Source organism: Pseudoalteromonas sp. 3D05, from assembly GCF_002723455.1.
In the GTDB taxonomy this organism is placed as follows: Bacteria; Pseudomonadota; Gammaproteobacteria; order Enterobacterales; family Alteromonadaceae; genus Pseudoalteromonas.
Window position 1 is genome coordinate 6,991 of the sequence record NZ_PDUS01000001.1, and the last position, 57,671, is coordinate 64,661.

At 40.0% G+C, this 57,671-nt stretch carries 53 protein-coding genes and 1 pseudogene (1 of these 54 running past the window's edge); 16 read left to right on the plus strand and 38 right to left on the minus strand.

Features of this window, described 5'->3' with window-relative positions:
* Window positions 1-335 precede the first annotated feature (335 nt).
* Window positions 336-1,091 (plus strand): uridine phosphorylase, encoded by a 756-nt coding sequence (gene udp, locus CSC79_RS00040; protein ID WP_099292711.1) that lies wholly within the window; start codon window positions 336-338, stop codon window positions 1,089-1,091.
* Here udp and cdd read toward each other — a convergent pair whose 3' ends face one another.
* Complete coding sequence (gene cdd, locus CSC79_RS00045) at window positions 1,092-2,021, minus strand: cytidine deaminase (RefSeq protein WP_099292713.1); 930 nt, start codon at window positions 2,019-2,021, stop codon at window positions 1,092-1,094.
* 49 nt (window positions 2,022-2,070) lie between these two features.
* Complete coding sequence (locus CSC79_RS00050) at window positions 2,071-2,448, minus strand: hypothetical protein (RefSeq protein ID WP_099292715.1); 378 nt, start codon at window positions 2,446-2,448, stop codon at window positions 2,071-2,073.
* 252 nt (window positions 2,449-2,700) lie between these two features.
* On the opposite strand from CSC79_RS00050, the gene CSC79_RS00055 reads away from it, so the two are divergent.
* The gene (locus tag CSC79_RS00055; RefSeq protein WP_099292717.1) at window positions 2,701-4,752 is read left to right on the plus strand and encodes an ATP-binding protein; all 2,052 of its coding nucleotides are present in this window, start codon (window positions 2,701-2,703) and stop codon (window positions 4,750-4,752) included.
* On the opposite strand, the gene ppc is transcribed toward CSC79_RS00055, so the two are convergent.
* The gene (ppc, locus tag CSC79_RS00060; protein ID WP_099292719.1) at window positions 4,753-7,398 is read right to left on the minus strand and encodes a phosphoenolpyruvate carboxylase; all 2,646 of its coding nucleotides are present in this window, start codon (window positions 7,396-7,398) and stop codon (window positions 4,753-4,755) included.
* A gap of 218 nt (window positions 7,399-7,616) precedes the next feature.
* On the opposite strand from ppc, the gene CSC79_RS00065 reads away from it, so the two are divergent.
* The 3 genes from CSC79_RS00065 to CSC79_RS00075 are packed head-to-tail and all read left to right on the plus strand — an operon-like array spanning window position 7,617 to window position 9,343.
* Entirely contained in the window at window positions 7,617-7,982 is a 366-nt protein-coding gene (locus tag CSC79_RS00065) for a DUF393 domain-containing protein (RefSeq protein WP_099292721.1), read from the plus strand.
* A complete protein-coding gene (locus CSC79_RS00070; protein WP_099292723.1) occupies window positions 7,982-8,713 on the plus strand; it encodes an SDR family NAD(P)-dependent oxidoreductase in 732 nt (243 codons plus the stop codon). The genes CSC79_RS00065 and CSC79_RS00070 overlap by 1 nt, the downstream gene beginning before the upstream one ends.
* A gap of 9 nt (window positions 8,714-8,722) precedes the next feature.
* The gene (locus tag CSC79_RS00075; protein WP_099292725.1) at window positions 8,723-9,343 is read left to right on the plus strand and encodes a flavin reductase; all 621 of its coding nucleotides are present in this window, start codon (window positions 8,723-8,725) and stop codon (window positions 9,341-9,343) included.
* A 48-nt stretch (window positions 9,344-9,391) separates the two neighbouring features.
* Here the strand turns inward: CSC79_RS00075 and CSC79_RS00080 are convergent, their stop codons facing one another.
* The 7 genes from CSC79_RS00080 to CSC79_RS00110 all read right to left on the minus strand — a co-directional run bounded on the left by CSC79_RS00080 (window position 9,392) and on the right by CSC79_RS00110 (window position 17,707).
* Entirely contained in the window at window positions 9,392-9,706 is a 315-nt protein-coding gene (locus tag CSC79_RS00080; protein WP_237113925.1) for a hypothetical protein, read from the minus strand.
* Window positions 9,707-9,794: 88 nt separating this feature from the next.
* Window positions 9,795-10,739 (minus strand): ornithine cyclodeaminase family protein, encoded by a 945-nt coding sequence (locus CSC79_RS00085; RefSeq protein ID WP_099292729.1) that lies wholly within the window; start codon window positions 10,737-10,739, stop codon window positions 9,795-9,797.
* Window position 10,740: 1 nt separating this feature from the next.
* Window positions 10,741-11,826 carry a Xaa-Pro peptidase family protein gene (locus CSC79_RS00090; protein WP_099292731.1) on the minus strand — a complete coding sequence of 362 codons (1,086 nt, stop codon included), beginning with the start codon at window positions 11,824-11,826 and terminating at the stop codon, window positions 10,741-10,743.
* A complete protein-coding gene (locus CSC79_RS00095) occupies window positions 11,823-12,869 on the minus strand; it encodes a proline racemase family protein (RefSeq protein WP_099292733.1) in 1,047 nt (348 codons plus the stop codon). Before CSC79_RS00095 ends, CSC79_RS00090 begins: the two co-directional genes overlap by 4 nt.
* Before the next feature lie 216 nt (window positions 12,870-13,085).
* Window positions 13,086-16,079: a TonB-dependent receptor gene (locus tag CSC79_RS00100; RefSeq protein ID WP_099292735.1), complete on the minus strand. Its 2,994-nt coding sequence runs from the start codon at window positions 16,077-16,079 to the stop codon at window positions 13,086-13,088.
* Between the two features lie 391 nt (window positions 16,080-16,470).
* Window positions 16,471-16,830 (minus strand): hypothetical protein, encoded by a 360-nt coding sequence (locus tag CSC79_RS00105; RefSeq protein WP_099292737.1) that lies wholly within the window; start codon window positions 16,828-16,830, stop codon window positions 16,471-16,473.
* Between the two features lie 13 nt (window positions 16,831-16,843).
* Complete coding sequence (locus CSC79_RS00110) at window positions 16,844-17,707, minus strand: PhzF family phenazine biosynthesis protein (protein ID WP_099292739.1); 864 nt, start codon at window positions 17,705-17,707, stop codon at window positions 16,844-16,846.
* Between the two features lie 805 nt (window positions 17,708-18,512).
* On the opposite strand from CSC79_RS00110, the gene CSC79_RS00120 reads away from it, so the two are divergent.
* A complete protein-coding gene (locus tag CSC79_RS00120) occupies window positions 18,513-19,481 on the plus strand; it encodes a dihydrodipicolinate synthase family protein (protein WP_099292741.1) in 969 nt (322 codons plus the stop codon).
* A 485-nt stretch (window positions 19,482-19,966) separates the two neighbouring features.
* On the opposite strand, the gene CSC79_RS00125 is transcribed toward CSC79_RS00120, so the two are convergent.
* From CSC79_RS00125 to CSC79_RS00160, 8 genes are all read right to left on the minus strand, one after another.
* Window positions 19,967-20,263 (minus strand): hypothetical protein, encoded by a 297-nt coding sequence (locus CSC79_RS00125; protein WP_099292743.1) that lies wholly within the window; start codon window positions 20,261-20,263, stop codon window positions 19,967-19,969.
* Window positions 20,264-20,433: 170 nt separating this feature from the next.
* A complete protein-coding gene (locus CSC79_RS20015; RefSeq protein ID WP_180270361.1) occupies window positions 20,434-20,787 on the minus strand; it encodes a DUF6559 family protein in 354 nt (117 codons plus the stop codon).
* A gap of 148 nt (window positions 20,788-20,935) precedes the next feature.
* Complete coding sequence (locus CSC79_RS00135) at window positions 20,936-21,289, minus strand: hypothetical protein (RefSeq protein WP_099292745.1); 354 nt, start codon at window positions 21,287-21,289, stop codon at window positions 20,936-20,938.
* 155 nt (window positions 21,290-21,444) lie between these two features.
* Window positions 21,445-21,855: a hypothetical protein gene (locus tag CSC79_RS00140; RefSeq protein WP_143483803.1), complete on the minus strand. Its 411-nt coding sequence runs from the start codon at window positions 21,853-21,855 to the stop codon at window positions 21,445-21,447.
* Between the two features lie 428 nt (window positions 21,856-22,283).
* Window positions 22,284-23,726, minus strand: a complete 1,443-nt coding sequence (locus CSC79_RS00145; RefSeq protein WP_237113926.1) for an amidohydrolase family protein — start codon at window positions 23,724-23,726, stop codon at window positions 22,284-22,286.
* Between the two features lie 127 nt (window positions 23,727-23,853).
* The gene (locus CSC79_RS00150; protein WP_099292749.1) at window positions 23,854-24,219 is read right to left on the minus strand and encodes a hypothetical protein; all 366 of its coding nucleotides are present in this window, start codon (window positions 24,217-24,219) and stop codon (window positions 23,854-23,856) included.
* A gap of 116 nt (window positions 24,220-24,335) precedes the next feature.
* A complete protein-coding gene (locus CSC79_RS00155) occupies window positions 24,336-24,596 on the minus strand; it encodes a hypothetical protein (RefSeq protein ID WP_099292751.1) in 261 nt (86 codons plus the stop codon).
* Between the two features lie 617 nt (window positions 24,597-25,213).
* Window positions 25,214-25,759 carry a hypothetical protein gene (locus tag CSC79_RS00160; RefSeq protein WP_099292753.1) on the minus strand — a complete coding sequence of 182 codons (546 nt, stop codon included), beginning with the start codon at window positions 25,757-25,759 and terminating at the stop codon, window positions 25,214-25,216.
* A gap of 129 nt (window positions 25,760-25,888) precedes the next feature.
* Between CSC79_RS00160 and CSC79_RS00165 the strand changes: the two are divergent.
* A pseudogene (locus CSC79_RS00165) lies at window positions 25,889-27,109 on the plus strand (IS110 family transposase).
* A gap of 479 nt (window positions 27,110-27,588) precedes the next feature.
* Here the strand turns inward: CSC79_RS00165 and CSC79_RS00170 are convergent.
* The 10 genes from CSC79_RS00170 to CSC79_RS00220 form a co-directional block, all read right to left on the minus strand.
* Window positions 27,589-28,227 carry a LysE family translocator gene (locus tag CSC79_RS00170; RefSeq protein WP_099292755.1) on the minus strand — a complete coding sequence of 213 codons (639 nt, stop codon included), beginning with the start codon at window positions 28,225-28,227 and terminating at the stop codon, window positions 27,589-27,591.
* Between the two features lie 182 nt (window positions 28,228-28,409).
* On the minus strand, window positions 28,410-30,131 hold the full coding sequence (locus tag CSC79_RS00175) for a DUF2326 domain-containing protein (RefSeq protein WP_099292757.1): 1,722 nt from the start codon (window positions 30,129-30,131) through the stop codon (window positions 28,410-28,412).
* The gene (locus CSC79_RS00180) at window positions 30,122-30,355 is read right to left on the minus strand and encodes an ABC-three component system middle component 6 (RefSeq protein ID WP_055463017.1); all 234 of its coding nucleotides are present in this window, start codon (window positions 30,353-30,355) and stop codon (window positions 30,122-30,124) included. The genes CSC79_RS00175 and CSC79_RS00180 overlap by 10 nt, the downstream gene beginning before the upstream one ends.
* Window positions 30,348-31,340, minus strand: coding sequence for an ABC-three component system protein (locus CSC79_RS00185; RefSeq protein ID WP_099292759.1), 993 nt, complete (start codon window positions 31,338-31,340; stop codon window positions 30,348-30,350). The genes CSC79_RS00180 and CSC79_RS00185 overlap by 8 nt, the downstream gene beginning before the upstream one ends.
* A 238-nt stretch (window positions 31,341-31,578) precedes the next feature.
* The gene (locus CSC79_RS00190; RefSeq protein WP_099292761.1) at window positions 31,579-32,265 is read right to left on the minus strand and encodes a hypothetical protein; all 687 of its coding nucleotides are present in this window, start codon (window positions 32,263-32,265) and stop codon (window positions 31,579-31,581) included.
* A 117-nt stretch (window positions 32,266-32,382) separates the two neighbouring features.
* Entirely contained in the window at window positions 32,383-32,817 is a 435-nt protein-coding gene (locus CSC79_RS00195) for a hypothetical protein (protein ID WP_099292763.1), read from the minus strand.
* Window positions 32,818-32,953: 136 nt separating this feature from the next.
* Window positions 32,954-33,256: a hypothetical protein gene (locus CSC79_RS00205; protein ID WP_017188033.1), complete on the minus strand. Its 303-nt coding sequence runs from the start codon at window positions 33,254-33,256 to the stop codon at window positions 32,954-32,956.
* Between the two features lie 109 nt (window positions 33,257-33,365).
* Window positions 33,366-34,169 (minus strand): hypothetical protein, encoded by an 804-nt coding sequence (locus CSC79_RS00210; protein WP_099293543.1) that lies wholly within the window; start codon window positions 34,167-34,169, stop codon window positions 33,366-33,368.
* Between the two features lie 123 nt (window positions 34,170-34,292).
* Window positions 34,293-34,721 (minus strand): hypothetical protein, encoded by a 429-nt coding sequence (locus CSC79_RS00215; protein ID WP_099292767.1) that lies wholly within the window; start codon window positions 34,719-34,721, stop codon window positions 34,293-34,295.
* A gap of 87 nt (window positions 34,722-34,808) precedes the next feature.
* The gene (locus CSC79_RS00220) at window positions 34,809-35,423 is read right to left on the minus strand and encodes a hypothetical protein (protein WP_099292769.1); all 615 of its coding nucleotides are present in this window, start codon (window positions 35,421-35,423) and stop codon (window positions 34,809-34,811) included.
* Between the two features lie 231 nt (window positions 35,424-35,654).
* On the opposite strand from CSC79_RS00220, the gene CSC79_RS00225 reads away from it, so the two are divergent.
* Window positions 35,655-36,617, plus strand: a complete 963-nt coding sequence (locus tag CSC79_RS00225; RefSeq protein WP_099293544.1) for an integron integrase — start codon at window positions 35,655-35,657, stop codon at window positions 36,615-36,617.
* A 93-nt stretch (window positions 36,618-36,710) separates the two neighbouring features.
* On the opposite strand, the gene CSC79_RS00230 is transcribed toward CSC79_RS00225, so the two are convergent.
* The 4 genes from CSC79_RS00230 to CSC79_RS00245 all read right to left on the minus strand — a co-directional run bounded on the left by CSC79_RS00230 (window position 36,711) and on the right by CSC79_RS00245 (window position 40,251).
* Window positions 36,711-37,379, minus strand: a complete 669-nt coding sequence (locus tag CSC79_RS00230) for a GntR family transcriptional regulator (RefSeq protein ID WP_099292771.1) — start codon at window positions 37,377-37,379, stop codon at window positions 36,711-36,713.
* A 132-nt stretch (window positions 37,380-37,511) separates the two neighbouring features.
* Window positions 37,512-39,008 carry an aldehyde dehydrogenase (NADP(+)) gene (locus CSC79_RS00235; RefSeq protein WP_099292773.1) on the minus strand — a complete coding sequence of 499 codons (1,497 nt, stop codon included), beginning with the start codon at window positions 39,006-39,008 and terminating at the stop codon, window positions 37,512-37,514.
* 13 nt (window positions 39,009-39,021) lie between these two features.
* Window positions 39,022-40,023 (minus strand): 4-hydroxyproline epimerase, encoded by a 1,002-nt coding sequence (locus CSC79_RS00240; protein WP_099292775.1) that lies wholly within the window; start codon window positions 40,021-40,023, stop codon window positions 39,022-39,024.
* Between the two features lie 3 nt (window positions 40,024-40,026).
* Window positions 40,027-40,251: a hypothetical protein gene (locus CSC79_RS00245; protein ID WP_099292777.1), complete on the minus strand. Its 225-nt coding sequence runs from the start codon at window positions 40,249-40,251 to the stop codon at window positions 40,027-40,029.
* Window positions 40,252-40,520: 269 nt separating this feature from the next.
* Between CSC79_RS00245 and CSC79_RS00250 the strand changes: the two genes are divergently transcribed.
* Both CSC79_RS00250 and CSC79_RS00255 read left to right on the plus strand, forming a co-directional pair.
* Window positions 40,521-41,810 carry an FAD-dependent oxidoreductase gene (locus CSC79_RS00250; protein WP_099292779.1) on the plus strand — a complete coding sequence of 430 codons (1,290 nt, stop codon included), beginning with the start codon at window positions 40,521-40,523 and terminating at the stop codon, window positions 41,808-41,810.
* A gap of 22 nt (window positions 41,811-41,832) precedes the next feature.
* Window positions 41,833-43,050, plus strand: coding sequence for a Xaa-Pro peptidase family protein (locus tag CSC79_RS00255; RefSeq protein ID WP_099292781.1), 1,218 nt, complete (start codon window positions 41,833-41,835; stop codon window positions 43,048-43,050).
* 15 nt (window positions 43,051-43,065) lie between these two features.
* Here CSC79_RS00255 and CSC79_RS00260 read toward each other — a convergent pair whose 3' ends face one another.
* Window positions 43,066-43,527, minus strand: a complete 462-nt coding sequence (locus CSC79_RS00260; RefSeq protein WP_237113927.1) for a hypothetical protein — start codon at window positions 43,525-43,527, stop codon at window positions 43,066-43,068.
* Between the two features lie 206 nt (window positions 43,528-43,733).
* Here CSC79_RS00260 and CSC79_RS00265 point away from each other — a divergent pair, with 206 nt between their 5' ends.
* Together CSC79_RS00265 and CSC79_RS00270 are read left to right on the plus strand one after the other, a co-directional pair.
* Window positions 43,734-44,384 carry a DsbA family oxidoreductase gene (locus CSC79_RS00265; protein ID WP_099292785.1) on the plus strand — a complete coding sequence of 217 codons (651 nt, stop codon included), beginning with the start codon at window positions 43,734-43,736 and terminating at the stop codon, window positions 44,382-44,384.
* A 249-nt stretch (window positions 44,385-44,633) separates the two neighbouring features.
* Window positions 44,634-45,104 carry a DUF2846 domain-containing protein gene (locus CSC79_RS00270; RefSeq protein WP_099292787.1) on the plus strand — a complete coding sequence of 157 codons (471 nt, stop codon included), beginning with the start codon at window positions 44,634-44,636 and terminating at the stop codon, window positions 45,102-45,104.
* Window positions 45,105-45,173: 69 nt separating this feature from the next.
* On the opposite strand, the gene CSC79_RS00275 is transcribed toward CSC79_RS00270, so the two are convergent.
* A complete protein-coding gene (locus tag CSC79_RS00275; RefSeq protein WP_099292789.1) occupies window positions 45,174-46,508 on the minus strand; it encodes an AarF/ABC1/UbiB kinase family protein in 1,335 nt (444 codons plus the stop codon).
* Window positions 46,509-47,075: 567 nt separating this feature from the next.
* Between CSC79_RS00275 and CSC79_RS00280 the strand changes: the two genes are divergently transcribed.
* Window positions 47,076-48,488: a TIGR00366 family protein gene (locus CSC79_RS00280; RefSeq protein WP_099292791.1), complete on the plus strand. Its 1,413-nt coding sequence runs from the start codon at window positions 47,076-47,078 to the stop codon at window positions 48,486-48,488.
* 58 nt (window positions 48,489-48,546) lie between these two features.
* Here CSC79_RS00280 and ppiC read toward each other — a convergent pair whose 3' ends face one another.
* The 4 genes from ppiC to CSC79_RS00300 form a co-directional block, all read right to left on the minus strand.
* Window positions 48,547-48,825 carry a peptidylprolyl isomerase PpiC gene (ppiC, locus tag CSC79_RS00285; protein WP_058561577.1) on the minus strand — a complete coding sequence of 93 codons (279 nt, stop codon included), beginning with the start codon at window positions 48,823-48,825 and terminating at the stop codon, window positions 48,547-48,549.
* A 43-nt stretch (window positions 48,826-48,868) separates the two neighbouring features.
* A complete protein-coding gene (locus CSC79_RS00290) occupies window positions 48,869-49,285 on the minus strand; it encodes a DCC1-like thiol-disulfide oxidoreductase family protein (protein ID WP_099292793.1) in 417 nt (138 codons plus the stop codon).
* Window positions 49,286-49,360: 75 nt separating this feature from the next.
* The gene (gene ygjK, locus CSC79_RS00295) at window positions 49,361-51,715 is read right to left on the minus strand and encodes an alpha-glucosidase (protein ID WP_237113928.1); all 2,355 of its coding nucleotides are present in this window, start codon (window positions 51,713-51,715) and stop codon (window positions 49,361-49,363) included.
* Between the two features lie 19 nt (window positions 51,716-51,734).
* The gene (locus CSC79_RS00300; protein ID WP_099292795.1) at window positions 51,735-53,486 is read right to left on the minus strand and encodes an MFS transporter; all 1,752 of its coding nucleotides are present in this window, start codon (window positions 53,484-53,486) and stop codon (window positions 51,735-51,737) included.
* Between the two features lie 67 nt (window positions 53,487-53,553).
* Between CSC79_RS00300 and CSC79_RS00305 the strand changes: the two genes are divergently transcribed.
* From CSC79_RS00305 to CSC79_RS00315, 3 genes are all read left to right on the plus strand, one after another.
* The gene (locus tag CSC79_RS00305; RefSeq protein ID WP_099292797.1) at window positions 53,554-56,031 is read left to right on the plus strand and encodes a hypothetical protein; all 2,478 of its coding nucleotides are present in this window, start codon (window positions 53,554-53,556) and stop codon (window positions 56,029-56,031) included.
* 237 nt (window positions 56,032-56,268) lie between these two features.
* Window positions 56,269-57,081, plus strand: a complete 813-nt coding sequence (locus tag CSC79_RS00310) for a hypothetical protein (protein WP_099293546.1) — start codon at window positions 56,269-56,271, stop codon at window positions 57,079-57,081.
* On the plus strand, window positions 57,081-57,671 hold the 5' portion of the coding sequence (locus CSC79_RS00315) for an extracellular solute-binding protein (protein WP_099292799.1). The gene runs 450 nt beyond the window's last position; the window shows 591 of its 1,041 coding nt (coding positions 1-591); its start codon is at window positions 57,081-57,083; its stop codon lies off the right edge, out of view. The genes CSC79_RS00310 and CSC79_RS00315 overlap by 1 nt, the downstream gene beginning before the upstream one ends.

Here is a 57,671-nt window from a genome sequence, read left to right on the forward strand (position 1 = left end):
GCTTGCGCGTCCTGCTCACGCCCCTTACCATCACCCATGTAGGCAACAAAGAGTAAACCGCCCCTAGGCAGAACCCAAAGAGCAGCGCCTGTTTTGCATTGATGCTGTGTTAATGATTTTAACATTAGAATCATTATTGCTTGCAATCAATGCCTTGCTTAAACCGCTTTTAATGCTAACTGAAACTTAAACCTTGGCACTGTTTGAATATAAACGGACATCCGTCCTGTACTTCGCTACTCTTAATCGTAATGATGATAGATTGACAACAATTCCTTATAAACTTAGCGTTGTTAAGCGTTAATTATAAAAAGTAATGATAAGGCAGCACCACTATGGAAAAGGTATTTCACTTAGGACTCACTCGCGATGATTTGCAAGGCGCAACTTTAGCAATTGTACCAGGCGATCCCGATCGCTCTGCTCGTATCTCTGAACATTTAGAAAACCCTCGTTGCCTTGTTCGCACCCGAGAGTTCCATGCGTATTTAGGCACACTCAGTGGTCAATCAGTGGTTATTTGTTCAACAGGTATTGGTGGGCCATCTACCTCTATCGCTGTAGAAGAGCTTGCTCAACTTGGTATAACGACATTTTTAAGAATTGGTACTACAGGTGCAATTCAGCCTCATATTAATGAAGGCGATATTTTAATAAGCCAAGCATCCGTTCGTCTAGATGGCGCTAGCCAGCACTTTGCTCCACTTAACTACCCTGCTGTATCTGATTTTTTTGCTACGCAAGCAATGGTAACGGCATGTAATAATTTGGGCATTGATTTTCACATTGGTATCACCGCATCAAGCGATACGTTCTACCCAGGTCAAGAGCGTTACGACACCTATTCAGGCTACGTACCAAAAGCATTCCAAGGCAGTTGTGAAGAATGGCAGAAGCTCGGCGTAATGAATTACGAGATGGAATCTGCCACATTATTTACAATGTGTGCAGCATTAGGGCTTAAAGCGGCGTGCGTTGCGGGTGTGTTAGTAAACCGTACTCGTCAAGAAATACCAAATGTAGACCACGGCGAGATTGAGAGAAAATCGGTTGCCGTGGTACTTGAAGCTGCGAAAGTACTACTAAATTAATTAGTCGACTAACTCAATACTATACGCATTCATTGCTGGTAAGTTAGCATAGCTTGCCAGCACAGCCTCACTGACTTGCTGCTGATTTTCAACACCTTTGGTCTGTAATAACTCTATCTTTTGTATTGTTTGGGCATCCATGTGTAAACCAGCTAAATACAACTGACTAATTGCGCTTTGCAGTGGCGCAAGGCTTGGACTATAAGCGGCATTTTCAGCGTAACGACCATAAAAACTGCCCTGCTCAAACGTGGTAATTTTTACTGCGCTGAAATTTTTTGTATAAGGCACATACGCATTTAATGCGGCATCGATTAAGCTGCCACATACCCCATCTTGACCGACTACACTTTGTGTAATTGGAGCGGGGTTAAATAAGCTGTACTCATTACCCAGATCAGTGGGCCCAAACGCAGCTGGTAATAACTCATTGAGTTTATAATCTTGGTTTGGTAGCAAAATATCAAAGGTACTGGCATCTGCAAGTTCATTCATAAACTGACGACAATAACCGCACGGCGCATCACTGATTGCTATTTTAACAATCGATTTAGCCCCATTAAGCCATGCATTATTAATCGCTGATTGCTCAGCATGCACCACTAAACTCAATGGTTGATTTGTAAACTCTACATTGGCGCCAAAATAAAAGTTTACCTGCTTATTCTCATCAAGGCCAAGTACAACTGCCCCGACAAAAAAGTGTGACACAGGTGCTACTGCAAACAAAGATGCTATTGGCAAACACGCTTTTAGCAACTGCTCTTGGGTAAGTGAATACTCACTACATAGATTATTTATATCATCGGTAGTCAGCCTACCTCTTTGTAATTTTACTTGATTGAACAACGCATCGCGCTTTGGTTCATCAAATAGATGCGTTTGCCCTGTTATTGAATTTATAGGCGAAGAAGATGTTGATGGAATCATAAACACATTTTACTTATCTAATGGCTTCACAGTGTAAAATGTCCAGTCGCTAATTACCAGATTGATTTTCAAGCCATGTCTTCGCACTTCTAAAACATTCAAAGTTTTCAGCAGTGATTTCAAACCGTTTCGCTTTTTGTAAAAACAAATCGTGCATAAATCCATCAAAGCTAACAACTCTTGCCACAGTGCAATGTTTTAACCAATTGGAAATAACAGGCATAATATTTAATAAATCGCTCGCAGGAAAATTATGCGTTACCTCAGATACATCAACAAGTAACTTGTTGCTCCCGTACATAGCAACATGTTGTTGCGCTATTTGATAAAAATTAATCACATCCTGTGCTGACGCAGTCCCTCGCAATGTCATCATAATTAATGATGTTGATGCATCAAATGTGATGCATGTTGAGATATTTGACATTTACGGCTCGGTCGAATTAAAACAGGTTAAGCTAAATAAGAAAAACTCTTATTCAACAAAAGGCGTGGTATTGTAGTTTTTTATTAGTTTTAGTCAAGAGATATCATACCAACAGGTCAGACCAGGGCTTTAAAACATAAAAAAGTACTAATTTTCTTAAGCGAAATTGAGAATATTCTGAGGTTTACCACGTCCTATACACTTTATAATGAATCCAACTTTATTAAGGATTGGTGTAAACGGTACTATTTTATGCGAAAAATTGTGTTTCTGTTTACCCTGTTGCTTTGCCTTTCCCCCGCAATTGCCACCCCATTAGATAATAACGAGTTTGAGAAATTACGTAATGAAATTCGTGACAACTATGCACAGAGCCCTCATACCGCACTGGCGAGCTTAAAAGATCAATTATCCAGTGACGATTTTACGCCTGATCAGCGGTTAGTTTTACTTAATTACAAAGCCTGGTTTCAACTCGAGGCCAAACAGTTCTCAAACGCCATGAAAACACTTGTTACCTACAAGCATTTGGCAGAGAAATCGACTAAACAAGGCTTGATGTATGGTTACTACAACATTTTAGCGGGCGTATATATTAAGCTTAACCTTCATGCACTTGCTCTTGAGCACCTTGCAGAAGCATTAAAATATTCCGCGCTTTTAAACGACGATATTAAAAATCAAACACTGAGTAACATTGGAGAAGTTTACTTTGCACTAAACATGCTAGATGAAGCCGAGCAAACTTTTAGACGCTATATTGATTATTTAGATAAAGCAAACAAGCCGCTGGACACGGTTATTGCAACTGTGAACTTAGCCAAAACCTTAATTGCTAAACAGCAATACAGTGAAGCAAATACATTGCTCACCGATATTGTTAAAGTGATAGAGCTGCATCAGTTTCATTATCTATTAGCTGAATATTACTTACTTATGGCTCAGATCCAACATGCTGAACAACACTATTCTCTTGCCTTAACTTTGATTAATCAATCCTTAGCAATTTTTACTGAGCAAAACTTGATTATTGATCAACATAAAGCACGCTTTGAATTAGCAAAAATTTATGCGGCTATGGGTGATAATGAACGCGCTTCACTCGCGCTGTCACAGATCACCAATGATGATACGCGTAACGATGACTTATTGTTTATTGCAAACGTTTACGAATTTGAATCGCAACTCTTTGAAGCATCAGGGCTGAATAAGCTTGCTATCGCGTCATTTAAAAAACATAGTGCCGCTGAAAAAGAACTAATCAAACGCCAAGCAGATGTAAATCTTGCTAAAGCACTCGCCGAAGCAGAAACAAATGAAAAAGAAATGCAAATAGCCGAACTCACGCGCGAAAAACAATTAAAAACCCAAAGAGCAACTGCCTTCAAAAATTTAGCTCTGAGTGTGGCAATATCACTAGTGATTATTTGTATTGGGTCTATTTTTGCGATCTCCAACATCCTCAAACGTAAACAGCACTTAAGCAATACCTTAATTAAATTAGAAAAAACGCAAACAAATTTAATTGAAGCACAAAAAATAGCTTCGCTAACGGTGCTTGTGTCAGGCATGGCGCATCAACTTAATACACCAATTGGTACAGCCACCACCGCAATTACCTACATTGCAGAAAATCTACAACAACTCGAGCATAAATTTAAAAGTAAAACTTTGAGCGCCACCGACTTTCATCAATTCATAGTAAATGCTGTTGAAGCCCAACAATTAGTCATCAACAATATTAGCCGGGTTGCAGATATGATTGAACAATTTAAAGCGCTTAATGTTGCTAATTCAACTGATAAACCAATGAAGTCATTTGAGCTCAAGCAGTTTATAAATAAGCGGCTTGAAACATTAAAAGACTACTTCATTATTGAAATTGGTTACCAAGTTACGGGAGACGAGGTAACAGTCACGTCATCGCCTTCAGTTATTGGTGATGTGCTTAAAACATTACTTATTAACGCATATGAACACGGTTTCAAAAACGTCGACAACGCACTTATTGCAGTACATATTAAGCAGGAGCGCTATAGCGTTATTATCACGTTTACAGACAATGGCAGTGGGATTGATAATTCAATAATACATGACATTTTCACGCCATTTTATTCCTCTAACTTAGGGGGAAACCACCTAGGTCTTGGCTTGAATGTCGTATTTAATGCAGTTAAATATCAATTATTTGGAAATATAAGCGCCGTCCCCTGTCAGTACGGCGCATGTTTTAGAATAGACCTACCTATTGATGCCCAATTGTCTGCAAAAGAGCACACAAAAGCTCATCAAAGTCTGTACTAATTAGCCAGTATTACGCATGCCTGCGGCAATGCCCGTCATGGTAATCATTAAAGCATTATCAATGTCTTTAGAGCCTCCTTCTTCGGCTTCACGAGAACGCTTTAAAAGTTCAACTTGCAGAACATTAAGTGGGTCCGTGTAAGGGTTACGAAGGCCAATTGATTCTTTAATCCAAGGCTGCCCTGCAAGCAGTGTGTGCTGCGGACTGAGCGATTGAACCAGCGCTATCGCCTCTTTAAGTTCGTTACGTAACTGCGTGCCTAACGGTTTATATTGAGCTTCAACAAGCGCATCGTCGTAATGAGCACTGAGCCAACTATCAGCTTTACTAAACACCATTTCGAGCATCTCTAAGCGTGCTCTAAAAAACGGCCACTGTTGACTCATTTCATTGAGTGTATCAACACCATACTTTTCAAGTGCCGCTTGTAAACCTGTTAATGCACCAAGCCATGCAGGCAACATTAAACGATTTTGGCTCCATGCAAAAATCCATGGAATGGCGCGTAAGCTTTCAACACCACCGTTTGGATTACGTTTAGCAGGGCGCGAGCCAAGAGGTAGCTTACCCAATTCTTGCTCTGGTGTTGCCATTCTAAAGTAAGGAACAAAGTTTTCATCAAAGCGCACCACATTACGATAATGCTCACATGATTTTTCACTGATCAGCGCCATCACATCACGCCATATATCTTTTGGCTCTGGAGGCGGTAATAAGTTACTTTCAAGCACAGCACCTGCATAAATATTGAGACTTTCAAGCGCAACATTAGGTAAACCAAATTTAAAGCGGATCATTTCTCCCTGTTCCGTAACCCGTAATCCCCCTTTCAACGACCCTGGTGGCTGTGAGCGCAGTGCTTGTGCAGCGGGTGCCCCACCACGACCCACAGTACCGCCGCGGCCATGAAATAAGACTAATTCTATGTCGCGCTCTTTAGCTAAGTGTACAAGCTTGTCCATTGCCTCATATTGCGCCCAACCGGCGGCCATCATTCCTGCATCTTTTGCAGAGTCTGAATAACCAATCATGACATTTTGTACACCGTCTGCTTGACCACGATACCAAGTATTATCAAGTAATTGGGTGATGACATTATGCCCTGCATTTAAATCATCAAGCGTTTCAAATAACGGTGCAACTGGGAGCTTAAAGCGACAACCGCTTTCTTTTAGTAACAACTGTACAGCCAGAACATCAGATGCTGTGCGTGCCATTGAAATAACGTACAAACCGAACGTTGACGCATCCTGTTTCGCGATCACATCAAATGTGTCGAGCACTTCCTGCACATCGGAGCTCGGCTGCCAATGCTTTGGTATAAGTGGACGGCGAGAGTTAAGCTCTGCAAGTAAAAACGCTTGCTTATCTTCTTCTTGCCATTGGTTGTAATCCCCTAGCCCTAGATAACGAGTCAACTCTGAAAACACATCAGCATGACGCGAAGAATCTTGACGAACATCAAGTTTAGCTAAACGAATACCAAAACTATTGATGCGATGAAGCACATCAAGCAAAAGGCCATCTGCTACAACACTCATATTTGTTTTTAATAATGAGCGATAGCAGACCTCAAGCGGCTGCTTGATTTGATTAATATGCGTGACAATGTCTTGTGCATCAGAGCGCTTATTCATTATTTTAGCGCCAAGGTGCGCGACAGTTTCGCTTACTTGTGCTTTTAGCGTTTTTAACACAGCGCGGTACGGTTCGAAGTCTTGCCCTGCTAGTTTGACTAGCTCATCACTGGCTTGTGACATCGAAAGTTCTGTACTGAGCGTATCAATATCTCGGCTGTACAAATCAAGCGCCATCCATCGACCATGATCAAGCACTTGTTGTGTCACTTGTGACGTTACAAACGGGTTTCCATCTCTGTCCCCGCCCATCCACGAAGTAAACTCAAGCGGGCTGTAATCATTTGGTAATTCTAAATCAAGGTGTTCTTTAACCTCTTTGCTAAAATCTCTTAAAAAACGCGGTACCGCATGCCATAGGCTATTTTCAATTACCGCGAAGCCCCATTTAGCTTCATCAATTGGTGTAGGCCTTGAGCGGCGAATATCATCGGTATGCCATGCTTGGCTTATCAACTGCGCAATGCGATTTAAAATGTTTTCGCGCTCGTAAGGCAGGTTATCGGTGCGTTCAAGTGAAGCAAGGCACTCGCTCAACTCAACATGTTTATTGATAATTGTCCGGCGGGTCACCTCAGTGGGGTGCGCCGTTAAAACTAAATTAATGTGCAGCTTAGATAAGCTTTCGGCAATTTCATTCGGGTTCAATTTACCTTGCACAGCCTGACTCGATAACGCTTTTAGGGTTTGCGTAAGGGGGCTAAGCTGGCAAAAACCAACATCATTAAAACGTGAAATAGTGTGAAATTGTTCCGCAACGTTAGCCAAATTTAAAAAGTGATTAAATGCACGTGCGACAGGTAAAAGTTCTTCATCTGTTAACGCATGCAATACATCAATTAAGGCTTGGCGATCTTGCTCGTTACCTGTGCGTGATGATTTAGCCAAAGCACGAATTTCTTCTACCTTGTCTAAAATCGCTTGTCCTTGGGTGTCTTTAATTGTTTGGCCCAGTAATTGACCTAGTAAGTTGACGTTCCCACGCAAGGCGGCATATTGTTCACTCATTCCAAATACTCCATTGTTGATGATTCGACCCTGAGGGTACTAATTATAAACTTAACCGGACTTTAAACCGTGGAGTGAGAGTAGAAACAAAAGTCGGTATAAGCTTATATTTTTATTCTGTGCCTCTATTAATATCATTCAAACGAGCAATTGAATAGATCCAAAGCATATTCTATTTCGTAACATAAAATAACGTACCGTCAATTTTTTTGTTGCTTATGATCATATTTTACGATGGCAATTGCCCTTTATGTGCCAAAGAGATGCAATCACTCAAACGCGCTGATAAAGAGAATAAAATTACGCTCGAAGATATTAATAAAGATGATTTTGAACAACGCTTTGAAAATATAAAACGCTCAGATGCAATGGGTTATCTTCATGGTCAACGTGAAAACGGTGAAATGATTTATGGTTTAGATGTGACGTTCGCAGCTTGGCAGGCTGTCGGAAAACATTCTTGGTTAAAAATATTACAGCTACCCGTTATTCGCTCTTTCGCTGATGCCGGTTACTGGGTATTTGCAAAGTACCGGGTACAAATATCGTCTTTAGTGTGTAGAACAAGTTGCAGGATAAAATAATGAACCCAGTGTATATATTATTTGGCTCAAGTAGTGGTATTGCTAAGGCGTACATCAGCGAAATTTATCGCAGCAATCCAGATGCAAAGATCATTTGCGTTAGCCGAAGCTCAATTAAAAGTGACGATAGCCAAAAGACAGAACATTTTATCACGGACTACTCAAAACAAAGCTTATCTGAATTAACAAATAGACTTAAAAGCAGAGAAATGGTGCCTCATCAAGTGGTTATTTTTAACGGCCAACTGCATTATGGCGATGTCATGCCTGAAAAAAAACTAGAGGAACTAGACGCGTCGTATTTCAATTCACTTATTGATTCCAACACATTAACACCCATACTTTGCCTGCAGGCCATTGCGCCCTTATTAACTCACAAAACGCCGTGTACGATTACCGCATTAAGCGCAAGAGTAGGCAGTATTTCTGACAACGGACTGGGTGGTTGGTACAGCTACCGAGCCTCTAAAGCGGCGTTAAATATGTTATTTAGCACTGCTGCTATAGAACTTAAACGTCGTGCAAAACAAACACGTTTAGTTTTGTTTCATCCTGGTACAACAGATACACATTTATCAAAACCATTTCAAAGAAACGTTCCTGAAGGAAAGCTATTTACAACAGAGTTTGTTGCTTCTCAACTCTTTATGCTACTACAGCACCCAGAAACACTCACCGAGATTGGCAAACCTGCTTACATTGACTGGCAAGGTCAACCTATTAACTGGTAAGGATCCACTATGCATATAACTAAAGCCGAAATTAATAACTTTGAAAAACATTACCGCACTCATTTGATTAATTCTTTATCGGGTTACAAAAGCGCTAACCTTATTGGTACACAAGATAGCAATGGCAACACTAATCTTGCTATTGTAAGTTCAGTGATCCACTTAGGTGCACACCCTCCACTGGTAGGTATGATCATGCGCCCGCACAGTGTTCCTCGCCATACGTTTGAAAATATACTTGAAACGGGTGTGTTTACTATCAATCAAGTAAACAGCAATATTGTAGAGCAAGCCCATCAAACATCAGCACGGTATGACAAAGATGAATCTGAGTTTACCGCGACTGGGCTTACTCCTCAGTACTTGGCTGATTTTAAGGCGCCATTTGTAGAGCAAAGTCGACTAAAATACGCAGTTAAATTTGTAGAAAACCATCACCTGAAAGTAAATGGTACCGAATTAGTGATCGGTGAAATTATGGATATACACGTTGACGACGTTGCTGTGATGGATGATGGTTTTCTAGACCTTGAAACCATCAATACAGTTGCAATAAGTGGACTAGATAGTTACCACAAAACCCGTCATTTAATGCGTTTGCCATACGCTAAAAAGCCAGAAAACGAGTAACTCAAGCTTCCCTAGCGGGGTGTCTGGAGATGTATTCCGGCCCCCCTTTTAGATTAAGTAACTAGCTAAAATTAACACACAACCCGCTAACAACCATGATAGAGCAAAACCATGCCACATATAGATATTGCTATACACATTGAGTGGGTTATTGGTATCGACTAATATGGTGCACGGTTTTTCTTGCTTAAATCGTAAGAAAAGCGATTCACTGTAATCCACCATCACGCTATAAATATGACCTTCAAACCAAAAACTCACCATCATGGTTTGTTGCTGCGCCAGCTCTAATGATGCAATGCGGTTATTAACCGCGACAGTGATATTATCAATCTCACATACTCGCCAATGATGCTTACTCACTTTGCTCTTGAACCAACGTAACAAGGGTAAAAGGCCGGCACACATAAAACATATACCTAAAATTAATAACACACTGCTCATTCTTTTTTTAACCTTGAAGAGATTGATATACATGGTTAGCGGCTATTAAATCACTCAACGCTGTGCCTACTGATTTAAATAACGTGATATCCATTTCGTTAACGCGTGCATAGTTGTTTTCTTGTGCTAACTGATCAAGCTCAGCACACACATCTTGTTCGCTAAACACCCCTTCTTTAATCGGAATTAAAAGCTCTCCGGCTTCAGCTAACACATTAGCGCGGCTGTCGACATACACTTGACTGCGACTTATCGTTACGCTGTCGCATTCGCGAGCGTCACAGTTATGATTGCCAATTAAATCAACATGCGTTCCTTCCCTTAGCCAATTTCCATCAAACAAAGGCGCTGATGCACCCGTTGCACAACTTATAATGTCGGCACTGTAAATTGTTGCCTCATTGCTTTGACCAATAACAAACTCAACATCTTCAAATATGTTTTGTAGACGTGCTTGCAAAGCCGTCACTTTTTGCAGGTTACGCGCAATTAAAGTTACACGCTTAATACTTCTAACCGTAAGGTGAGCGCGTATCATATACTCAGCTAAATTACCGCTACCGTAAAATACTAAATGGCCACTGTCTTCTCGCGAAAGATAGCGACTCGCCAAAGCTGATACAGCCGCGGTTCGCCATAACGTTATACGCGTGCCATCAACTAATGCTAACGGCTCTCCATGCTGACGTGAAAACAGCATAATTTTAGAGTACAAAGATTCATACCCTGATTGAGCATTATTCGGAAAATACGTAAACGCTTTTACCCCAATTACTTGCTCATTCCAGGCTGGTAAAACCGCAAACGCATCGTGGTTATCATTACTCTCATCTAACGGGTACACGTTACGCTTTGGCATACTAAAATCGTGTGCAAACCCAGTTTGCATCGCACTTAATAGCGTCTCGAAATTGAGTGCATTATCTATTTGTGTTTTATCGATAATTTGCATATTAAGGTGCCAACTCAAAGGGTTTTGGCGCATGAGTTAACACTTCAAACCCGTTAGCTGTTATTAAAATATCTTCTTCTAAACGCACACCGCCAAAGTCTGGAATGTAAATACCCGGTTCAATAGTGATTACGTTGCCCGACTCAAGTACATGGGCACAATGGCTATTAATGAATGGCTGCTCATGCAAAAACAGGCCTAACCCATGGCCTAGACCCTGACCTGAAAACGCCCCATAACCGGAGTCGTCTAGTATCTGTTGTGCAGCGTGTTGTAATTCAATGCAATGAACACCCGGTTTAAGTAAGTCAATCGCAGCTTGCTGTGCATTGAACACCGTATTGTATAGTGTGCGTTGTTTAGTTGATGCCTCGCCTAATACATAACTTCTGGTCATATCAGAACGATAACCATTAATCACAGCACCAAAATCCAACGTAATTGCGTCACCAATTTTGAGTGCGCGACTACTTGGGCTGCCATGCGGAAGCGATGTGCGCTCTGCAAACATTAAAATAGTCGCAAACGACATACCTTCTGAACCGAGTCGCTGCATTCTAAACTCAAGCTCGAGAGCTAAATCACGCTCAGTCACACCTTCTTTAAAATAGGGCAGCGTCTGAGCCAATGCCTCATCTGCAATGGCCGCCGCTGCTTTTATTTGGCCAACCTCCCAGTCGTTTTTAATCATTCTGAGCGACTCAACAAGTCCTTGAATCGGCAAAAGTGTATGCGTATGTAAATCTGCCGCGACTTGCTGCCAAAGCGCCACATTAATAAAAGCGGCATCAAAGCCAAGCTGGCTATTAACAGTTAAAAACCGTGCAATGCACTGGCCTAAGCTTTCGTTATCACGATCTCTGCTGATCACCTCAAAGCCTTGGCACTCATTTTGAGCACGCTCAAAGTAGCGATAGTCAGTTATTAAAACTTGCGAATCCTGTGTGATTAAAGCGTATGCCGCGTTACCACTAAACCCTGTTAAATAACGAATGTTTTCGTGCCCTAATACCAAAAAAGCATTCAGGTTCTGTCGCGCCATTTTTTGTTTAATTAATTGCTGACGTTGTAAAAAGTGATCGTTCATCGAAATATAAATCCTTGCTTTAAGGGATCGCGGGGATCAATTAAAAATGTATGTTTACCGGTCACATGCGCGCTGCCACTAACGCGCGGAATAACCGCGGGAATGGACTCAAACTGGCATAATTGACTTACTTCAACCGTAAAAACAGAACCTAAAATACTTTCAATGCCAATGCGCTGATGCACCGATAAACGTCCTTTTGTATGCTCAAGCGCAGCACGAGCACTTACGCCAGTGCCAGTCGGACTGCGGTCTAGTTCACCTTGTGCAAAAATACACACATGCCGACTAAATACACCCTGCGTAGTTTGCGAGTTGGAGTAAAAAATAACTCCGTATAAAAAACTCAGTTCACTATCAACTGGATGATTAGGTTGATAATAGCTATTAACTTGCTGCTTTATTGCTTTGCCAAGACTAATAATTTGTTCATGATTACTGGGGGTTAAATTTAAGTCGATGGTGTCTGCATCTACAAATGCATAATAAGCGCCACCAAATGCGATATCACACTCTAAAGGGCCGAACATGGGTAACTCAATTGATAAGCCTAATTTTTCAACGTAGCTGGCTACGTTATCAAAATACACCTGTTCTAATTGCTCACCATTTAACGCTACATAGGCTTTAATAAGTCCTGCTGGAGTGTCTATTCTGAGTTCGTTTATGCCTTGCTTAAAATCAAAATCGGCGCAGTCTTTAGCGGCTGTGGCCAATGCAATAATGGCATGCCCACACATGGTACTGTAGCCTTCGTTATGTAAAAACAGTACGCCAAAGTGACTCGTCGATCGTTCGGCAGAGGTAATTACGGCGCCATACATATCTGCATGACCTCTGGGTTCAAACATTAAGGCTTTTCGTAAGTCATCAAAACGCGCCAAACAATCAGCCCGTTTTTCTAACATGGTGTGCCCCTTTAACTGTTCAAAGCCATCTAAAATAATGCGTAATGGCTCACCGCCTGTATGCATATCAAGGGTGTGGATATGTAACCAATCTGAGTGCGGCTGCTGCCAGTAAGAAAACAAAGTAGGGGTCATAATTATCCTTTGTTATTTTTGTATGCAATGTACCTTTATTTTTGTAGAACAAATGCCAATAACTCACTACAAAAAATGCCGAACAGTTACCTGCCCGGCATCAAGGCTGTGTTGCTCTTAATGAGAATGTGCTTAAACATTAACTCAACTTTAGCACTCGCCTACACGGTAATGAGATGCTAAAGCTGAGTTCTTACAGCGTTTTACCAGGGAAAATTAAAACTCTATACGCGCTGTCAATGAAACATAGCGTGCGCCTTGGCGACCTGTAACTAAACCATAATCAGGGTTAAGCTCTAAGCCATTGGCGCCATCTCTAGAGCGTGCCTCGTTGATAGATACCGCACTATCACCATCAAATAAGTTAAATACAGTGCCTTTTAAGGTCATGTCAGAGCCAAAGAAGTCTGTATAGTAAGTTAATGACATATCCACATTAGTTACCCAAGGTAAATTACCTTTGCTTCCGCGTGGTGCAGGGTTGCCGTTTTCATCATAGTGCGATGCTTGACCATAGTATTTACTCACACACGCATCCCACGGGCTACCTTGCTCACAACTATCAACACCTTCCGGGTGAACTGAAAAATAGCTTTTTGGACGACCTGATGTTGTTCGCGCAACTAAGCCTAAGGTCAGTGAATCGGTAATATTATATGCACCACTGAACTTAATAGCATGGCGGTGATCATTTGGTAAGTTACCATAACCATGATCCATTAAATCGCCATAGTCATAAGAAGTCGTCCAACCTGGATCGGCTTGGTTATTATCCGTTTTAACTAAACCTTCGGTATTACCATAGCTATGTGACCATGTGTACGATGTATTGATACGCAAATCATCGGTTACATTGCCATCTAAAGTGAACTCAAGCGCCACATACTTACGTTGAGCTTCGGCAAGTGCTAGCTCATCAGCACTTAAATTAACGTTATCAACTTCCCCATCACCATCAAAGTCATACGACATTTGAATCGCTTCACCTGGGTTATTCAACACATAGTAAGAGCCCTGCCCTACGTTATCAGTAATACCCATCTCTGCTAACTTTTTAGCTAAAACAGGGCCTACATCGGTATCTTCAACACTGCGACCAAGGTCTCGATAAATTGCGCGTACACCAGCAGACATAGTGTCAAAAACTTCTTGTTGATAACCTATTGTAAACTCATCACTGTACATTGGTTTTAATGAAGACGATGCAATTAATCCAGGCTCTGTAATACCACGTTGACGCCAGCGTCTATCACGCAACATATCACCTCTACTAGGCGAACCATCAGCTAATAAAGAAGGTGAGCCATTGCCTTCTAATTGATCTAATTCAAAGTATTCAAACCATTCAATTGATGCAGAGCCTTGTGTAATATTCATGTTCGCAGATACTGGCTGAAAATAACGCCCGTACGTGGCAAATATTTTAGCGCTACCATCACCCGATACATCATAAATAGCTTGTAAACGAGGTGCTATTTGATTATCGATATCAACAAATGCACGGCCATCTGTCACCGTATTTTCAAATTGGCTATAACGTAATCCCATATTAAGCACTAAATTATCAGTTGCTTGCCATGAATCGTTAACATAAAATGCTAATGAAGTTGTGTCTGAATCTACTTCACGGCTACGTACTCGTCTTTCAATGAAGTCACTTCCTAATGCAGCACTCGATACATCATTCTCGCCAGCAGTTTTAACTGTCCACCAGCCCTGTGCATCACCCACCCCATTTTGACCTTCAAAGAAATCAACCTTCACATTGGTGTAATCAATACCAAACTGGATTGAATGCATATCCAAATCCCAGTTAAAATCAATTCTGGCTTGGTCACGAATATACTCTTCTTCCGTGACACCTGAATTTGTATGCTGACTTAGGGTTACAAACCCATTTCTTTCATCCCAAACACCAGGGTTTGATGATGCTACAACATTCTCAACATTTTCAGTAACACGTCCAACAACAGCTGACACAGAAAAAGTATCACTGAGGTAACCATTATAGTTAATACTGAATACATTACCGCCATCTTCGCCTGGTGCATCTACACCTTGCTGATCGCCCACAGTATTGTCTTGCCAGCTATAGCCAAATGTTTTATTTGTCCAAGTACGTTTATTGTTCATTGCAGAAAAACCAACCGAATGATCTTCATTAATAAACCAATCTACTTTTGTAAACCAACGGTCTTCATCACGTTCAAAATCAGAGAACGTAGTTTGCCCAGCACTGTTAGACTCTTCTCTGCGCGGAGCAAACAAACCATAAAAGAACAGGGTGTCTTCAATAATCGCACCACTGGCCCAAAGTTGTAATTCTTTAAAATCGTAACTACTCTGCTGAGTATTAGTACTAATGGTTCCACTGTCTTGAAATATGGAGTCATGTTGGCTACGAAGACTATCAGGATCCCAACGTACTTCTGCACCAAACTTGAAGTCATTATCACCCGACTTAGAGACAGCGTTTACAATACCGCCTAATGCACCACCAAATTCAGGGCTTACACCACCGGTTTTAACTTGAGTTTGGGATATAGCTTCCCAAGGAAGACGAATGGAACCTAAACCAGTACGAATACTCGTTACATTTAAGCCATTAAAATAGTAGCCATTTTCTGCAGCTGATGAACCACCAAAGCTTGATGCGCCTTTAAAATTAGAGCCACCAGGTGCAGCGGTACCTGGCGCAAGTAAAGCAATGCTCTCAAAGCCTGTATTAACTGGCATAGCTTTAAGCTCTGCATCACTAAAAGTTAACCCTGATGTAGATGACGCCATATCAACACGACGAATTGCAGCGCCAGTAACAGCAATACGCTCCATGTCTGCGCCAGCTTTATAAAGCTGAACATCAAGAATAATTGATTGACCAATTGTTACCGCTACATTTTCTTCAACCATGGTTTGGTAACCATCTTTTACGATAGTAACGTCGTAGGTACCAACAGGTACATTACGTAACAAATAGTCACCATCAGCATTACTGGTAATGGTATAAACCAACCCTTTGCTTTTATGCTTGAGTGTTATGGTTGCGCCGATTAAATCAGTGCCAGATTGAGCAACAACGTGCCCTTTTACCACACTGCTACCGTCAACCGCCTGCGCGGCTGGTGCCATCATTAATGCAGCAGTAACGGCTGATGCCAATAGCGTTTTAACGCCAAGTCCCCGTGTCTGTTTTTTATTATATGTAAACATTGAATGTTCCTTAGATCCTGTTGATTTTTTATCGTCCAGCTAACCTCGACGCAAAAAATATACACTCATTACATATTGTATACAATATTAAATATACATTTATTTCACATCCATTTAAAAATCACCTAGCCTTTTGTAATGAAATTGCTAGCTTATTTAACAGTATTCAAATTGAGTGAAATTAAAATTATCTATAATTATCAGTGAGTAGGTCTAGAAAATTAAAGCAGGGAGCGTAAGGTCAAATGAATGCCGTTATTATTTAGGCAATAAAATAAAGGAGAAAATGCTAAGGTCTGTTTAATAGCGAAGCACACGTTGAACAAGGCGTAGGATTTACACCAGCAGCATTAAATTAGTAGAGATAGTGTGAATCATCTGCTTGATCACATCATGCACGCCGAATTAGTTTTACACAAATCAACTTTATGGCTTTAGAAAGTAAGTAAATTAGGCCGCCAAACAGCATTGAATGAATAGGAAAGAAAATATAGCCTAAAGCCGCTGTTGAAGACCCTGTAGCTGCTTTACCAATATCAAAGCACATCACAGTGTGGAAAAAAACATGCAATAAGGTAGTGCCCAAAATCATATGAAAAACACTCGATTTTAGAACACCTTTAAAGTCCGTTTTATTATAAACAACCGCAATAAATGCAATGGGTAAAATATTCCATATCACAAATAAATTGACATTCGCCCCCATTGCAATAAAGGTCAACAAAGACAACAGTAAAAAGACTATATTCATACAAATTAACACCTTACATTAAAGGAAGCATGACCGAATCAATGATACTTGCAAAGCCACCTACTTGAACGCGGGTTACAGTGGCATTATCTGATTCTATAGATGCTGTGATTATTGACGTACACCCCATTGCTCTACCTTGCTCAAATACATATTCACTACCCAAAGCTAAATGTTCTGTCAAATAACATGCAAGTGCCCCACTTGAGCTACCCGTAGCTGACTCTTCAGAAATGCCAAATAACGGTGCAAAATTACGACAACTCGCCGTTAGTTTAGCGCCAGCACTGCAAAGCTCAAAAACATGAAAACCAACCACTTCATATTTTTTACAAAATGCAGCGATAAGCTCGTCATTTGGATTTATAAGATCTAAATACCCATAAGGCACAGGAATGATCACATCGGGGAGACCTGTTGAAATGACCTCAATTGGTAACTGAGTGCTTTGCAATATGCTGCTTTCGATACCAATAACCGGTGCGATTTCATGGTATGAAAAACACGCTAGTGTTTGCGGTAATTGCTGCGCAATGATTACCTTACCACTAGGCTCTATTGTCACAGGTAATATACCCACTTTAGTACGTTGAGTATAAGTGCCAGCAGCAAGTAAGCCCTTTTGGTACAAGGTAGAAAAAGTGGCTAACGTTGCATGGCCGCAAAAATCAACTTCATCGGTCGTTGTAAAAAAAGAAACTGCAAAATCAGCCTCGTCATCACTCGATACAAAAGCCGTTTCCGAGTAGCCCACAGCGTGTGCAATTTTTAACTTTTGCTTATCCGTCAGTTTATCAGCATTTAAAACCACACCCGCAGGATTGCCACCTTGTCCGTTTACTGTAAATGAGTTAACCAAAATAACCTCAATATTCACTCACTTCTCCTTTATAACAAAGCAATTATGCAGCGCGTATTAATTCAGTGATTTTGACATTAAACCATAACTGACTTCCTATTTAGGTTCAATAATTAAGGTCTTGCTATGCAAAGTATGACTCTACTTTTAATGTTGTTTTAACTCCTGATTAAGTGGGCTTTTGTGGTGCGAAGTTATTTTACTCAGTGCATTGCAGCGTATCTAACGGTTTACAATAAAAATGACAGAACACGTACTAGGGCGAGTTGACCTTTCGTGATTAATTTTGCTGCAGTATGTTTGGTATTTAGGCAAGGCAGCGCCTATGCAGTGTGGTTGTTCCCCATAAATAGGCGATAACGCAGTATAAATGCCAAACATGCGCTGCCCAAAGGGTTCTTCCTAGGGGCGATTAACTCTTTGTTACCTACATGGATGTAGGTAAGGGGCGCTAGCAGGACGCGGTAGCTTTGCTAGGTTTTTACTTAGCCCGCTAGGTTACAAACCTCGCGCCGCGATTAAATCGCCCCTAGATTGAACCAAATTTCAATCCACAAAGGTCAACACGCCCTAGTGTTCATGCGCTTTAGTTTGAGCTCGTAAGTTTAACTTATTCATCCCTTTTTCACGCCTTAATATGCTTAAATTTGAAAGAAATGTTTGTGGCCATTAGTAAGCCCTTCTTCTCGCTTAGCTGCTTTAGCTTTTATAAACGTTGATCATGACGGCTAGTTTATTTTCAATCTAGCCTTGCCGAAAGTATTTTAACTGATACAATCAATTTGTATAATGTATACAATATGTATTTGTGAGAGGAAATAGAATGCAAACGAACAGTAAAGATTGGCGATATACCGTAATGCCTGCTGTATTTACATGGTTAAAAGAATCAGAGTCCGGTACCCTTGAAATAGACCTTGATGCAACAAAAAAATACGCTGCAAATATTTTAAAAGTGCAAGGAAAGGGTGGCACTCGCATGGGTGGACTTGTCGGCTCTGGTACATTGGGTGAGAACAGCTACCTAAGCAATGAGCAACGCCTTTCTTTACTAAACGCCCTTTCAAGTGTGGCTAAAGAATACAACGTGCCGTTAATCAGTGGCGCTGCTGCAGAAACCAAAGAAGAGCTTGCCATAATAGTTAAAGAACTGGCAACGGTTGGTGTAGATACCGTTATGGTAATGCCGCCAAAAACTAAAGAAACCCCTTCTGATGAGCAAATGTATGCGTATTACGCGCTTAGTGCAACAGCTGCAAAAGAAGCAGGTATTACAATAATGCCTTATAACAACCCTGACGCAGCGGGCTATCATGCGCTTTCAACTGACCTTCTCACTCGGCTTGCAGCTCTACCTGAAGTCACGGCACTTAAAATATCGACAATTGATGTATCAGTTATTGAAACAATGATAATAGAAAACAAAGAGTTAAAAGTGCTAGCAGGAGTCGACACTGTTACTGTTCATGCAGGGCTTGCTGGTGCATGCGGTGGAATTACTGGCGTGGGCTGTATATTCCCCAAAGCAAGTGTCACTTTGCAGGAACACGTAAACAAAGGCGAATGGGACGAGGCAAACAAAATATCACAGGCTATGAATTCTCTATCTTACCTTGATGCACAACCGCTGCTGTTGGAATACCTTAAGTTTGCGTTTGGCATTCATCATAATGATGTAACCGGCGGGCTTCGTACTTTTGGTAAAAAGTTAACGCAACAGCAAATTGATGATGTGCACACGCGTTATACTTTAGCAAAAGAAAGGCTAGAAGCGCTGGATCTAATAAACTGATTATTTTAAATACTCGCAAATAAAAGCGCCATAATGACGGCGCTTTTTACCCAAAGCGCCACATTGATAAAGTGAAACCTTCTATGGGTTATACGATATTAAATCAATCTAAAGACTCTGAAACAGCCACCTCAGCATCAATAATAGCTCGATGGGCCTTTAAACCTACATCACTAGAGTAAAAATCTGCTGCAACCTTTAACTCTTCTGCTGTTAATAGTGAGAGTAATGAGGGTCTGTTGACCTTTAAAGGTTAAATTTGCAGCAGCCTGTTTGGTATTTAGGCAAGGCAGCACCTATGTGGTGTGGTTGTTCCCCATAAATAGGTGATAACGCAGCATCAATGCCAAACAGGCGCTGCCCTTCGGGTTCTGCCTAGGGGCAATTTACTCTTTGTTGCTCGGTTTTTACTTAGCCCACTAGGTTAAAAACCTCGCGCCGCGATTAAATCGCTCCAAGTTTGAACAAATTTTAATCCGTAAAGGTCAACAGACCCTAACTTTAAAAACAACCTTAGCTGCATTTACATTAATAGGATCGGTCATTACTTTTGATGGAATAGATTCAATAAAAACTCGTTTTTGACTTTCAGGTAAGTCTCTCAGCGTTTCTGAAAATAATTGCTCGGGACTGATGTTTATTTCACCGCCGAATGAGCTTAATATTTCTTCCATTCCAAGCGCAATGTAAAGCCGCTCAAACTCTTCATTTGCATCAAGTTTAGGCGTCGAAGAACATGCATACAAGGTCAATGTCATTAATATTAAAATAGCTTTTCTCATTATCATCCTCAACTTTACATAAAATACAGCGGTATTGAACAAGCCCGTTGCTTCACTCGTTTTTTGTTTTTATAGGTTAAACTGTTTTTTTATGATTTATTTAAGCTTTATACGGTAGATGAATTATCAAAAAACGCATTAAATCTTTTAAATCATCACTGCTGCGCTCATTAATCACCACCGCCACCTCCGCCGTCTCCCCCTCCAAAACCTCCTCCGCCATCGCCTCCATCACTGTAATATGAGGCTCCCAAAAGTGCCCCTAAAATACCCACTCCAGATACTGAAGAAATTGTGCTGTTCATTGAATCGATTGATTCGTTTTCAGGCGTATTAGCCTTATAGGTAGCCGGTTCGCAATACATTAAATAGGCGTAATGAATATGACGCCTATTAAAACCCATTTCATCTACCGTTTTATCAACTTGCCCTTTTGTGTATGTTGCACTTGCGCCATACCTTTTAGTTAATATCGGGCGGAGTTTGTATTTATACTTTCGGATTGTCGACTTTTTACCAAACATAATGTATCTCCTTTACCTTAAACGCTATATTGAGCGCAATCACGGTTATTGAAAATAACACATTAACTGACTTTCACTCACTCTTTTAATAACATGGTTATTGCCATATAACGTAGTTATTGTTTTAAAAACGTGCTTTTACAGCAGATTAAACTCTCTGTTCATCATTGAGAAAAAATAGAATGATTAATTCCGCTGCACTAATCGATGCAAGCTGCAACAACAGCCCAAACATTAATCCTATACCTGCTTGCGCATCTGGCTCGATTCCAAACAACAAAGCAGGAACTAACAACAGCGTTAGCCCTGCTGGAATACCTCTTATAATTGAAAGCATGGTGTTTCGATAATTGTTAGCATTCGACAAATAAAACAACACGACATAAGGCGATAGCAGCAAATAAAAGCCCACATCACTAGGGCCCCAATACTTTAAAGCAATAGAAATAAAAGATAATAAAGCTAATGCTTTAATTGGGAGGTAAACGTTTTTATAATTCATAACTTTCCTTATTAATTAATGACTGGACTTCCCAGCTTTCACTACACAGTTTCTAACTACAAATGTGTGCATTAAAAACTAAACTTTCACTCGCAAAGTACCCTACATATCAAAAAAGTTATTACGTGCGAGGTAAAACCTGCCTGCGTCACTGTTCACTTTTTAAATAAAAGATAATCAGTAGTAGCAACACATATAGAAAAGTAAAATGCGCAAAGGAACTTCCACAATAAGAATTTTAAACTATCGAGTGAAAGAACATTAAAAGAATGTAAAGGACCTTCTTTTATACAAAAGGCTAAAACCAGAAAAAGTAAACAAATCACGACATTTGAATAATTTAAACGTTTAAGTTTATCAAGAATGAAAATAACAGGGATACCAATTACTGTATTACCCATATATGCCATTACCCCACCAAAAAAACTGATCATCTTATAAGCTTTCCAGAGTTCACTTTGGGTGACACCTAATTGTATAGAGAAAATACTAGCGAATAAAAATACAACGCCTAATGCCGGAAATATTATTAAAGGTGCGAATAGCAACATGCTTAAATATCTCAAAGCAACCTCCTTGCTAAAAAAATGCCGCTATTACGACGTACAATACCAAACAGCAATACATGAGCAAGACCTGCTTTTATGCTCATTCGTTAGTGAAAATATTTTAGATATATTGCCCAATTATCTTACGCTACAGGTAATAGTTTCATGACTATGGGTGAGTATTCCTAATCAAACGGTATATACCTGCCAGAGGTAATCATGTTATATGACCTATCCAGCACATATTCTAATTCACACAACTTTTTTACATCACGTTTTATTCACTCAACCATATCTATTTTAGTTAAATCTGTATAATCAAAAATCTCAACTGAATATTACCTATCAGACTTTGCACAAACGCACTAAAAAATAAGAATACTAGGTTTCGTGTAAATACTTCCTTTGTCTAAAAAGGTAGTGTTTTTTATTATTAAAAATGTTCACTATTTTTTGGCCGCTAAACTTTCTCGTTTTATAGGCTCTCCATGCAGGATAATCGTTTCTATACTATTCCACGATTCTATAGAGTCTAAAGGGTTCGATTTAAGCAATAAAAGGTTAGCAATTTTACCAACTTCTACCGTACCGTAATCATTTTCAATTTTGAATTGTTTAGCATTATTAATGGTGGCCGCCGCCAGCACTTCTTCCAACGATAGCCCTGCGGTAACCATAGCTTTCATTTCTTGGTAGGTTGTCAGTCCTGGTTGATTGGCAAAACTTGGGCTTCCTGGGAAATCCGATGCCAATAAAATAGGATGGTCAGCACTTTTTAGGTATTGAATAACTTTATTACCTTTTCCTATTCGCCCATATAAAAATGCATCTGAAATTGATTGGTCAGGCATTCCATCAAAGCCAACTCTAAGCTCTTCTTTGAACCATTGCGCTTCAGCCGTTTTATACCAATCAATAAGTGGCTTAGGTGTGACAGATGAAAACTCAGGAGAATTAACAATAGTTGGGTCCATTACTTCACCCAATCCAGCAATCACTCTTTGTGTTGGCATATAAGCCACTTCGTCATTAATCATTTTATTCAAAGTGTTAGATATTTCTTTGGGTATATTTTGTTCGCGATTATACTGCCCCCAGTTCCACATACCATGGGCAATAACATCAACACCTGCTAAAAGTGCTAATTGCTGCATATCTAAAGCATTAGCATGAGCGACTATCAGTAAATTAGATTTTTTAGCAGCTTGTTTAATTCGTTTTAACGTGTTCGTTGAAAGTGTCGCCCACTGATTAGCATTACCATAACCGTCTTCAAAATATAGCTTTATACATGAAGCTCCTGAATCAGCAATTTTACCAATTAATCTTTCTACTGAGTTTTCCGTGGTTGCGCCTGCACTTTCATCAATTAAATAAGTAAACATTGATCTTGATAGATCGTCTGTTTTCTCTACATATGGGAAAGTGTTTTTTGATGTTAAGACTTCACAACGAAAGTAATCAGGGTGTTGAGGCGCTGAAGTAAAATAATCAAAACTTACTCCCGGGTTCGGATCAAGTATTTGAGTAACCCCATAATATAAAAAGCTCCTTGGCTGTTGCTCAAAGTATGCCTGTGCGAGTACCTGATTTTTAATTGCTACTGGCTCGACACCAAACCCCATACCAGGGATTGACGATACATGCGCATGGCTATCCATAAGACCTGGCGTTAAAAATTTACCTAAACCATTTATTTTAAGATCGAAGGATGAAATCTTTTTGCGAGTTATTTCACTAATTCGTCCATCACTTAATAATACATTCATTTGAGTTTTTGGAGCTTGCAAGTGAGATGAAACGATAGTGACATTCTCTATTAGAATGTTGTCCTTCGCTAATGAAGCAAAAGAAAACAATGAAATAGAGAGTAATAATACTTTAAACATGATACTTCCATGTGAGATTAATTAAATAGTTAACGCCCGCTTAAACTGCCGAGCAAGTTGGACGCTTTTTGTGCCGTATGTATCGCAAAAAACAGGCCTGTTTGCGGAGTCAGTTTTGATGCGTTTGTTATACTTTTTTATATACGTAAAATCGAAATATTAGAGCTTGAAATAATGCGGCAAGACCAAGCAATAATGATCCCTTATAATACAGAGGAGGTAGAACAAACGCCATTGGTAAAGCTGCATAATATAAATAAGAGCGATTTGTGTATTTGCTTATTAAAAAATGAAGTGGAAACCCAATTATTAACCACCCAGCAATAGAAATAAGCAGATAAACACCTGCATATAGTAAAAGTGTAACAACCAACCCAAAAAGGCCATTTATTGATAATGGTGCTAAATTAGCAAATAAAGCCCAGACAGCAATACCTATTCCCACGTATAGGAGGCTTTTGAGTATTGCGTCATCCCATCTTCCAAGACTCAATTCTTTTTCCGTAAAATATAGCGCCCTAATAATGGGCTGATAATGTATAGGTATAATGTGAAACGAAGCGGAACTGAGCCATATTTTAGCAGTCCCACTTGATTGGCTAGATAGGCTTATTCACACGAGGCTTTTCTAGGTGCTGATGATTTATTTAATGGAGCCGTTTTTGAGTTTCTGTATTTACTATTCCAGTTATTAACTTCTCTGATATTAGCAACGACAGCAGCAGCGTTGCAGTCATTTATTTTTTTGTGAGCACTAACAGGGGCTCCATTATCGTATGTCAGGGTATATCTTTTGTTGCTTGATACATCGTTAGTATTACTACAAGCAGCTAAAAAGCACATTGAAATTAAAACAGACATTTTCTTCATTTTATATTCCTTTATTCAGTAAATTTTAATTATAGTAGATTATTCAACTATTCGCCTCACGCCCTAGTAATGGGCTACAAATAGTTTGCTAAAATGTTGATAAACGAAAACAGCAAGCTGTTTTAAGTCCTTATTAATTAGCTTGTTAGAGATATTTTACACCCAGTTACATTTTGTAACCCAGCTACACTTTATAAACTTTACCGCAATTATTACTACTAAATCAATGATGTCACCGTAAAAAATGTTTGGAACGGTATTTGAAATAGGACATCTAATAGCTGCACACCAAACCTGATGCACTCTGCACTACCAATGTTCGCAAAAAGCATGACGACAGAAAAATAGTAATATTTACTTTTAGGGCCTAAAAAGTAAGAAACTAAGATAAACACACTCAGCGAATATCTTGGTCCATTATCTACATACGTAAGTATTATTAAGAAAACAGGCATCAAAAGCAGGACTTGGGAACCAAAAAATAACGAAAAGAGCTACAACGAGAATTAGAATACTTTTGGCAATATTTAAGAATATGCCTGAACTGTCCACGAATACCTAACGAGGCTGTAGAATAACTCCAACAGCCAACTGTTTTTTGTGCTGTTAATTGCTTATTATGTGGTTTTTACAACCAAACCTCTCGTCTGACTAAAAATTACTAGTGCAAATATGACTTCTGTTACTCCACCAATAAATGCACCGATTACAAAGTTTGCATTTAATAAAATACACAACATGCCAGAAAGCATAAGCAAAATACCTAAAACCCAATAAGTTTTAATGCCATATAAAGTATGAAAAACCAAATAGCGTACGCCAATTATCATAAGCATTATTGGATAAAACCATTCAACTTGAAGCTTTGCTACATAGAAAGCTAAAAATAAACCAACAAATAAAATAATGGTGCTTTCTAATGCTAGTTTGCCTAAAGGGTTTTTAGGATCATGATTTCCTGGGCGTTTGAGAACTTTTGAAAGTAACATGGCTAATGGGTGTATAAACATACCACCAAAAAAAAGAGCCAGCATACTCGATTGGTTTGAGTATAGTAATGCAATTGAACCTGCGATACACCAAACTAAACCAGAAACTAAAACACCTGTTCCTCCACCAAAATATGACAAGTTCATATCTTTTTGTGCATCTTCAAATTTCACAGATACTCCTTAATTTAGAAATTACTTAAACATAATGAGTCCCACACGGTGTTGGCCTCCGCTTTTCGTGGGTACGCTATATCCAAAGCCATAATTAGTTTGCCAATTAACTAAACAGCAGAGGCTAACATGAATAAACATAGCATACTTTTTATCGGTCTTGATACACATAAAGAATTCAATGAAGTTGCCTATATTGAAGAACATAGAGGGGCACAACCTGTTCACCTTGGTCGATTTTCTTCTTCCAAAGTGGCCGTTCAAAAGCTTGTTCGTCAGTTTGAATCTAAATACCCTGGCGCAACACTACACTTTGTTTATGAAGCCGGCCCTTGTGGTTATTATTCGTATCGTCCTGATACTCACTAAAGCCCGCTTCGCGGTTCAAATTTATTCCCTATAAATTTGTGGATTTACAGATTAATCACCAGCCTCGGCCATTGTTGTTATGTGGTTGCACCCTCTCTTATTCCTAAAAAACCCGGTGAGAAAATCAAAACCGATAAACGTGATGCCCTTAAGCTCGCTAAATTACTTAAATCTGAAGATTTAACACCTATTTATGTTCCCGAGCCTGAAGATGAAGCTGTACGCGATTTATCTCGTGCACGCGAAGTGGCCATGAAAGATTTAAAAGATGCTAAATATCAATTAAAAGCACTGCTGCTTCGTAATAATATTAATTACAAAGGCACTGCAAATTGGTCACAAAAACATTTACGTTGGCTCACTGAGCTTGTGCTTCCACATCCTGCGCAGCACATCGTTTTACAAGAGTTTTTACAAACAATTACCGAGCGAATAAGCCGACTTGAGCGATTAGATAATGAACTTACACATCACGTCCATCAATGACGTTATTATCCCGTTGTTAAAGCAATACAAGCTATGCGTGGTGTTCGTTTGCTGGTCGCCACCGGCGTTGTGGCTGAGCTTGGCGATTTATCGCGATTCGACCATCCCCGCAAATTAATGAGTTACCTCGGTCTTGTACCCAGTGAACACTCGAGTGGTGGCAAACGCCATATTGGTGCCATCACAAAATGCGGGAACGGCCGAGCAAGGCGCCTTCTTGTGGAAGGTGCACATACTTATCGCTATGCAGCAAATATATCCACAGATATGCAAAAACGACAAGAAGGTTTACCAAAGGACATTATTGATATTGCCTGGAAAGCGCAGCTTAGACTCTGTAAACGTTATAAAAAGATGATAGCCAAAGGGAAGCATTACAACCTGGTTGTCACCGCCATTGCCCGAGAAATGATTGCATACATATGGGCCATTGCGAAAGAAGTAGTGCTTACGCCAGTGAACGCAAAACTTAGATTGGCAAGAGTACCCGCATGATAAACGAATTAGAGTTAGTGCATGGGATCAAGCATCGGGTGTGGCACAACCACCGACGGCGTTAGGATGACAATGCAGCTAACGCTGCATTGAACCACGAACATAGACTGAAGACAGGTGCCATCGGTGACCGCCACGGGACGCACTAAGTAAGGTCTGCTCTGTTACTAGAAATAGTAATAATCAACGACAAAATTGTCAGGAACAATTTTGAACAGCGTAGCTGATTCACGAAAGGCAGGACGCCTGTAGTCATATCAGCAAGATAACCGACGACATTACTTGCTTCATCCTATGTATTAACTCGCTCTAATTCGAGCTGAAGTAATTATGGCTTAAAAAGTTAGGCAAGGATCAGTGCGTTTAACTTGACAGTGGGAGTCATACCAACGCCTCGTTAAGAGGCAAATAATATGTTGGCTAAAATAAGCGACGCAGGAGCAAAAGCCAACTGTTATTTGTCCTGCTTTAACGACTTGTTAGCCGTTTTTCATTAAAGCTAGTTTTGAACCAAAAGTAATAAAAACAACCCCTGTAATTGAGTTTAACCACACTTTAAACTTTGCTCCATTTGTAACGCCTTTAACTTTTGAAAGCATTGCAATCATCATTGAAAACCATAAAAAGTTAACAATTGCATGAGCAGTAACTAGGGTATATGCACTAAGTGCTGTTTCACTTGCTGGCATAAATTGTGGAAATGCAGCTAGATAAAACATTGATACTTTAGGGTTTAATACGTTGGTTAGAAATCCTTCAAAAAATGCTACACGCATTGAGGTGTTTTTACTGGGGCTTTGATGTGTATTTCCAGTAGAGTTTTCAGTTTGCTTGAAAGCACTAATAATCGCTTTAAGACCAATCCAAATTAAGTAAGCCGCACCTAACATTTTAAAGATAAAAAATGCTTGAGCAGACTGAACCAATAGTAAAGAAATACCAAAAATTGATAGCGTGCCATGTACATAAAATGCTGCTACGAATCCCCATATATTAGCAAAACCAGTTTTCTCACCTGAAACAGGTACGGTTTTTGCTATAAGGAACCCGTTAGGTCCAGGTGAAACAACAAGTAATGCGGCTACTGCTATAAAAGTTAAAATATTACTTATATCCATATACATCTCCCATTTTAAAATGATGAACCTATAAAGACGGCTAAAGCCGCAAACAGCGGCGGCTGAAAGCCGTCCGACTGCTTTGTTTTGTTAATTTATAGTAGTAACCAAACCTGTACTGAGTCATCAACCTTTTTTCTTGTTAATAACAGGGATAGCCACGTATCATTATCCACAAACTTTTAGTCTTTTTCGTATTGCATATCGATCTGAACACCGAGCAACTTAGATTCCGGAGAATCGTCTTTTAACTCTAGCGTTACCGTGCCAAGTATCTCCTCAAATTCTTCTTCTGCAAGAACATCTTTTAGAGATGTTAATTGGTCTTCGTTAATCGTCGCTATATATTGTTTCCCATATTCTTTAGTCAATTTGTGGGCAAGCTGTAACAATATTGCTCTTTGTCTAGGATCTATATCACTAAACATCCTACTATCATGAAAAATGCTTTGAAAATGATGAACTCTGGAATTAATTAAGTTATTCAAGTCATAGCAAAAGATTTTAACTTCGTTAATTCCATCTGAAGCGTCATTTTGAATTTTCGCACTTATTTTGAATCGTTCTTGGTTATTGCCCTCGTTATTTTTAATTGAAATGCCAGCAGGTACTTCAGGATAAAACTCTTTTGCAAGGTCACTAAATCCAAGATAGACCGGATGCTCTTGTTCTTTATAAGCTTCCAAATACTCGATTGTAGTTACTTCTTGGCTTGATAGTTCCTTTTGCGCCTCTGCCATTTCCTTTTTAGAATGAGCCGAAATATTCTTGTAATCTTGCAGTTTGGAAAGCTTGCTCTTTAGTTCGGCTAATTGGGCATTGATTGCAGCGAAAAAGTCTAACGCTCGACTTTTTGCCAGTAACTTCATTTTCTCATCAAAAGCTTTCTGCAGTTCATTCTTGCTTTTTTCTTCTTCCAAATGTGTAGCAGATAACGTCTTAAGCTCTTTAGCTAATCGTTCACTTCGTTTAATATGAATACTTTTATGGAATGCAGTGACATTTTCGAGCGTTTGTAGCGTGCCTTCTTTAAACAGTTCAGTAATTTCACCATAAAGACTATAAACTTTCTCTAAGTCCATATCCTGATATAAGCTCATACTGTGCTTAATATTTTTGATACTAGTATTTAAGTAATAAAGCCTGTTTTTCATTTGTGACAGTTTTTCAGCCATACCATCCGCTTCCGATTGGATCGCAGCGTAGTTTTCTGCCACGTTATAGTTTTTAATGTCAGATTCTAGTTTCTTTACATCTTGTGTTAAGCGAGAAATCTCAAATTCAACATCCAAAGCGCCAGTGTAGTATTCCCTTATTACCGGGTCATTTTTGAACGACTTTTCGAACTTTTCTAACTCTTGGTAACGCTTCCGTGTGTTTCGTTTTTGATAGACATAATCAAGGTCTAATTCAAGTAAGAAGGCATTATTTACCAAGGATGAAAATGGCTGCTCTTTCGCAGTTGCGAGACTTGATACATAACTTCCCCGGCCTGTACGATAAAAACGTGAAAGAACAGTCCTAAAAGTAAGATATGGAGAGTCTTCAGGGATATCTACAAGCATTCGCTCCATTTCAGCATTGAAAGCAGTTTGCCCGAACTCCTTATCGTTTAGATAAATCTTGTTCTGATTTTTTGCAGCACGGTTTGCGGTAAACCTTTTATCACCAACCTTGAAGCTAAGAGTAAACTCCCATCCCGACAAATGCTGTTCAAATGCTGGGATTTTGTTGGAACCAAGACAAAAATTTACGAGCTGGAGCAACAATGACTTCCCAACACCATTATATGTATTATTTTTATCAGTTGATGTGCTTTTCCCAATAATTAGGGTTAAACCCTTGGGGTTAAAATGAACTGTGTTAAAAGATGGCTTATTCGCTTCTAGAGAAATCAACTGCATTTGACTACTTTTCCTTGTTCATTCAACTCAATCGCTCCACATGCATATAAAAAATCTAACGCTAAAATGATGTGTTCAAAATCATGACTAATGAGCAAATTTAGATTCTTCAACTTGTCATAGATTTGTTCAGGGGTCTGTGGACGAGACAATAAATTTAGAATATTTGCGCCTAACCCCAAAAGTGACTCAGACAATCGTATGTGCTTTTGTGGACTAAGCATTTTCAATCACCTTCGGGGCATAACCTTCAGGTGGCTCCTCAAAGATGTCACATGCCTCAAAAAAGAAAGCCAGAACAGCTATTACATTTCTTTCGTAATCACGCCTCTGCATATTAGACAAGTTTTCAGGCAACATTTCATCAACCATGTTTTTAAAAACTATATCGGACTCAGACAAGCCTGTAGCTATCGCAGCCTCTGCATTGTCAGTATTTAAGTGGTGTTGATACATTTCGTTCAACGAGTCTCTAGACAGTTGGCGTGAAAACTTACTATTGGTTCGAAAATAGTCATCAACATAGCCTACCTGATATGCCCCGACATTAAGGTGCATCGCAGTACTTTTACCCAATTTATTAAATAGTATCTTGTTATAAAAATCGGGTGGCTCATTGGCTTGAGAATCAGAAAAACCGCTGTAGTTCTTAGATACATAACCTACAATTTCTGCGACAATTGAATTATCGATAAACCCAATATCTTCTGGCTTTGGATAATAACCACATATTGAGGCAATACTGTCCTCTGGTAACTCCATGAAAACATCTTCTAACTCAGAAGAAAGAAATACATCACAAATATCCAGACCATACTTATTCTTAACGCTATTTAGCGTTGTATAAATTTCTGGGTAGGCACCATGATATTTGTCGTTGAACACAAAGTAGAAGTGTTTAATTTTATACTTATGCTCATTCCCCCAATACGCTATTAGTCCGTCTAAATCTTCTTCGATTTTTGAAGTAGCGGAAGTGGGATTGCCAGTCGGAGATTGAGGAGAGTAAACTTGAAAATATTTTCCCTCTAATGGGATGAATCCATCATTTTTTCTATCACCAATGCGTCCTTGTGGTTTTACTTTTTTAAAGTCTTTATTTGATGCACGCATCACATCGCAAAACAAATCTTCGAATGCATTTCCATTTGACTCATGTATACGCAATTTAAAGGCTTTACGTACATCTAATTTTTGTTGAACATTCATTGACGAATTCCTTTCACTGCATCCTCGATAGTTTTTTATAGCCTTGGCTAGTTTAGGGCTCACATCTTTAAAAAATAACTATAAATATTCGCTGACTGAAGGTACTACACTTCCATTAGAAATTAACGCTTGCCGTAAACGGCACAAAATAGCAGGCTAAAATTGGCGACGAAGGAGCACAAGCCTGCTGTTTTGTGTCCTTGGTTTAACGGCTTTGTTAGCTTTTGAGAGCACAACTTTATGAACCAAAAAACGTATTTAATATTATTTTTTCTTGTGGGTCATAATACATAATGATGCAAGTATCATTATCAATTGAGTACCACTTATCTTCGTCCCCCTGTATGAATAAGTCACATATATCGATTTTACCGATATATTTAAAAGAGCGACCATCTTCAGTAAGCGGTATTGATATGTTATCTAAACCTTGAGTAGTTGGAAAAGAGTCGTAAATGTACTCATAGGGAGCATCAAAATATTCAAAAACTCGCTCTTCATTAACAAGCTTTTTATGTTCTTTCATTTCGCTGTATTGAAGTTTTAATTTTTGAAACTCTTCTTCTAAGTCGTTTGGAAGATCATTTAAATAACTTTCCACGCCACCAAAAGTTTCTTTGTAGTCAATATGTGTGCTTATGTATTGTTTTTGGAAAAAATTAAAATCGGTTAAGAGCGACAGCTTATTATCTATTAACTTGTATGCAATCCAGTTAGTTCTGCAATAATAATTGTGGAATTTTTTTGTTTCTAAGCCCAAACAATCAAAGGGCTCCAAAGGCAAAACAAAGTGTAATTTGCCTTGTTCACCTTCTAAAAACTCTTCCACATTAACAGAGAGTAACGGTAGTAAGAATTCGGTATGTTCTTCAATTCTTTCATAGAAGACATCCTCTGCATTTGGAAAAAATGAATTTTTACTCATATCTATCCTAGAAAGCTAACGCCTCAATAAGAGGCAGAGTTAAGCTTGGCTATAATCCGTGAGGAACGAACGCGAGCCAAGCTTGACGCGTCCGACTTTATTGACTTGTTATAAATACTAACCACGTAATTGCGATGTTATAGAGTCTTGAATTGTTTTGTCATATTCATTATCACTTACCAAATCAAGACAAAGCTCCTTTGTGCAATAGGAAACAAATTTGATTAGTTTATTCTCCGAGTTTTTTGCGGTTAACTCATAAAGTGTATAAGACTTAAACTGACTTTCATTTACGACAACATCAGTTGAACTTTCTTTAAAGTCAGCCACCAAATCTATATTATTTAGTCGAAAATTATAAAAGTACATACGTTGTAAAGAGTCTTTACAAGCGTATAAAATTGAAAAGTCCTGGGCAACTAAATCTGCCATTGCTTTACAGCTTGAATTTAAAACCAAAGAATCAGGAAGTATTTTCACAACAACTCCGTTTTCTTCTTTGGCTGAAATGTTAAAAGCTATAAACAATAATACTATGGTGAAAATTTTCATTGAACCTTCCTTGTATTTATAACGCCTTGCTAAGGTGTGAGCAACGCAATGCCCAAGCCTCTACAGACTACCTTAAACACAAAAACCGACGCATGGTAAAAATGCCACGCGTTGTGAATCACTCTTAAGCAATTTGTTATGTTTGTTCTACATTTGCGCGATCACACCAATACTCTGAGTAACTTTCGTTTACCCAGCACTCAATTCGTATAGTGCCAAACTCTTTATAAGTACCTAGTTCTTCTGAGATTGTTATACGTTCAGACGATAGTAAATCACTAACTGAATCAGCCAAGTCTTCAAACCCATAGAGTTCAACATTTTCGTTTTCACTTCGAAGATTAAGCTTCAAAACTCCTTGTTCTTCAGTCCGAGTCGCTGTGAGACTACAAATAAAGTCTGGTCTCACACACTCAAATAGCTTCTTATAGCTGCTCATATTCCCTCCGAAAACATAACGCCCCGGTAAGCGGCGCATAAGTAGTAGGCTAAAATTAGCGAAGAATGAGCGCAAGCCTACTGTTTTGCGTCCGCCCTTGACCGGCTTGTTAGTTTCCGTTTTCACCAAACTTAGTCAACAATTTTTCAGTAAGCACTTGCGCCTGTTCAATATCGTGAAACTCCATATTTTGAGATATGCGCTGCTTGACGAAATCTAATTTCAGGTAAATATCGTTATCCTCTACTATTTTTAACCCAAAGTCCGCATATGCTATGGCTTTTAGAAAGTTTGGATTTCCAGAGTCAGGATCGTAATATTGATACTCTTTAACCAGCCTTAATATTGACTGTTCTCCCCCAGTTAAAGCAATACTTTCAGAAAGTTGGAATTTCAATTTATTAAATTTGATTCTTTGTTCTATTTTTTCTTCTCGGCTTAATTCAAGTAACCCCTTACTTTGAAAGTATTCTTTATCAGAAATAGCCCATAACTCTGTCACAGCGTTATCAGATCCTAATTTGATTGCTTTAACGAGTAACTCAACAAAATCATCAGATATTAAGTTAAATTGTGAACAGCGCTCAAAACGCGATAAAACATCTTCGATATACTCATAGGGTTCACCCACCTCATTTGCTCTACTCAGCCAATCATCAAGTTCATCTTGAGTTTTAGGTATTGTTTTACAACGACGTATTTCTTTTGCTTCAAACAGGTATTCTTCAGAGGTAAAAACACTTTCTTCAAAGCTAGTTTCAATAGAAGCTTTCTCGTTGGGGATTAAGTGTTTGGAAGCTACTTTGTTGCTATCTTTCTCAGCGCTCAAATTATCATAGTTACTTTGTTCTTTTGGAAGAAAGTAACTAATGGAGAAGGCTGCAATAGAAATAGCAAGTACAACTTTTTTCACGAGGCCTCGATAGGAAACTAACGCCGCAATATGGGGCGTATTAAGCTTGGCTAAAATTAGCGAAGAATGAGCGCCAGCCAAGCTTTAGACGTCCCACGCATAATTGCCTTGTTATAAATACTATTATCTCAATTGCTTGAGGATTGATTCTCTTATTAATTCATCATAGTTGCCAAATAAATCAAGACAAATATCCCTTGTGCAGTATGAGGTAATCTTTGATTCATTTTTATGCAAATCTTTGACTGTTATTTCATACGCGGTATATTTGCCAATTTCTGTTTGGTTAACGTCAATTACATTTAGTGATCGATTTAATTCACTTACAACATCTCCACTATTTATACGAAAATCAAAATAATACTTCTGATTAAATTGATTTAAACAAGTGTATAAAACGGAGAACTTTTCATTTTGCAAATTTGCATGAGCTACGCAGTTTAATGGCAAGATCAATTTATCAGGAAGGATTTTTACGACAACCCCTTTTTCTTCTTTTGCAGAAGCATTATTAAATACAAAGAGTAGTAAAAACAAGTTAAAAACTTTCACAGTACCTTCCTTAGTATTTATAACGCCTCACTAAGAGGCGAGTAATTGTTGGCTAAAATGTGAAGCGAAGCGGAACCGAGCCAACTGTTACGAGTCCTGCTTTAGTGACTTGTTAAGTCTCTCTTCGTACAAACTAAGCTTACTTAAAAACTGTTCAATAAAAGCTATATCTCTTTCGGTTGATGCCAAAGTGAACGCAAAATCAGTCTCTTTTTTTATTATTTCGCATTGTTCTAATGTTGCACCATCCATTGCGTATAAAATACCTGAAGGCCACTCATGCTCGCAATGTGAAAGCCAATTTAAAATACTCTCTAAAAGTAGAGTTCTACCTTCAGAGTTTGAAGAATCAATTTCGTAACATTTACGATAGAAATCCATCTCAACCAAGGAACCTAGTTCTTCGAAAATGCCTTTAGTTTGATATACATTTTGAATTAGCTTACCAAGCCATAAAGTAGAGTTGTAGTCTTTAGACTCAAACCCTTCTTTTAGTATCGGGTATACCAAATTAATAAATATTTCATATCTGATACAGCTATGACGGTTCTTTTCAAGGTTTGGTAAATACGACCAAACCCAATTTTTAATTTCTTCACGACTCTTAAATGAGTCGACAAATTTTTTAACAGATGCAGTCGCTTGCTTTTTTAAGCCAGCTTCTAGTTCTTTCTCAAAACTTTCGTAATACTCGATATTCATAAGGGACTTAACAATTTTGTCTATGACATTTGTCGTTTTATAAACCGATAAATGTCCATATATTACAATGCATTTATCTTAGCCCTCAAATAAACACCTGTAAACAATTAGTTAACTTTGTCTAACTTTTTACAAGTGCAAAAATACCCCAAAATGGTAGAGATCAGTAATATTGGACAAAACACAAACTACTGTCTATATATACAGTTATTTATTTTTGAGATTCACCCTATGAAGTCACCTTTTTTAACTATGATTTCGGAACAAATGTATTTAAAGCGTTATGCTAAAAGTACCATTAAAGCTTACTTATACTGGATAGCTGCATTTATTCGCTTCAATTCTATGCGACACCCAACAACAATGGGAGATAATGAAGTAGAGCTTTTTTTAAATCATCTAGTTAACCAACAAAATGTTGCACCTAATACGCAAACGCAAGCTTTAAATGCGTTAAGCTTTTTATTTAAGGAGGTCATTAAAAAGCCACTATCGCTATCCTTAGATTTTATCAAGAGCAAACGAGCAACTAAACTCCCCGTCGTTTTAACACAGCAAGAAATAAACCTTTTTTTTAAAGTGTGCTCTGCAAAACATTATTTACCTTGTGGGCTTCTCTATGGCAGTGGCATGCGGCTAATGGAAGTACTGCGTTTGCGTGTGCAGGATATTGATTTTGACTATAACTGCATCCGCATATGGGATGGTAAAGGAGGAAAAAACCGTGTTGTAACGCTTGCAACTGAGCTCATACCGCAAATACGGACACAAATTCAATTAGTAGATAGTTATTTACAGTTAGACCTAAATAACCCGCTATTTTGCGGCGTGTATTTGCCACACTTATTACGTAAAAAGTACCCAAATAATAACAAGCAGCTGGGGTGGCAATATTTATTCCCATCTTATAAACTCAGCATTGATCCCCAAAGTAAGCAATTGAGAAGACATCATATAGATGAAAAACAATTACAGCGCGCGGTTAAAAAAGCAGCTTGTGATGCACAAATTAATAAACACGTTACTCCGCATACCTTACGCCATTCTTTTGCAACACATTTACTACAAAGTGGTGCTGATATTAGAACGGTTCAAGCGCAACTAGGCCATAGTGATGTGCGAACAACTCAGATTTATACGCATGTTTTACAACAAGGTGCAAATGGCGTGATTAGTCCATTCTCTAGGTTATAAAACAGGTAAAAAGAACAGCTGTATATTTTTGTCAAATAAATTTAACGCGTTAAAGCACATTATATGAATGTGCTAGCAATAGTTTACGAAAAGCTACCTTTTTTCGTCTTCTATTTTAAGTAATAGCTTTTTAATGTCGTTTTTGGCACCCAATATATGCTTTTTCAAAAAATCACAGGCTTTTTTAGTGTCTTTCGCTCGGCAAAACTCTAGTAAAGTACGGTGTTCTTCTGGCGCTGTTGTTAGGCCACCGGCTAACAATATATGCATACGAACATAGCGCTCTGAATTTTTACTATACATATCAACCAGCTCACGAGTTTGTGGGCGTTGTGCGCGCGAATACAATTTGCCATGAAAACGGCTATTTAAATCGCCCGTTGCAAGGTGTGTATCACCTGCGTCCATAGCGCTTTCAAGTTCAGTTAAAATAAGCTCTGCATCGATTAAATCTTGATTGGTTAACCCCTCTATTGAGTGGCTTAGTAGCTCGGCTTCAAGTAACGCTCTTAAATCAAAAATTTCATCAATTTGTGATGCAGAAAGCTCTGTTGCTGTGGCACCTTTATGGGCCTCAAAGTTAACAAGCCCTTCAGCTTCAAGCTGAAGCAGCGCCTCGCGAACAGGAATACGGCTTACATTAAGCTCAGCAGCCAATGCAGCTTGACGAAGCGGATCACCGGCTTTTATCTCACCTGTTAATATTTTTTCACGGATTGCTTCTGCAACAAGTTGGGTGCGGGTTTTGTGCTCGATAGCCATGGTGTTCCTTAAATATTGCATTTAGCATACATTATACTCAAGTAACATGAGATGCCAAGTTAGATTACGTCCTTAGCGAGCGTATATAAAGCAATGCGGGAATATGCAATAGTGACTCCCGCATTAATTATTTTATGCCTGGTAACAAATTGGTCGCATAAAACGTAAAATTGCATTTGTACCTACAGAAGTACTACGTACATCTGTTGAGCTTGGGAATGGCCCACCGTGGTTCATTGAGCCGCAGACTTCAACGCCTGTTGGCATCTGATTTTTTATCAAACGGCCCACTTTATACTGCAGCGCTTCGATAAGGCTATCGGCTTTATTTAAGTCAGCGTCGGTGCCATGCACACTGGCGGTTAGCTGCCCTTGCAATTGATTTACTAATGTCATGAGCTGCTGTTCACTGTCGTAGCGCACAACTAACGCCGCAGGGCCAAACACTTCTTCTTGTAAAGCTGGAGTTGCTAAGTAGTCATCGCCGTTGCACGCGAATACATGTGCATTGGCATGAAACGCCTTTGCAAGTTTGCCTGCACCTAACACACTGACCTTATCAAGCTGGCTACGCGCTGCTATTTGGTGTTTAAACGTGTTAACAATCCCCGGGGTGAGTAACGTGTCTGACGGGGCATCATCAATGCACGCTGTAATGTGTGCTTCAAGCTCATCACATCCCGTTGGCACTAACCACAACCCTGGGCTGGTACAAAACTGCCCGTTGCCCATCAGCATTGACTGGCAAAGTGACTGTGCAATTTCTTTACTCTGTTCAATTGCTTTATTAGGTAGAATAACTTGGGGGTTAATACTGCCAAGCTCACCATAAAATGGGATGGGTTCTTCACGCTTTGCAATGGTCGCTTGCAGTTTACTAGCAACGTTAAATGAGCCAGTGAAGCCAACCGCTTTAATTTCCGGCGCAGCAACGAGCTGATGCGACATGTCATACGCCTTACTTTGCACCATTGCAAACACGCCTAATGGCATCGCACATTCTTTTATAGCGGCAAGCGCCGCACGTGCCATTAGCTCACCGGTTCCCGGGTGCGCTGTATGATTTTTTACAATCACTGGGCAACCTGCTGCCAGTGCTGCTGCCGTGTCGCCACCGAGTGTTGAAAAGGCATACGGGAAATTAGATGCGCCAAATACGGCCACAGGCCCAAGCGGTAAATAATTAAGCTCTGTATGTGGTTTTGGTAACGGTGCTCTTGCGGCATCGGCTTCGTCCACAACTTTTAAACCCAATGGTGATTCAGGGTTTTCACGCAAAGCACTGGCAAATGCCTTAAGTTGATTAACGGTTCGCATGCGCTCGCCTTGCAAACGCATCATGGGTAGATTGGTTTCTTGATGTGTTTGCTCAAGTAGCTCATCCCCTAGCGCCAATATGTGATCTGCAATACACGTTAAAAAATCTGCTCGTTGCGCAAAGCTGGTTTTACGATACTCATAAAAAGCCGATTGCGCGGCTGCTATCGCACCGTCTAATTCAGCGGCACTCAGATTAAAAAAACGTGTGGAGAGGGGTTCATTGCGCGCTGGGGAAAATGCGTTAAATTCACCATTCGCTGAATCACCAATCCATTGTCCTGCTACTAAACTTTGTCCTGTTAATGTCATGTTTTGCTCCTGATTAAATTACTTGAAACCCAAATGCATATGGGTCATCGTCATCAACGGTGATCGTGCTTGTGCCCGTCACTCTAGACCAACCTTGAATACTTGGCAGGATGGCTGTGATACCTGCGATTTCTGTTACCTGTTCAATGCAACCAATAAACTGGCTGCCGATATAACTTTCGTGGATAAAATTTTGCCCTTGAGCCAATTGCCCCTTGGCAAATAGCTGCGCCATACGCGCACTTGTGCCTGTGCCACAGGGCGAACGATCAATGGCTTTATCACCATAAAAAACAGCATTGGCGGCGTCTGAACTGGCATTTTTAGGTGTGCCTGTCCATAAAACGTGGCTTGCACCTTGAACAGTTGAATCAAGCGGATGAACACATTTCGTTTTTATATTTATGGCATCGCGTACCTGTAGGCTGTACTTTAAAATTTGCCCTGCGGTTAAGTGTTCAATGCCTTTATAATTCCCCTGCGGTTCAACAATAATGTAGAAGTTGCCACCATAGGCAATATCTACTTTAAGCGCGCCTAACTCAGGCACTTCAATTTCAATTGATTGATGTGCTAGGTACGCGGGCACATTATAAATTTTAACCCACTGAACTTTACCGTCAGTCATTTCATAATTGACTTCAACGCGCCCTGCCGGTGTATCGAGTTTTAATGTTCCTGGCACGTTTGCATGCAACAAGCCATGCTCTAACGCAAACGTGACAATGCCCATCGTGCCGTGACCACACATGGGTAAGCATCCTGATGTTTCAACAAATAAAATAGCCGCATCGCCATCCTCTGTGGTAGGTGGATATAAGAATCCGCCCGACATCATATCGTGGCCACGAGGCTCAAACATAAGCGCTTGGCGTATCCAGTCATGATTTTGCAAAAAGTCTTGGCGCTTTTCACTCATGCTTTCCCCACTTAATTGCGGGTGACCACTGGTTATTAGCCGTACAGGGTTGCCACAGGTATGGCCGTCAATACAAAAAAAGGTCCCTTTGAGCATAACTTAGTCCAACTTAAATTTTGTTAAAGCAATACGGTTTGTCATTGCTTGCGTGAAAAGCGAGACGGCAGTCGTGTTCTCGTTTGCTGCATCCAGTTCAATAATACTGTGAACGCCTTCATTATTTAGCTCATCGATCATCTTTGCTGTTGTTGCAAATTTAATGGCGTCTGATGCATTGAACTGAGTCGGTGCTGCTAAAAAGACCCCTTGCCAATTTACTGTCATTTTAATTACCTGATTGATGTTTAGGCTTGATATGATAAGTATATTGTATACAATAATCAATATCCCATTTTGATATTCATTTATTCATTAATTTATAAGAGCGTCTTTGGCGCAGTAAAAGCAAGGTTAAACAACTGAAATTAAATAACAAAGAATTAAACTAACAACGTTAAAAAATCATATTTCGTAATTTAAAAAACTAAATGCAATATTGAGATAGGCAATGATTTATCGGCCAAAGTAGCGAATTGCATAAAGAGGTAATTATTTTGGCAGATCATAGTACACAACATATTGGGGTCATTGGGGCGGGTGTGATTGGTATTTGTTGCGCGCTAAACTTACAACGTGCCGGCTTTGCCGTCACACTGTACGATGAATACGGTTTAGCTCAAGGGTGCTCAAAGGGAAATGCAGGGCATTTTGCGACAGAACAAGTATTTCCTTTAGCGCATGCATCGGTACTGAAAAAGCTCCCTTCTATGTTGTTAAACCCACTGGGTCCACTGCGTATTGATTGGCGTTATACCATTAAGGCACTACCATGGTTTTGGTTATTTTTAAAAAATATGAATAACAAAACCTATACAGCCAACTCGTTGGCATTAAAAGCGCTAAATCAACATGCGATTACAGCCTATGACCAATTGCTAAATAACTATAATTTAGACTATCTAATCACTAAAAAAGGCAGTTTACTGACCTTTGAAAAAACCCCGATTGAACAGATAACTAGCTTATTAGAGAGTTTTCAAACGCACGATATAAACGTTGAATTGCTCAATTCAAAACAAGTTCAGCACCTTGAACCTAACTTAGCACCCACAATTAATCACGCTTTATTATTTAATGACGTGGCTCACAGCGTTGATCCGCACTTATTTTGCGTAACATTAGCGGAGCAATTTATTGCCCTTGGGGGGCAGTTTTGTCAACAAAAAGTGACCGCGATTGAGCAAGCTGAACTTGGGTATACACTCAAAGGCGAGCAACAGCAATTTACCGCTGACAAAGTGGTTATTGCCGCTGGCGCATGGAGTAAATCGCTTATTAAGCCCCTTGGTTATAAAGTCCCGCTGGATACTGAACGCGGGTACCATTGCATGCTAGCAAGTAACTATGGCCTTTCTCGCCCTGTCGCCTCTGCTGAGCGTAACTTTATAATGACCCCCATGAGCCAAGGTTTGCGAATAGCGGGGACGGTCGAATTTGCAGGCACACAGCGCAAAATGGACAACAAACGTGCACTGGCATTATTGCCGCACGCTAAAGCGATGCTTAAAAAATCAGCCTCATCATTGCATGCTCACAGTACATGGATGGGCTGTCGCCCTTCTTTACCTGACTCATTGCCGGTTATTGGTGAAGCCCCTTTTCATCCTAATATTTTCTTTGCATTTGGCCATCAACATTTGGGGTTAACACAAGGTGCGGTCACTGGGGAGTTAATTACATCACTGTGTTTAAGACACCCTACAAAAATAGACATTAAACCATATTGCATTAGCCGATTTTCAACGCATGCGGCTTGCAGTTCACCCATCCCACACGCACAATAGCCCCATTAACGAGGAGAGCATTATGACGACCACAGGTATTGGTACTCAATCTAAAGAGCAGGCACTGGCGAGTCTCAGTGATATGACTAAAGATTTGCAGCCCATTCAAGCGCAAGAACACCTAGAGCGCATTAAAACAGCGCAAACTTACATGCAAGCAAATGGCATCGATGCCATTTATTTAAATGCAGGCACAAACCTAACTTACTTTACCGGTATGCGCTGGTATGCCAGTGAGCGTATGGTTGGGGCAATTTTACCCGCCAAAGGTGACGTACAATACATTGCGCCTTACTTTGAAATTGGCTCACTGAATGGCTTTAAAGTGATTGATGGCCCAATTCGTGGCTGGCAAGAGCATGAAAGCCCATACCAACTATTTGTCGATGTCATCAAGGAGATGGGCATTGCACAAGATGGCACAATTGGGATTGATGAAAGCGCCCAGTTTTTTATTTTTGATGGCATCAACAAAGCACAAAATGGCTTAAAACTAGTTAATGCACAACCTGTCACTGCGCATTGTCGTATGCATAAATCAGCCAATGAGCTGAAACTAATGCAACGTGCTATGGATATGACACTCGCTGTACATCAAGCAACCGCGAGCATGTTACACGAAGGTATTAGCACCACAGAAGTGGAAGCCTTCATCAAGCAAGCTCACCAAAAGGTAGGCGCGCCGGGTAATTATTTTTGTATTGTGTTATTTGGTGTTGCCACCTCTTTCCCGCATGGGGTAAAAGATGCACAAATCCTTAAAAAAGGCGACATGGTATTGATTGATACTGGCTGTAAAGTACATGATTACCTGTCTGACATCACGCGAACGTATGTGTTTGGTGAAGCAACAGAGCGTCAACGCCAGTTTTGGGATTACGAAAAAGCGGCCCAAATTGCTGCATTTAAAGTTGCTCAAGTTGGGCAAACATGTGAAGCGGTCGATGCTGGTGCTCGCAATTACTTAGCTTCACAAGGATTAGGCCCTGAGTATCAAACACCAGGCTGTCCACACCGTACAGGCCATGGTATAGGGTTGGATATTCACGAATGGCCTTATTTAGTAGGCGGAGATAAAACTCCACTTGCACCTGGTATGTGCTTTAGTAATGAGCCTATGCTGGTTGTGCCGGACGAATTTGGTATTCGTTTGGAGGACCATTTTTACATGACTGACGAAGGACCTAAATGGTTTACGGAGCCTGCGCATAGTATTGATGACCCATTTGGTTTAGGTTAAAACCTCACGATCGGCCTACATGGCTGATCGTGTTAGTAACTCATTATTTTCGCACCATTGGTTTGGTGCTTTTACCAATGTTGCTTTATCTGCTACACGTACTTTAACGCATTGGGTATCTGAGGGTAATTGCTCTTTTTGCACAACCCAAAATTCGCCTTGCTTTTGAGTAAATAATTGGTATTCGTATGCCTCATCACTGCCTTCAAATAAAGCAGTAAATAAACCGCCAACCAGTGCACCAGCTATACCACCTGCAATCATATCTTCGCGATTACCATCTAACTCATCGATTACCCCTACTGTTGCACCAATCATCATGCCGTTGAACACATCTGACGAAAGCTGAACCGCTTTTGTCGATTGAACTTGCGCATAATATTCAGTGACTATTCTATTTTCTTCAGCTCGATCAATACCCGGGCCTGCAGCACAACCTGTTAATAATAGTAAAACGATAAATACCTTGTTCATCATGTTGTCCTTTGGATTGTTTTCATTTGTCTAATAATGAGTTTATTGGGTTTTAAAATTAAATCTGTTCAAGAGTGTTTTAAAGATGTAAGAAACTGTGCAATTAATGCATTGAACTCACCTTAATTGACAATCTCTGCTGTGTTGCCTTGAACTTTGTGATGTGTGCCTGCATATCCTCACTATATTGTTCAAAACAGGCTACCCCAATGAAAAAGCTAAAAATCGATATTGTTTCTGACGTAATGTGCCCGTGGTGCATTATAGGCTATAAAAACCTTGAATCTGCATTAGCTCAATTGAGTGACAAGTTTGACGCTGAAATAAGCTGGAAGCCCTTCGAACTGAATCCTGATATGCCCATTGAAGGACAAGATTTAAATGAACATTTAGCGCAAAAATATGGCCTAACTGAAGTGCAAGGCGATGCAAATCGAAAGCATATTTTAGAGATGGGTGAAAAAGCAGGGTTTACCTTTAACCTTGATGGTAACCGCATCATGATCAATAGTTTTGATCTCCATCGTTTACTAACTTGGGCAGCAACTGAAGGTAAACAAACCGAATTAAAGCTGGCATTCTTTAAAGCACATTTTACCGATTTGGTGTATTTAAACGAACAAGAAAGCTTATTAAATGTAGTGCAAAGTGTTGGCCTTGATAGAGACCGTGCAAAAGAAATATTAGATTCAGGTGAATATTTTCAAGCGGTACGTAGCGAACAAAATGCCTTACAACAAATGGGCATAACGTCTGTACCTACGTTTATTATCAACGACGAATATGCACTAACTGGTGGACAACCAAGCGATGCATTTGTGAAAGCATTCGAGCAAATAGCAGAGCAAGACAGTCAATAACGCTTTAACACCACGTAATGCTAGTTACGTGGTGTATTATTAAAACCTAACCGCATTGCATGCAGCAACCCAATATAATTTTATTTAATTACGCGTTTTTTAGTAGCACCCCCTCCTATAATTTGGTATTTATACACCGCACGAAAGCACTCACTATTTCGGGTAATTAACATGAATAGTAGTGTCTAATTAGCGCAGTTAAGTAAATAGGGCACATTGCTCTAAAATAAAAAATGATAAGGAAGTACAATGAAATCAGCGGTACTCGCAGCAATAATGTCAACAGCACTATTAGCGGGATGTTCTTCAGTTCCAATGGAATCAAAAGAAGTTGCAAACAAGGCAAAAGAGTTTAATGCACCAGCACAAGACAAAGCTGGTATTTACGTTTACCGTAAAGACACGTTTGTTGGCGCGGCATTAAAAAAAGATGTGTGGGTTGAAAAAGAGTGCATAGGTCAAACAGCTAAAGGTGTTTTCTTTTATAAAGAAGTACCTGGAAACGAAAAACTGAAAGTCTCTACAGAGTCAGAGTTTTCACCAAATACCTTAACAATAGATGCAAAAAATGGTGAGCTTTACTTCATTGAGCAATATATAAAAATGGGGGCTTTTGTTGGCGGTGCAGACCTAGCGCTTGCTAACAAGGAAACGGGGAAATCAGAAGTGCTTAGGCTCGGAATGGCAAAAGGTGGTAATTGCGACTCTGAATTAGAGTAACTTATTTAAGATTATCTATTTTATTCATTTGTTGACCGTTTTAATGAACGGTCAACAAACATTTTATTTCTAAGGCTGTGTATTATCTCGTTCGTGCAGCGTTAAAAAACCTTGATACAGCTGATAGACATTTACCTTTGCATTAAGTTTTGCGGCAATCAAATACAAGCCAGCAAGTTTGCGGTGAACAAACAGTGCATCAATGGGCGGTGAATGCCATTGCTGTTTTTGTGTGCTCATTTCAAGGCCTTTATCGCGTATTTGTTTAGCGAGTGGGCTTGCAGCAAAGTCATAGGCTTCATCAATTAAAAGCGGCTCACACGCCAATTTAAATATGTTAAGTACATTTTGTTTGTAGTGCTGGTCTATTTGACTATCAAAATAGCCTATTTGCTCTGCGGCGAGTGCTATCTCTTTTTCATCATTCGCGATTGCGCCCGCAAAGAGTTTGAAATAACCGTCACAAATAACCTTTGGTAATGGCCGTGTTGCACCAAAATCAAGTAGCACAACCGTTTCTGAAGCAGGTTGATATAAATAGTTAGCAAAATTAGGATCTGTTTGAACGGTATTAAATTGCAGCAATTCGTAGAAAAACAACTGTATTAAATCACGGGCGAGATTATCTCTTTGTGCTTGATTCAACTCAACGCACACATCAAGGTCAATACCATCTACAAACTCCATAGCAAGTACCTGTTTTGTGCTGAGTTCAGGGTAGGTTTGTGGCACTTTAAATTGCGCAAACGGTGCAAGATAGCGCTGGTATACCTTTAAAAAATCAGCTTCACGTTCGTAATCTGCTTCATCCAACAGCTGCTGCTTAGCTTCGGCTATTAGGGGGTCTATATCTATATGCTTAGGCAGTAGACCACTGAGCTTTAGCAAACTGGCTAAATTATCAACATCACTTTCAATACTTTTAGCAATGCCTGGGTATTGCACCTTAATCGCCAACGCTTCGCCATTTTCTAAATTTGCTTTGTGTACTTGCCCTATCGAAGCGGCAGCAAACGGCTTAAGCTCAATATGTGAAAGCTTGTCAAGCCACCCTTCTCCCCATTGTGACTTAAACACACTTACAAGTTGTTTGTGTGGCATTGCATGGCCGTCAGATCGCAACCTCGCTAGCAATTGGCTCAGCTCGGGAGGCAACAGCTCACCTGAATCCATTGATAATAACTGTCCAAGCTTCATCGCCGCGCCACGTAATTGTGCAAGCTGTTCGGCAAGATTCTCTATATTTTTAGAAGACATTATTAACGATTGCCGATTAAGCTTTTCACCCTTCGCCACTGATTTTGCACCATCAAGCAACACATTACCGGCGACTTTTGATGCCAGTAAGCCAAATTTACTTAACCTTGCAAATCGCGATGTTGGTACCGATTTTGACTGACTCATACACTATCACGCTTAAAAAACTGTTTATTAATTGGGTATATCTTACGTCAAGGCACACTATTTAGATCCCTTTAAGCCTTCTATAAAAATACACTACTTATATACCCAAGCCACCTCAAGATGCAGAATTCAGCGTTTCACAGGGGCTTAATATCAAGGCGTTACTTTGCAACAATGGCCATCCCTTTTAAGAAGGAACAACGATGAGAGTAAGTTCCTGTGAAACGCCCAACGGGTTGGTTTAAAAGTGATTTATACTGCGTTATTGATTTTAACAATAGAACCACTATTTCTTGCAATCAATGCCTTGCCTAAATCGCTTTTAATTCCAACGACGCTCGCATCTTGAGGTGGTTTGGGTATACGCCATAAACTAAAAAGTTAATGTTAATAACCAGTTACTAAGGCGTTTTAAATCTTTTTTAAAAGCAGGCTCTATTATTGTTACATTCCTTTACAGACAACTGTCCCTTTTTTAATTTTGACCGAGTAAGTCGTGGTATTCTCCTTCGCAAAAATCAGCACATGTCGTCATTTGCTGTCTTAATTAAAAAATATGGAGAACGTATGAGTAATACCTTCAAAGTCCCGCATACTTTGATTTTACTGCTTGGTATGATGGTTATTGCATTGGGTGCAACGTGGATAGTACCGCAAGGCTTTTTTGATACCACTTTGACTGAAAATGGCCGTGAAATGGTCATGGCTGGCACCTATCAAACTGTTGCTGAACGTCATTATTTAACCCCTTGGGATTTATTAAAAGCTATCCCGCGTGCTTTTGCCGCCGCACAAGACGTGATCTTCTTCGTATTAATTGTGGGTGGCGTATTGGCTATTGCGCGTGCTACTGGCACCGTTGATGCACTTATTGGTCGTTTACTTGAACGCCATGGCGAAAAACCACAACGCTTAATATTTATGGTGGTCTTTTGTTTTGCGTTAGCTTCTAGCAGCATTGGTACAGCCGGTGAATACATTCCCTTTGTATTAATTTTAGTCGCGTTATGTAAAGCAATGAGACTCGATGCAATGACCGCGGTAGGCATGATTGTTGCCGGTTATGGTATTGGCTATGGGGTCTCGGCGTTTAACCCTTTTACCGTACTCATTGCACAACAAATTGCTGAAGTACCTGTATATTCAGGTCTATGGTTGCGTTTGGCAATCTTTGTGCCGTTTGTACTGATTGGTTTTCATCATGTATGGCAATACACTAAACGTGTTGCGGCAGATCCAAGCAAATCAATGATGCTTGACGTGCCGTGCCCATTAAATGATAAAGCTACTCCCCATTACCCTGCACTTGCGATGCGCCATAAACTGATATTAGGTAGTTTCATTATTACCTTGGGTATTGCAGTATGGGGCATTGCTACCAAGGGATGGTACTTATACGAATTAGGCGGTGTCTTTATTGCTTGGGGTGCTGTAATTGCGATTCTTGGGCGTTTATCTGCTGATGAAACAGCTAATCGCTTTATTGAAGGCGTGTCTGATCTTGTAACTACGGCCATTTTAATTGGTGTGGCAAGAGGTATTGCGTTAATCCTCGAAGACGGTCAAATTTTACATAGTTTAGTGCACGGTATGTCACTGCCGTTATCGTATGTGAGTGCTGAAATATCAGCCATTGGCATGTTAGTCATTCAAACCTTGCTTAACACCTTTATTCCTTCAGGCTCTGGCCAAGCATACGTGACTATGCCACTGATGGCGCCGCTGGGCGATCTTGTCGGTGTCCCACGCCAAGTTGCTGTGTTGGCTTATCAATTTGGTGATGGCTTTTCAAATATGATCATTCCTACCAATGCGGTATTAATGGGCATATTAGGTATGGCGGGTGTCCCTTATGGGCACTGGTTCCGTTTTTGTTTACCGCTATTACTAAAATTAATGACGGCAGCGTCAATTGTATTGGTACTGGCTGTTATGTTTGGGTACGGGCTTGATGTGCAACCCACCGCAATCGCTGGATAAACGCAGCCACTTTTAAAAACAAAAAACCACCGTTGCGGTGGTTTTTTGTTTTACTCATTTAAGTACGATAAAGCACTTTAATGACATGCCAACCAAATTTTGTTTTAACTAAATGCGGTTCAAGAATTTCACCATTAAACGCTATTTTATCAAATTGAGGCACCATTTGACCGCGTTTGAACTCTCCTAAATCCCCCCCTTTTTTACCTGACGGGCACGTAGAATGTTTTTTTGCGAGGACTTGAAACTTAGCGCCTTTTTTAAGTTGCTTGATAATGTCTTCGGCAAGCTCTTTGTGCTTAACCAAAATATGAAGTGCATGGGCGGTGCTGGCCATAATGTATCTCTACTAAACTAAACTGCGCTGATTTTATCATTTATTATAAATAATGTCGTTGCTCCTCACGATTAGGTAAACGACAGTAGTCAAATTTGCCAAATAAGTGATAACGATTAAACGCCACACGGTCATACCCCCAATCGCGCAATTGTTTGGGTATTAAATTCAAGATTAACACTGCGCGCCATGGCCAACCTAATTGACTCAACACACGAATGACGGCGTCACTTTGTGTGTAGCAGTGTTCATTATCAACATACACCATACTTTTCACGTTATCGGTCGAGTAACCAAAATAACTAAGCACAGCGTGGCCTTTGTGTGACTGCACACTGCACAGTTTAAAACGCGCTTTTTTGTCGCGTTTAATAATAAAATTACACCATGCATCACATAACTTACACTGACCATCAAATAAAATGACGTGTTTATTTTGAATCAGCTTTTGAACATTCATCGCTTATACAGTCGCACTTTCATAATATTGATTAGTAGTAAACATGCACTAAATTAACATAATAAGCAACGCTTGCTATTGGCACCATTGCCCCTGTTTCTGCGCAATTAACAACAAGTGTGCTGCACTCCACGAAAAGTTTGGTGCCCCTTGCTGCTCGCCTGTAAGCGGGTTGTAATTTTCGCGAATGGGTGCGGTTGATAGGGTGCCATCAGCGTTGGCTAATAATTTTTCACTTAACTGTTGCGCTTGAGTACAGTATCCATAATGACTCATTCCAATCAAGCCAAAATAAAGTTGATCCAGCCACACTCTACCACGCCAATAGATGTCAGCGCCAAAGGCTGGGCTGCTCAATGCTGCGCTCCCAAGTGGCACACGTGTGTTAAATTCGTTTTCGTTTAACATTACTTGTATCACTTTATCTGCTTGCTCAACACGTGCAACTTGGTTGAACAACGGTGACCAACCTTCAGGGCCTTTGCCTCGCTTAACCAGTGGCTTGCCAGCACAGCCATTATTCAGCGGTTTGTCCTCTATTTTTATGTCATAGTAGAACCCTGTTTTATCATCAAACATACAGTTATTAATATAGTCTCTGAGCTGCGTAGCTCGCTTTAAAAAGTAACTGGCCTGATGCGGATAGTTAAGCTGTTTGGCTATTTTTCCTAAGTAGCGGTTATCTGCGGCCATATATGAGGCTTGGTCAACTGACTCTTGTAATAGTGAGTACCCTACCAAAGTTCCATTCACGTTAGTGTTTTGGGCAAAACCCACTTGCCAATCATTGGCTTGGCCACCTTGCTCAATATAATTAGTAAGTTGTTTAGGGCTAATAAACCCAAACACCCCTGCATCATCGCGGCCTGACTCCCAAGAAGCGGCTGTTTGTGCAGGCACCTTAATTTGTGCCAATTCATTTTTTGCACGCTCAGCTTCATACTGCTTTAAACCATGCTGAGTATGCCACTTTGCCTCTTTTTTCACTTCAAATATTAACTCACCATCTGGTGTGTTATGCGCTTTGTCGAGGGTTGCGCCATATTCGGGCACGCCATTTTTATTATGGTCTCGGTTACTTAACCACCAATTACGGTATGCAACTAGTTTGGGGTACATTTGCGCTAGCCACTCACTGTCATTAGTATGCTTGAACACTTGCCATACTGCCCATGCAGCTAAGCTGGGTTTAGTATTTCTTTCATTCCAATTAGTACCATCGCCACCGCGTTCAGGACTTAAGTTGTAAGCAACTAAGTCAGGAACAAACCCCGCATCCCATGGCCTTATCGAATCATCGGCATGTATTTGATGCTCAAATACGGTATTTAAGTTTTGCTTTGCCAACTGAGGATGAAAGGTCGCTAATGCAAATGCTTGTTTATAACTATCCCATGGCCAAGTTTGGTTGCCAGAAAACCAGCGCCCTGTAACTGCGGGGCTTACCGTGTCATAACTAAGCGCACCTGCGGCACTACGCCAATTACTAATCAACGTCTCTACACTTTTAACCGCTAACTTTAGGTACTGTGTTTGCTCTGAAGCAATATCCTCTGTCGCGTGGTAGATGTAACCTTGCCAGCGTAATTTGCTGCGAGTCATATAATAATCTGGCCGCTTTAAAATGTCTGCAATAACAGGTTTTTCAGACTTTTCTTCTTGCTCATTAAGAAGGTATGAGTAAGTGGTAAAAAAGGTTTTACTTTTAGCAATATATGCACGGCTTGAATAGCTCATATCATCATGCGTGGTTTTTACAGGCAGTGTTTTATGCAGCTGTAACTGTGAACTGCCTGAGGTGAGTAAATGGCCAAAATCACGCACTTTACCAAAATTTAGGATGAGGCTGTTAGCTGAAACATTCCATCTAGGCAAGAAGTTAGGGTGTACTTTAAAAGGTGAACGAAGATCAATCGCTTTTCCATTTTTCGCACTTAGGTGGTTAACAAGTTCACCTTCAAAATACAATGTGAGTGGTTGCTGTGTCGTTATTTGAGTTTTAACCAACGACGTGCGATTACTGACAAAACGAAGAGTTAGCGTTATCGCTACTCCTTCCCCTTTGAGTTCTTGTACCAGTGAGCCAGGCACACTGTATGCCTGCATCGTTAACTCAATTTTATTCGCGCTGTTAATGCTATCGCCTTTATAAACACTCAGCTTTTCAAAGTAAGGCGCAATAAAATTAAGGTATTCTTCTGTCACAAGCGCAGGGCCACTGAATCCACCCGCATGCTCTTTATCTGGAAGCAAATGGCCATGCCATGCGCCTAGATCAAACAGCGGACTAAAGCGTTGATGACCGCCTTGCTCAAAATCTTGCATGTAATAGGGAGTGCCCGTTCTATTGATGAGATTTTTATAGCTCGGCTCACTGTTTGCACTTGTTTGTATACTCATCATTAGCATAGCTAGCACAAGTATGTTCACGTAGTTAACCTTCACAGCTTTAATCCTTTTTATAACGCGCTAAAAAATAAAAACCTAATCCTGTTGCTAATGCGATTGAACCAAAGAGTAACCACATTAACTCGGGGCTGTGTAATGTTTTGACCAAGTAACCATAGCTCCACCCTGACAAAAAACCTGCAAATAAAAACCCTAATGCCATAGAAACAAAATAGTATCCCATAAACATTGCTGCACTACCTTTAGGCGCTATGCTCGCAACATACTCTTGGCTTTTTGGTGAGGTGAGCATTTCGCCAAAGGCAATGAGTAAAATTACCGTCACCATAACAATCCCACCTAATTGTGTTAATAATAGCCCCGAACTCATTAACAGCAATAATAAAAAAGCCCCCGCAGTCACAATTAGGCCACTTATTAATACTGAGATCACTTTAAAATGCTGACATCTTACGCTGACAACTATTTGTAATAATACAATGGCAGCAAAGTCTAAATTAATTAAGTACTCTGGGTTTATCTGGCGATAAACAAGCCATTGTTCACTAAGCTGTTTACTTTGTTCTAGAGTGAAGCCACCCGCGTTAACTTGATTGATAAACAGCGCGATTTCAGAAACAGGCACATTGACTTTTAAGTGAACCAACTCCAATCGGATTGCTTCAAAATCAACATTTGTACTTAATGTGGTTGCGTAGTTTACTGCAAGGTTATGTAATTTTTGACTTAGCGCTTGGCTATCTACGTAAGCAAAAAAATCAACCGTTGATTGACCAAAATAGCTTAAAAAGGCCACTAAATCCTGTGTATTAGTATAGTCGCGAATAAACAAAGGTAAGGTATAAAACAATTGGTTATATACGGTCCAAAACCCGGTCAACACAGCCAAATAAAGTGCGAAGTTGCGGTTACTCACATGCACCCGTTGCAAATACCATTTTGTAGTATTTTGCCTGCACACCAGTTTGTCCCACAAGCCATTTGTAACCAGCCAAATTACAATGAGCGAAAACACCTGCGGGTAACTTAACCAACTTACACCCGCGGTCATTAAAATAATTACGCTCATAAATAGTAAAAGCGCAAACCGGCTATTTCCTAATACCTGTTGAGCTTGTTGTAAAACATGCCCAAGCCCTTTGTTATTTTGCGGGTCTTTTACTGTATCGCGATAAAAAATAAGTGGTATAAAATTAATTAAAATCCACGCTGAGGACATGATAAATACTGCATCCCAGCTAATGGCGCGTAAATACCCCGCGACAAGCGGCCCAATAAACCCGCCTAAATTAACCATGGTGTAAAAAATACCAAAGCCCAGCCCACGGTTAGTGTCGTTTGTGCTTTGGCTTATGGTGCCCACAACCACAGGTTTAAAACACGCCGCGCCAAATGCTACCAACATTAAAATCATAAAAAATGAATTAAAGTCAGTTACTTGACCTAAAAAATAATAACTGGGTGCCATTAAAATGAATGAGCAAAAAAACATCTTTTTATAACCATACCTATCTGCAAGCGCTCCTGTGACAACTGGTAAAAGATATAAAAAAAACGGAATAATCCCCTGCACAGCGCCGCGCTGGGCATCATTAAAGCCAACTCCGCCTTGAGCAATCGGGGTGGTCATGTACACCGACGACACAGCAAAAAAGCCATACCATGCTAAACGCTCAAATATTTCCATTGTATTAGCGATATAAAACGCTAGCCCAAACCCACGCCACCCTGTTTTGTTTGTGGCTATTTGCGAATGCTGTGCTGATGATTGTAATTGTTGATTATTATTCATAGTTTACTTTTCAAATTAAACGCAGTATTTTATATTGCATACAATATGCAAATAAAACAACCAGAACATGAAAAATTTATTACTCACATTTGTGGCCACAGCACTTATAGCCTGCCAACCAACCCCTAACAATCAGTCTATTGATAGCCAAATCAGCGCTCAACATGCTGAACAAACAGCGACAAACTTAAATGTAGATCTTAATGTACAAGGTTATACCAGCACATTAAAATCAATGGATGTTAAGTTTTTAGGCAAAACCATTCCCTATACATACAGTGATGGCAAAATTGGCAATAGCCGAGGTTATAATTGGTGGATCAGTAAACATTTCGCATTAAAAAGTGATTTACCAAAAGAAAAAGTGATTTTGTATCTTGAGCTACTAGAAATGGCCTATCCACATTATGTGGCTCTTTTTGGTATGGCGCCCCCCAATATTGAGCGTCAACGTATTGCTGTTGTGTATGGCAGCTCACGATCCAGAGTGCGAGAAGCGATGCTGGACGATGGCTTTTTACGTGGTGTTCATAAAACTGCAGGTGGCGAAACCATGTTTTATAATCGCGCTGGGTATAATTTCCCAAGCCACCGCGAACACCATCAACGCTATATTGTTATTCACGAAACCATGCATGCATTTCACATGGCACTAAACGGCCACTCAACATGGGCGCCTAATTGGATCACTGAAGGGTTAGCGGATTCTGTTGCCCATCATGTTTATGACCCGGAGCAAAAACAACTCACTGTTATGGTGTTTGACCGAGCCCCAATGAACTACATTGAAACGGGCCTTAAGCAATACTACAGTGCAAACAAGCCTACTATTGAACAAATAAATGACGACCCTGCTTTAAAGCGCGGCCTTAACTTTTTTATTGTGCATTACCTTTTAAGTTCACCCGAACGTGCTCAATACTTTGGCTACTTCGTTGAACAACTTCGCTTGGCCAACCCGCACAGTGAAGCAACACTTTCTACCGCCAACACCTTACTCAAAAAAACCTTTAAAGATTGGCAAAAGATCGAGCAAGGATTCGCTGATTTTGTACAATCAATGCAGCCTAGCTTTCACATTGTTAATGGTCCGTGGGAGCAAAACGGCAACGCATACTGGTTACGAAACACTGATGCAACCAAATTATCACGACTAGACATCAACCCATCAGTGCAAGCTACTCACCCTGTTATGGATTTTCCAGCGCCGGCTAAAAATAATTTAATCACAGCAAGTAAAAAGAACAACGTTTCTGTTCTGCTTAATTTTGAACCCGCTCAATTAAACAGAGGCGAAATAGGCTTTGCTTTACAAGGTCAGCGCAGTGAAAAAAACCAACAATTTCGTGCCTCGTTTATTGGCAAGGAGAACCCCCAAGATGATCAGTTACTTAAATTTATTGTTAAAGATGCCCAGCGCTTAATGATTAGTGCAAACCATATAAAAGGTTTTAAATCACAAAGCATTGCACTTTCACCTGCGATAAAAGCCGCACTTGTACAAAATCATACTTTAGGGCTTAACCTTAATTTAACTGATACCCAAATAGCCATGGCGTTAAACGCAGAGCTAGATAATAATGTGATCGAACAGCATTTTACTTTGCCACTTAATAGCACACAGTTAAATAAATTTAACGCACAAAAAATAAGCCTGTTAAGTAAAAACAACAACCATACTGTGACACCTTACTTATACACTCATCAATCAGCCAACACCCAACCAACGGCTACTGCGACGCTAACAAACCCGTGGCTATTTAATGGCTATGATTTACTCGAACGTGTATTTAAAACGTGCCAACAACACAGCACGAAACTTAAAAACTGTGATGAAGAGTTGAGTCAATTGATGGCTAAAATACCCAAAGCTAATTTACATTCCGAAGTGCAAAATACTCTGATCAAGGTTGCTCACAGTTATCAAAACACGCTCAGTCACAATGGGCTTAATACGCTATCAGGCGTACGTAGTGCAATTGAATACCACCATGCAAAACCCTATCTAAACGTGAAAAACCCCAGTGAATTTGATGTAAAACTCTCTGCAAAAGTTGAACTGAAATCACGCTCTGGTCGTGTCATTGACATTGCTATGTTGGAGCAAACTCTGACTCCCGGCGTTCACACCATTGCGCTGCCACATGATGAAAACGCACACACAATAATCATCAACCAAACGCTGTATTGGCAATCGCTTGTGGCAAATACAACATTACAAAACACGGTGAAGCCATTTAACGGGGTTGAGTTGAATGTCTCTCATCAAAAGAACAATGACGGAAATTGGCTATTTAAAACGGGACTAACAGGGCCTTATTCAGGGAAAACTGTGGGAAAAATCACGTTACATGCCACTGCGTTTAATCAACTCAGTGCAAACAGCACACAACAACATGAGGTGGTCATTGCACCTTATGAGCAGAAAAACTATCAGTTTGAAGTGCCAACAACAACTCAACCACAACTTATCACCATAACGGCGCTTTTGGATGTCGATGGTGAAGCAATTCGTTTAATAGAAACGGTTAATTTAACTAAATAACTCACTTTCAAACGCTCTTTACTGTAAAAATAGCAAAGAGCGTTCATTTAAAAAGTGCACCTGTATAATTTTTCTACTGTGTAGGTAATCCCCACCTCACCTATGTGCATAACGCTGCACAACTACCCAAAAGTAATAACAAAATTACTGTTAAATCCACTTTTTGATTTATTGATTTTGACACCCGTTGCGGATATGATAATGGCTATCATTTACAATTACATTTGGATCTCTTTCATGAATGCATTATTTAAATCAGCAACTACCTTGGGTGTTAGCCTTCTTTTAGTGTCGACCTTTGTTACACAGCCCGCTTTTGCCAATGGTCCAATCGGTGAACATGTAAATCACCTGCAAGCAAATATTAAAGATTACTCAGAAGAAGTTGAGTGGATGATTGCTAAAGTAGACACATTAGTAAGCAACTATGAAACTAAAGGTGCAAAAGCAGTAAACAGCGATGATTTAATTGAATATTGGGAATCAGTTAAATTTCACAGTGCAATTGAAACCAATTATGTACCTGTATATGCATCAATTTGGCAAAGCCTGTATGGCATCAAAATGGCAATTGATAACAACAAGCCTGCAAGCGAAGTGCGCACTCAACAAAGCGCATTAAATGCAGCTTTATGGCAAGGACTTGGTGCTGTTAAATTGGCGGCAAAGTTTCAACAAAAAGGCTTATTAGATGCCGTAAAAACTACCGCAACAGAAAACATGACACAAAGCGCTACAATTGATGAAATCAAACACAAACTTGACCGTGTTGTTGCAAAATATGCGGAGCGTTTAAGCGATGAAGCGACTGCCATTGTACACGACACCTACTTACACCTTTTTGAAGGTGTTGAAGGCACATTGATTGAACAAGATGCAAACCTTGTTGAAGTGCTTGAAAAAGACTTTAACGTTACATTACCAAAAGCTATTTCAGATAATAAAACAGTGGACCAAGTACGTGACGTTATTACCGATATGCAAACTAAGCTTGACCGCGCTAAAGCGCTAATAGAAAAAGCTGAAAAAACACGCAAGGATGTTTTTTAGTGAAGCGCAGAACCTTTATACAAGGCCTTGCTGCGATGGGGGCAATGGGTGCACTCCCCTTGCCACTGTCTCAAGCTTTTGCCACCACTGTTGCAAACCCGGTTTCAGTCGAGGATTTACCCAAGCTTAGAGGAGCACTTACACTTTATTTAGGCCGCGGTGAAGGCGGATTATATGAAGATGTGCTCAAAGCAATCGAAAAAAGAAACCCTGATCTCAAACTCGCAATACGTCGCGGCCCAACTGCCGCGTTAGCAAATACCATTGTTGCCGAAGCAAAAGCAGGCATTAGGCGTGCCGATTTATTTTGGGCTGTTGACTCAGGTGCAATTGGTTTAGTCTCAGACGCAGGCCTCGCACAGCCTATGCCCAGCGATTTGGCAGCGCAATTACAACCGCAATTTCGCTACAAAGATTGGGCACCCGTAACGGGAAGAGTGCGTACTCTGCCTTTTAACACCGAAAGGCTAACGAAAGAACAAATTCCTACAAGTATTATGGATATTGCAGACAGCGATTTAAGCATAGGCTGGGCACCCGCTTATTCTTCATTTCAGTCATTCGTTACTGCAATGCGCTTACTTGAAGGG

Bases quoted from the DNA above. Each gene is read 5' to 3' on its own strand.
- CSC79_RS20015 (WP_180270361.1), bottom strand. From the start codon at position 20,787: ATGTTTGGTAAAAAGTCGACAATCCGAAAGTATAAATACAAACTCCGC.
- CSC79_RS00105 (WP_099292737.1), bottom strand. From the start codon at position 16,830: ATGAATATAGTCTTTTTACTGTTGTCTTTGTTGACCTTTATTGCAATG.
- ppiC (WP_058561577.1), bottom strand. From the start codon at position 48,825: ATGGCCAGCACCGCCCATGCACTTCATATTTTGGTTAAGCACAAAGAG.
- CSC79_RS00275 (WP_099292789.1), bottom strand. From the start codon at position 46,508: ATGAGTCAGTCAAAATCGGTACCAACATCGCGATTTGCAAGGTTAAGT.
- CSC79_RS00120 (WP_099292741.1), top strand. From the start codon at position 18,513: ATGCAAACGAACAGTAAAGATTGGCGATATACCGTAATGCCTGCTGTA.
- CSC79_RS00075 (WP_099292725.1), top strand. From the start codon at position 8,723: ATGCATATAACTAAAGCCGAAATTAATAACTTTGAAAAACATTACCGC.
- CSC79_RS00175 (WP_099292757.1), bottom strand. From the start codon at position 30,131: ATGCAGTTGATTTCTCTAGAAGCGAATAAGCCATCTTTTAACACAGTT.
- CSC79_RS00265 (WP_099292785.1), top strand. From the start codon at position 43,734: ATGAAAAAGCTAAAAATCGATATTGTTTCTGACGTAATGTGCCCGTGG.
- CSC79_RS00180 (WP_055463017.1), bottom strand. From the start codon at position 30,355: ATGCTTAGTCCACAAAAGCACATACGATTGTCTGAGTCACTTTTGGGG.
- CSC79_RS00190 (WP_099292761.1), bottom strand. From the start codon at position 32,265: ATGAGTAAAAATTCATTTTTTCCAAATGCAGAGGATGTCTTCTATGAA.
- CSC79_RS00245 (WP_099292777.1), bottom strand. From the start codon at position 40,251: ATGACAGTAAATTGGCAAGGGGTCTTTTTAGCAGCACCGACTCAGTTC.
- CSC79_RS00305 (WP_099292797.1), top strand. From the start codon at position 53,554: ATGAAAAATTTATTACTCACATTTGTGGCCACAGCACTTATAGCCTGC.
- ppc (WP_099292719.1), bottom strand. From the start codon at position 7,398: ATGAGTGAACAATATGCCGCCTTGCGTGGGAACGTCAACTTACTAGGT.
- CSC79_RS00185 (WP_099292759.1), bottom strand. From the start codon at position 31,340: ATGAATGTTCAACAAAAATTAGATGTACGTAAAGCCTTTAAATTGCGT.
- CSC79_RS00145 (WP_237113926.1), bottom strand. From the start codon at position 23,726: ATGTTTAAAGTATTATTACTCTCTATTTCATTGTTTTCTTTTGCTTCA.
- CSC79_RS00090 (WP_099292731.1), bottom strand. From the start codon at position 11,826: ATGAACGATCACTTTTTACAACGTCAGCAATTAATTAAACAAAAAATG.
- CSC79_RS00125 (WP_099292743.1), bottom strand. From the start codon at position 20,263: ATGAGAAAAGCTATTTTAATATTAATGACATTGACCTTGTATGCATGT.
- CSC79_RS00055 (WP_099292717.1), top strand. From the start codon at position 2,701: ATGCGAAAAATTGTGTTTCTGTTTACCCTGTTGCTTTGCCTTTCCCCC.
- CSC79_RS00280 (WP_099292791.1), top strand. From the start codon at position 47,076: ATGAGTAATACCTTCAAAGTCCCGCATACTTTGATTTTACTGCTTGGT.
- CSC79_RS00260 (WP_237113927.1), bottom strand. From the start codon at position 43,527: ATGATGAACAAGGTATTTATCGTTTTACTATTATTAACAGGTTGTGCT.
- CSC79_RS00050 (WP_099292715.1), bottom strand. From the start codon at position 2,448: ATGTCAAATATCTCAACATGCATCACATTTGATGCATCAACATCATTA.
- CSC79_RS00065 (WP_099292721.1), top strand. From the start codon at position 7,617: ATGATCATATTTTACGATGGCAATTGCCCTTTATGTGCCAAAGAGATG.
- CSC79_RS00235 (WP_099292773.1), bottom strand. From the start codon at position 39,008: ATGACATTAACAGGACAAAGTTTAGTAGCAGGACAATGGATTGGTGAT.
- CSC79_RS00195 (WP_099292763.1), bottom strand. From the start codon at position 32,817: ATGAAAATTTTCACCATAGTATTATTGTTTATAGCTTTTAACATTTCA.
- cdd (WP_099292713.1), bottom strand. From the start codon at position 2,021: ATGATTCCATCAACATCTTCTTCGCCTATAAATTCAATAACAGGGCAA.
- CSC79_RS00240 (WP_099292775.1), bottom strand. From the start codon at position 40,023: ATGCTCAAAGGGACCTTTTTTTGTATTGACGGCCATACCTGTGGCAAC.
- CSC79_RS00300 (WP_099292795.1), bottom strand. From the start codon at position 53,486: ATGAATAATAATCAACAATTACAATCATCAGCACAGCATTCGCAAATA.
- CSC79_RS00070 (WP_099292723.1), top strand. From the start codon at position 7,982: ATGAACCCAGTGTATATATTATTTGGCTCAAGTAGTGGTATTGCTAAG.
- CSC79_RS00230 (WP_099292771.1), bottom strand. From the start codon at position 37,379: ATGGCTATCGAGCACAAAACCCGCACCCAACTTGTTGCAGAAGCAATC.
- CSC79_RS00085 (WP_099292729.1), bottom strand. From the start codon at position 10,739: ATGCAAATTATCGATAAAACACAAATAGATAATGCACTCAATTTCGAG.
- CSC79_RS00205 (WP_017188033.1), bottom strand. From the start codon at position 33,256: ATGAGCAGCTATAAGAAGCTATTTGAGTGTGTGAGACCAGACTTTATT.
- CSC79_RS00225 (WP_099293544.1), top strand. From the start codon at position 35,655: ATGAAGTCACCTTTTTTAACTATGATTTCGGAACAAATGTATTTAAAG.
- CSC79_RS00270 (WP_099292787.1), top strand. From the start codon at position 44,634: ATGAAATCAGCGGTACTCGCAGCAATAATGTCAACAGCACTATTAGCG.
- CSC79_RS00100 (WP_099292735.1), bottom strand. From the start codon at position 16,079: ATGTTTACATATAATAAAAAACAGACACGGGGACTTGGCGTTAAAACG.
- udp (WP_099292711.1), top strand. From the start codon at position 336: ATGGAAAAGGTATTTCACTTAGGACTCACTCGCGATGATTTGCAAGGC.
- CSC79_RS00220 (WP_099292769.1), bottom strand. From the start codon at position 35,423: ATGAATATCGAGTATTACGAAAGTTTTGAGAAAGAACTAGAAGCTGGC.
- CSC79_RS00290 (WP_099292793.1), bottom strand. From the start codon at position 49,285: ATGAATGTTCAAAAGCTGATTCAAAATAAACACGTCATTTTATTTGAT.
- CSC79_RS00310 (WP_099293546.1), top strand. From the start codon at position 56,269: ATGAATGCATTATTTAAATCAGCAACTACCTTGGGTGTTAGCCTTCTT.
- CSC79_RS00255 (WP_099292781.1), top strand. From the start codon at position 41,833: ATGACGACCACAGGTATTGGTACTCAATCTAAAGAGCAGGCACTGGCG.
- CSC79_RS00135 (WP_099292745.1), bottom strand. From the start codon at position 21,289: ATGAATTATAAAAACGTTTACCTCCCAATTAAAGCATTAGCTTTATTA.
- CSC79_RS00095 (WP_099292733.1), bottom strand. From the start codon at position 12,869: ATGACCCCTACTTTGTTTTCTTACTGGCAGCAGCCGCACTCAGATTGG.
- CSC79_RS00155 (WP_099292751.1), bottom strand. From the start codon at position 24,596: ATGAAGAAAATGTCTGTTTTAATTTCAATGTGCTTTTTAGCTGCTTGT.
- CSC79_RS00170 (WP_099292755.1), bottom strand. From the start codon at position 28,227: ATGGATATAAGTAATATTTTAACTTTTATAGCAGTAGCCGCATTACTT.